Source organism: Rahnella sp. GSA61A (genome assembly GCF_019969905.1).
GTDB classification, from domain to species: domain Bacteria; phylum Pseudomonadota; class Gammaproteobacteria; order Enterobacterales; family Enterobacteriaceae; genus Rahnella; species Rahnella aceris.
Map to the genome: position 1 here is coordinate 115,040 of NZ_JAHXYO010000004.1, position 57,671 is coordinate 172,710.

Genomic DNA, 57,671 nt, shown 5'->3' on the forward strand with positions numbered 1-57,671 from the left:
CGCCGGTTGCTCTTCGCGGCGTTTTATCATCTCCGTATGGAAGCGGCTGAGGGAGAAGGTGCGAATTAACGGTTCAGCGCCGACTTCGTTCAGCGCCAGTTCCATGTTCTGGCGGAAGAAAAGTGTGTCTTCCACCGATTTTGCCATCAGCGGTCCGGTCAGTTGCTGAAAGCGGGTACGGAATAAACCGGCCTGCGATGCCGCCGCAGCAGAGGTTTCTCCACTAAGAATACGCGCCAGAAACGCAAGGATTTCAGGCTGAACGGCAAGGGCCGGGGCGCTGACCTTGCGCAGGATCTTGTGCAAAAGCGCGGTGTCTTCTGCGGGCATACCCTGTTCGGTGCCGTAAGTGCGGTACACCGGAAAGGCGATCAGTAATTCGCGCAGCGCGGTACGGATATCATTTTCGTCATACATCGCGCCCCCGGTCCCGGCGATGCTGTTCGCCAGTTTCCACAGCGTGGTGTACTCGCCTTCGAAATTCTTTTCCACCATCATAAGCTTGGCCGCACGCAGCTCGTCGCGCATATCCACCGGTTTGCCGACCACGCTGTCGTAAAGCTCGCTAAGCACCGCGATATTTTCATCGTTGACCAGCACATCCGAAAGCGAGGCAATGAACTCATAGCCGGTGGTGCCGGAGACCGGCCAGTCCGGCGGCAGGCGCTCGCCTTTGCCCAGAATTTTCTCCACCGTGATATAGCAGTCCGGCCCGGCCTTCTCCCGCAGGCGTTCAAGATAGGCTTTGGGATCGGCAAGACCATCCACATGATCGACCCGCAGGCCATCGGCCACACCGGAGCGGACCAGCTCGAGGATCAGCCGGTGCGTATCATCGAAAACCCCCTCGTCTTCCACGCGCACACCTGCGAGGCCGGTGATTTCGAAAAAGCGCCGGTACGAGAGTTCACGGGGCGCGTCACGCCAACACATCAGGCGGTAGGGCTGGCGCTCATGTAATTCAGCCAGTTCTGTTTTGCTCAGGTCATCTGTTTTAGACGCCGTGAGAGTGCCGGGCGCAACGGGATAATACGTATCGAAATAGGCGAAAGCGGGCTGACCGGTTTTGGGATCAGGCTTCAGCACAATGTCGCCTTTTTCCAGCGCATCCTCAAAAGCGTCCCCGAGGAAAGGCAGCGTCAGGCGACGCGACCAGTCGATATCAAAATGGCGTGCATAACGGCTCTTTTTGCCATGTTCAATGACGTCACGCCACCAGATATTCTCAAGTGAGGCCGCCATATGATTGGGCACAATGTCGAGGATCAGCCCGATCCCCGCCGCTTTCAGCGCCTGTACCATACGGTCGAAACCTTCACGCCCGCCAATCGTCGGGTCAATTTCGTTGGCGTTGGTAACATCGTAGCCGTGCGTGGAACCAGACGTCGCTGTAAACACCGGGGAAGCATAAAGATGGCTGATCCCAAGTTGTTTTAAATAGGGGATAAGCCCTGTCGCGGTGTCAAAGTTCAGTCCATTACGGAACTGAATGCGGTAAGTCGCGGTGGGGATTTTCACAGTAAGACTCCTGGCGCCAAACGGACAATAAGGGAAGCGGGCACCGACGTCGCGGCATCCTGCGGCCAGGCAAAGATCGTTTCTCCTGGCAGTTCAGGAAGCGGGTGCGTGTCTTGGCCAACATTGAGTACCAGCGAAAGCGTGCCACGGGGGAATGTCCATTTAACGGCGAGAAAACCGGTTGAGGTTTCGACAATCTGGCCGACTTCTCCTTTCGCAGGCGTCAGTAAGGGCACGATGTATTTCCGGCGCAGCGCCAGCAGCTTGCGGGTCAGCGCCAGGGTGTTTTCGCCTTCGGGATGTGTCAGTTTCTGCCAGTCAAGTTTCGAATTTTCGAACGTACTGAGAGCGTTAGGATCGGGGACCGCGTCGTTGCCGTAACCGTTGTGTCCTTCAAATTCACGGGCGCGCCCCTCGCGAACCGCCTGCGCCAGCTCACCTTCAAAATCGGTGAAGAACAGAAACGGATTGGTTTCGCCGTATTCTTCGCCCATAAACATCAGCGGAATATGCGGCGATAACAATAAGGCGGCGAACAAAACGCGCGTACGTTCAGCGCCAGCCAGCGTGATCAGCCGGTCGCCGTGCGCACGGTTACCAATCTGGTCGTGATTTTGAATGAAATCGACAAAGGCGACCGGCGGCTGTCTGCGGCTGACCGTACCGCGCGGTTTAGCGGTTTGCGGCGATTTTTCGCCCTGATACGCGAAACCTTCCGCTAACGCGCGTGCCGCCAGTTTCTCAGGGTTCTGCGCGAAATCCTGATAGTAGGCGTGGGTTTCACCGGTGCTGAGAACGTGAATGGCGTTATGGAAATCGTCATTCCATTCGGCGGTAAACAGTGGCACGGTGCCGTCGGCATTACGCGGGTGTAAAAAGATGACGTTGCGGCTGTCTTCGGTGGTCAGATGCACCGGGCGATCGGTGATCGCTTCGCGAATTCGTTCGGCGATTTCAATCAGAATATGCGGGGAAGAGGTGTCTTTCATCTGATCGATGGCATCAAAGCGCAGGCCGTCAAGCCGGTATTCTTTTAGCCAGTACAGCGGTGCTTCCACGATATAGCAGCGGGCCGCTTCGTTTTGATAATCGATGCCCGCACCCCAGGCCGTCATGCGTTGAGCATCGAAGAAATCCGGCGCGAGCAGTGGCAGATAATTACCTTCCGGACCAAAGTGGTTGAGCACGATGTCCAGCACCACGGAGATGCCGACACCGTGCGCCGCATCGACAAACGCCTTGAAATCATCCGGCGAACCATAAGCGGAGTGAGGCGCGTACAGCAAGACACCGTCATAACCCCAGCCGCGTTGCCCCCCAAATTGTGAGAGCGGCAGCACTTCAATCATGGTGATGCCGGTTTCTGCCAGATAAGCGAGTTTTGCCTGCGCGGCGCTGAAAGTGCCTTCGGGTGTGAAGGTGCCGATATGCATTTCATAGACGACGGTTTCTTCCCACGGGCGGCCTTTCCAGTGGTGATTTCGCCATGCATAGCCCGATGATGAGGTGACCAGGGAAGGACCGTTGACGCCTGCCAGCTGGGCGCGCGAGGCAGGATCAGGAACCGGCATGCCATCGGCCAGAATAAACTGGTACTCCTGACCGGCAGAAACACCGGTTGCCACAAACTCGAACCAGCCGTTTTCCGTCGGCTGCATTTCTCTGTCTTCGCCGGAAAGTCTCAGCGTCATGTTGGCCTGACCCGGCGCCCGGACCCGAAAGCGAGCTGTCCCGGCGGAAATGAAACTGGCCCCCCAGCTTGTCGTCAATGCATCGCGTTGCATCACTTTACCTCGCAAAATAGTCGCGTTAACCGGCCGTTAGCCAACGAATAATAATCATAGTCGAGGATGAAAAAGAGGGCGATCCTGTGGGATATTAAACCCCGGCACAGAGGCCGGGGCATTCACGGAAAAATTATGCTGGCATCAGGAAGAGGAGGTGAAAAAAACCAGAGAGATAATGAAAGAGACGAGGGTCCCGATGAGCAGCATGCATTTGCTCGGCGTGAAGAACTTCTTGTTCTGATTGGCTTTATAAGCCTTGATTAATAACCACAGCATCACGATGCCAATGATAATAAATATTACGCCACCTGATATACTCGCGACTGGAGCCATATAAGTATCCTTCTCATCAGTAAATTTTAATTATAGCTCAGCATCTGAGAAGCGTTTTCCGCTTCATATTAACAGTTATCACCCGAACTCATCTCAGGCGCTCCCTTTTGCCCGACCTGCGGCAACATGCAGTTGTGACTGTACTGATGCAGCCGACCAAACGTATAATATCCCGCCGCGATGAGGGCATGGCGGCATTACCGGGTTACGGCGACTTAAGTTAAATAAACCGTGCAATAAACCGGTTGCTATAAAAATAATTTTCAGCCTCAGATAATAATCACACAATACCTAAGGGAATTAAATGAAGTTACTTCATGGTTTGCTTTTTATGCTGTCAGTCGTCATCACCGGACAGTCCGGTGCCGCAACAACGACACTGACTGATGTTCTGGGAAATAAAATAACCTTAGAAACCCCGGTGAAAAGAGCGGTATTAGGTTTCTATTTTGAAGATTATATGGCGGTCGGTGGTGAACAGGCATTTGATCATATTGTCGGTATCTCCCGCGAAGCCTGGCATGGCAAAGTCCCTGCGAACTGGGATATGTATATTAAATACCGTCCGTCCATTGCCAACATTCCGGATATCGGCGAAATCGACCTGCACAACGTGTCGCTGGAAAAAGTGATTAGCCTGAAACCGGATGTGGTTATTTTAGCCAGCTGGCAGTACGCCGCCCTGAAGTATGAAGTCACGCAGCTTCAGAGCCTGAATATCCCGGTTGTCGTGCTCGATTACAATGATCAGACGGTGGAAAATCATGTGAAATCCACGGAAATTATCGGGATATTAACCGGCCAGACTGATCGCGCGAATGAGCTTGCCCGACTTTATAAAAATAACATCACGCTGATTGAAGACAGGATCAGACAGGCGAATCTGCCGAAGCCAAAAGTCTATATTGAGTTTGGCAATAAAGGTCCGGCGGAGTATTCATTTACCTATGGTGAAAATATGTGGGGGGTGATGCTGCGTCTTGCAGGTGGTGAAAATATTGCGGCACCTTTCGTTAAACAGTGGGGCGAAATTAACCCTGAGCAGTTGCTGGTTGCCAAACCGGATGTCATTTTTATTTCCGGCAGGGAGAACAATAAAGTCGATACGGCGTTAGAAATGGGCATCGGGGTCAATGAAGCCACAGCAAGAGCAAAACTCAACGGATTTGCTCACCGTGACGGCTGGAGTTCATTACCGGCAATTAAAAACGACAAACTCTTCGGGGTTTATCAGGGCGCATCACGGACGCTGGTGGATTTCACCATGGTGCAGTTTATCGCCAAGTCCCTTTATCCTGATTTATTCAGGGATATTGATCCGGTGAAAAACTATCACGATTATTATAAAAAATACCTGCCTGTCATGCCGGTGGGAACCTTTGCGTTATCGGCCAGTGAGAAACCACACTGATCGTGGATTTTCCTGTTAATCGATCCCTTTCAATCCATTTGCTCTCTTTGAAAGGGATCGGTGTACTTACACCCTGGGTGTTGCCAGAAATTGCGGTCGCTGTTCGGCCCGCTGTGTGAAGCTGTTCGCTTGCGCATACTGGTCGGCGTTCATGATATCTGGCAGCATCGATACCGTAAAACTCCAGGCAACGGCGATGCTGATACCGGCTACAGTCAGTATATCAGGGGCGCTTTCCTGCAGGCTGTCATCAAGCATTTGCCATGTCCCCCGGAGCTGTCGGGTCACCCGATCAACCCAGGGCTGATGTTGCTTTTCCTCCGGCCTGAGGCGTCGTTCGTAAACGAGTTGCACCGCTTTTTCACAGGCTGTCAGAGCAAGTCCCGTGAGGCATAATTCCCGCAGGCCTTCCGGCCCGGACTCGGGGGGATTGCCAAGAGAGCGGGTGGACAGTTTCTCCAGATAGCTGATGATTAAGGTTGAGTCCATCAGTACCTGATTGTCTTGCGTGATAAGCGTGGGGACTTTGACCGCCGGGTTAATTTTCACCAGTGTCTCAAAATCGGCAAACACCGAGAGCGGACGATGTTCGAAATCAATACCCAACACTTTCATACAGATAGCCACGCGTCTGACATAGGGCGAATCCAGCATTCCGATCAGAACCATAGTGTTACCTCACCTCATTTTTGTTAATAAATTCGACTACCTGTCTGGCTACAGGCAGTGGAGCATCTTCCATCAAAAAGTGTCCGGCCTGCTCATAGATATGCAGCGTGGAAGACGAAATATCGCGTTGCAGACGCTGGCTATATTCAACGGGCTGCCATTCATCTTCTTTCCCCCATAAGATCTGTACGGGCAGATTCAGAAGAGGGAGCTTCTCCGCAAAGTCTGCCGTGTAACAGGAATTATAGTGAGCGACCTGATGTTGATAAAATGAGGCCTGCTCCACCACGCCACAAAGTGGCGCGAGATAACTCTCCAGCCGTTCCCCTGTCATCACTTCCTTTTTAAAAACGGCCATCTTTAGCTGGCGTGACATCGCAATACAATGTTGGCTGGCCGGTATCAATGCATATTCCGCATAATTATCCCGCATGTCTTTCCATGTAGGCGATGGCCAGGAGTCGTAGCTTGGAATATCGGCGAGGGTGAGTGTCTGGAGGCGGTCCGGGTAATCGAATGCCAGCCGAAGTGAAATTGCCCCACCGATGTCGTGACCCAAAAAGTGTGCTTTATCCAGTTGCCAGTATTCAAGCAGTCGTAGCAGAAAAGTCACCTGTGAGGCTACCGATGTATCCGTTTTCACCGGGCGTTCGGATGCGCCGAACCCTGGAAGGTCATACAGATGAACACGAAAGCCTGCGTCGACAAATATCGGGACGAGTGTCTGCCAGATGACAGAATGCGCAGGCGTGCCATGAACCAGAATCAGTGGCGTGCCTGAGCCGTGGACCCCCGTCGCAATGCGACAACCCTTTATCACAACGTGTTGAGTCAGTAATGGATTACAACCTGGCATAGTTTGCTCCGCTTTTATTCAGTCTGAGCAGGCTATCCGTTGACTGAATATGACGCCAGTGACATTCTTTCCCTCTGGTAACCCACTTTTGTCATAATAAAATGAATAAACGCCTCTCCGTTGATTCGCTCAGGGTGTTCAGAACCGTCGTTCAAACCGGCAGTATGAGCAAAACGGCTTCACTCCTCAGCCTGAGTCAGTCTGCTGTGAGCTGGAAACTCAGGCGACTTGAAGATCAGCTTCAGTGTCAGCTCCTGACACGTCACGCAGGGAAAGCCTGCCCGACTGAAAAGGGCAGCGTGTTACTCCAGCATGCGGTGAAAATACTCAGCGAACACGATAACGCTGTGGCCTATTTTTCACCTTCGGCATTGCGCGGAAAGCTCCGTGTTGGGGTAACTGAACACATTTCTCTGACAGAAGTGTGTTCAGTTATTGCTCTGTTCACTCACCATCATCCTGAGGTGGATGTCCAGCTGGTTGTTGAGCAAAGCCATCTCCTGCGTCAGCATTTTTCTGAGGGGGGACTGGACATCATTTTACACCAGGATTTCACGGGCATGGCCAGCGGCGAAGACAAGGTACTCTGGACAGAAAAATTATACTGGTGTGCACCTCCTTCGTGGCGGTATGCATCCGGTAATCGCCTTAAACTGATCACCTGGGGGACAGATTGTTTTTATCGCCGTATGGCTGAGGAGAAACTGAATCAGGCTGATATTACCTTTATGGTGATGCTGGAGTGCCCTTCAGTGGCAGGTATGCTTGCGGCGATAAATGCAGGCCTTGGGGTGGGAATAATGAATGAATTCAGCATCGCAAAACCGGTTAGCGATCTTTGCGAACTTGAACAGAGGATGCCGTTGCCGTCGGTGGATTGTCTGCTACGTGTGAATGAACACCGCTATAACCCTGCAAGTGAGGCTTTCTGTCTGATACTGAGCCGGCTGATGCAGAGATCTGCTAAGGCGGGGGATATCAATAGCAGTCAGTCATGATTTTATCGGAGAGGCATGCGACTTTCTGATTCATTAATATCGGGTCGTGGTGGCTGCATAATACATATTACCGTTTGCTGAACGGCATCTTTAAATAGTTTTCTGATATTTCATTTAGAAGAATATTAAATTTAATTCGTCAATAAAAATATTCCCATTCTTCTGGCGGGTTCAAGGTAAATTTTATCTGAGCACGATATATTTTCAGCTTGTCGTATTTTGGATGCCCGGGAATGTACGAATTCAATTTGATATTGCTGCTGTTACAACAAATGTGCGTGTTTTTGGTGATTGCTTGGCTGATGAGTAAAACGCGGTTATTTATTCCGCTGGTTCAGGTGTCGGTTCGGCTGCCGCATAAGTTATTGTGTTACATCACGTTTTCCATTTTTTGCATTATGGGAACCTACTTTGGCCTGCATATCGAGGACTCTATTGCCAATACCCGCGCGATTGGCGCCGTGATGGGCGGGTTGCTCGGCGGCCCGGTGGTCGGGGGGTTAGTGGGGCTGACCGGCGGGATCCACCGTTATTCAATGGGCGGTATGACGGCGCTGAGCTGCATGATTTCAACCATCGCCGAGGGATTATTAGGGGGTCTGGTACACAGCGTTTTGATCAAACGTGGACGTATCGATAAGTTATTTAATCCTCTGGTAGCGGCTGGTGTCACCTTTGTTGCAGAAATACTGCAAATGCTAATCATCCTGCTTATTGCCCGCCCGTTTCACGATGCGCTTAATCTGGTCGGCAGCATTGCCGCACCGATGATGGTGACGAATACCCTCGGGGCCGCGATGTTTATGCGTATCCTGCTGGATAAGCGGGCAATGTTCGAAAAATATACCTCGGCGTTTTCGGCCACCGCGCTGAAAGTGGCCGCCTCGACGGAAGGCATTTTGCGACGCGGGTTCAACGAAGAGAACAGCATGAAAGTGGCGCAGGTGCTGCTGAAAGAGCTGGATATCGGGGCTGTGGCGATTACCGATCGTGAGAAATTGCTGGCCTTTACCGGTATCGGCGACGATCACCATCTGGTGGGCAAACCCATCGCATCACAATATACCTGGCGTGCTATCGAGAACGATGAAGTGGTGTATGCCGACGGCAACGAGATGCCTTACCGCTGTTCACTGCATCCCAGCTGCAAGCTGGGTTCAACCCTGGTGATCCCGCTGCGGGGTGAAAATCAGCGGGTGATTGGCACGATCAAATTGTATGAAGTTCGCAACCGTCTGTTCAGCTCCATCAACCGCACATTGGGCGAGGGGATTGCCCAGTTGCTGTCGGCGCAGATCCTCGCCGGTAAATTTGAGCAACAAAAAGCGTTGCTGGCACAGTCTGAAATCAAGCTGTTGCATGCTCAGGTTAATCCGCATTTCTTATTCAACGCCCTCAATACGTTAATGGCGGTGATCCGCCACGACAGTGATAAAGCCGGTCAACTGGTGCAGTACCTGTCGACCTTCTTTCGCAAGAATCTCAAACGCTCTTCTGAAGTCGTTACGCTGGCGGATGAACTGGAGCATGTGAATGCCTATCTGCAAATCGAGCTGGCAAGATTTCCGACGCAACTGAAGGTGGATTTACAGGTGCCGGAGGCCTTTTCTGATCAGAGCCTGCCTGCTTTCACCCTGCAACCGTTAGTGGAAAATGCCATCAAACATGGCACTTCTCAGTTGCTGAGCAATGGCAATATTGTGATCCGCGCTTACAGTGAGGGCGAAATGGTGATCATCGAAGTGGAAGATAACGCCGGGTTATATCAGCCGGAAGAAAGCAGCGACGGGTTAGGTATGAGCCTGGTCGATAAACGTCTGCGGGCGCGCTTTGGCGATGATTATGGCATTACGGTCAGTTGTAAACCGGATGATTTCACCCGCGTCACGTTACGGCTGCCTGCGGAGGGTGCGCCATGTTAAGAGTGCTGATTGTCGATGATGAGCCGCTGGCGCTGGAAAATTTACGCTTACAGCTTCAGGATGAAAGCGATATTGAAATTGTCGGTGAATGTACCAACGCCATTGAAGCGATCGGCGTGATCCACAAAATCCGCCCTGACATTGTCTTTCTTGATATTCAGATGCCGCGCATCAGCGGGCTGGAAATGGTCGGCATGCTCGATCAGCAACATCGCCCGCACATTGTTTTCCTCACCGCGTTCGAGGAATATGCGGTGCAGGCGTTTGAACAGTGCGCGTTTGACTACTTACTCAAACCCATCCAGGCGGCGCGGCTTCAGAAAACGCTGGCGAGATTACGACTGGGCTATCAGGAGCAGGATGTCTCACAGTTACCGCAATATCAGCAGCCGCTGAAGTTTATCCCCTGTATCAGCAGTAACCGTATCTGGTTGTTGCAGCTTGAAGATGTGGCTTTTGTCAGCAGCCGGGTCGGCGGGGTGTATGTCACCGGACAGGACGGCAAAGAGACATTCACCGAACTGACCCTGCGCACGCTGGAAGTTCGTACGCCGTTGTTACGTTGTCACCGGCAATATCTGGTGAATATGGATTATCTGAAGGAGATCCGTCTGGAGGATAAGAACCAGGCGGAACTGCTGCTGCGTGATGGTCAGATTGTGCCGGTCAGCCGCCGCTATCTGAAATCACTGAAAGAGACGGTGGGGCTGTAAACCCCGCCGCTTTTCTTTTGGACACATGGCTCAGACAGAGCTGGCCGGACGCAGCCGGGCAAAGGCCGCGCGGATTTCAGTTTCGGGCAACTGCATGCCAATGAAAACTAACGCACTGCGCGGCGTTTCGTCCGGCAGCCACTCGCGATCCCAGTCGGCGCTGTAGAGGCGCTGTACGCCCTGAAACAGCAGGCGGCACGGGTGATCGGCTATCCATAACATCCCTTTATAACGCATCAGGTTATCGGCAAAACTGGCCAGCAGTTCTTCCATCACCTTCGATATCGCGGTCAGCGCCACCGGATAATCCAGTTCCACCACAATCGAGGAGACGGTGTTTTGCTGTGGCGCGAGGCGGTGGAACAGCGGTCTGGCGGCGACCACGTCTTCCTCCAGCATAAATCCGCGAGTATCAAACAGCAGCGCCGGATCGATATCCCCCTGAACTGTTTTATAAACCGGTGCACGGGCATTAATGCGTTGCAGCCGCTCCGTCAGCTCAGGACATTCACCGGACACATCAGTTTTAGTCAGCAGGATACGGTCAGCGTAACCAATCTGCGACTGCGCCAGCGGGAACTGATCCAACTGAGACATGGCATGCACGGCATCCACCAGCGTGATAACGCCATCTAACACATATCTTTCACAGATGACTTCATGCGCGAAAAACGCCTGAAGGATTGGGCCGGGGTCGGCCATGCCGGTGCATTCGATTATCAGCCGGTCAAACTGCACCTCGCCTTTATCTACGCTGTCGAGCAAATCCAGCAGCGCCGATTCCAGCTCGCCCGAACGGGTACAGCAGATGCAGCCGTTGGATAAAGTGGTGATCCGTGTGGCACGGTCGCCAATCAGCTGGTTATCGATGGGCATCTCGCCAAATTCATTCTCGATCACCGCAATTTTCATCTCGTGCTGAGTATGCAAGATCTGGCGTAAAAGCGTGGTTTTCCCGGCACCCAGGAAGCCTGTTAATACTGTCACTGCAATTGGCATCATAATTTTATTCCCCTTAACAACAGCGCATTCCGCCTTTACCATCCCCGCCGTAACGCGCCTGCTGACGCTCGCGGAAAAACTCCTCGTAGGTCATTGGCGGTGTATCCGGGTGGTTGGTCTGCATATGCAGGACGTAGGTGTCGTAATCCGGTATGCCCACCAGCATACGTGCGGCCTGCCCGAGGTATTTCTTCGCCGCACCTAAGTTGTCAAACATACGTACTCCTTTGAATTTATGCTGAAAAGCCCCGCGGGTGCGGGGCTTTGAGGTAAACGGTCAGTGCCCGGAGGAGATTTTTATCCCTTCCGCAGGAACCGGCACATAAGGCGTTTCCTTATCGGTACGTTTGTCGGTTTTACGTGCCTGCAGGCAGGCGCGGATACCGTAGAAAATGATGCTGTACACCACAATCAGGAACAGAACACTCAGCCCGGCGTTGGTGTAGTTGTTGATGACAATATGGTGCATATTGCTGACTTGTTCTGGTGTCAGGTTCGCGCCGCCAGTGGCAATGCGTTCTTTATACTGACCGGCCATGTAGAAGAAGCCTTCCATCTGTGCATTGGTGCTGAACAGTTTCAGACCCAGCGCCCAGGTGGTGCAGATAAGCAGCCAGATGGCTGGCAGCATGGTGACCCAGATGTACTTCGTACGTTTCATTTTCACCAGAACGACGGTGGCGAGGATCAGCGCGACGGCGGCCAGCATCTGGTTTGAGATACCGAACAGCGGCCACAGACTTTTCACGCCACCCAGCGGATCGACCACGCCCTGATACAGCAGATAACCCCACAGCCCGACACAGCCTGCGGTGCCGATAATCCCGGCGATCAGTGAATCGGTTTTTTTCAGGAACGGGATAAAGTTACCCAGCAGATCCTGCAACATAAAGCGGCCGGAACGGGTGCCCGCATCCAGTGCGGTCAGGATGAACAGCGCTTCAAACAGAATGCCGAAGTGATACCAGAAGCCCATATCGGCCAGCGGCATAATTTTGTGGAATACGTGCGCAATCCCGACGGCCAGCGTGGGTGCACCACCTGCGCGGTTCAGCACTGAGGGTTCGCCGATGTCTTTCGCCGTTTGCATAATCTGCTCAGGCGAGATCACAAATCCCCATGAACTGACGGTTGCTGCAGCGTGCGCCGTGACGTCTTTCAGTTGCGCCAGAATCATCGGCGCATGATCACCGCCCAGTTCGTGCAGGTTTGGCATGGTGATGCCCAGACCGGCTGGCGGGGTATTCATGGCGAAGTACAAACCCGGCTCGATGATTGATGCCGCGACCAGCGCCATCACTGCCACGAAGGATTCCATCAGCATTGCGCCGTAACCGATAAACCGTGCATCGGTTTCGCAGGCCAGCAGTTTAGGCGTGGTGCCGGAGGCGATCAGTGCGTGGAAACCAGACACCGCACCGCAGGCGATGGTAATAAACAGGAACGGGAACAGCGCACCTTTCCACAACGGACCTGTGCCGTCGATGTACTGGGTCAGGGCAGGCATTTTCAGTTCCGGATTGAGGATCACGATACCGATCGCCAGCCCGACGATAACGCCGATTTTCAGGAACGTTGCCAGATAATCACGCGGCGCCAGAATCAGCCACACCGGCAACAGAGCGGAGACAAACGCATAACCAATCAGGGTAAAGGTAATGGTGGTGTCTTTGAAGGTCAGCGCCGGACCCCAGTAAGGATCGCTGGCGATAACGCCACCGAACCAGATAGCCGCGACAAGCAGGATCACGCCAATCACCGAGATCTCACCCACGCGACCCGGGCGGATAAAGCGCATGTAGATGCCCATAAACAGGGCAATCGGCACCGTAGAACACACGGTAAACACGCCCCACGGGCTTTCAGCCAGTGCTTTCACCACGATTAAGGCCAGCACCGCCAGAATAATAATCATGATCAGGAAACAGCCGAACAGGGCGATAGTGCCCGGCACCGGCCCCATCTCTTCTTTGATCATCTCGCCCAGGGACGCACCGTTCCGGCGTGAAGAGATGAACAGCACCATAAAGTCCTGCACCGCACCGGCCAGAACCACACCGGCCAGCAACCACAGAACGCCCGGCAGATACCCCATTTGCGCGGCGAGCACAGGTCCGACTAACGGACCCGCCCCGGCGATAGCGGCAAAATGGTGGCCGAACAGTACGTTGCGGTTGGTCGGCACATAGTTCAGGCCGTCATTGTTGATTACCGCAGGCGTCGAGCGCGAAGGGTCGAGTTTCATGACCTTTTGCGCGATATACAGGCTGTAATAGCGATAGGCCACCAGATAAACCGAGACAGAGGCCACGACTATCCATAAGGCGCTGATATGTTCACCCCGCCGCAGGGCAACCACACCCAGACAGCAGGCACCGAGGAGAGCCACAATCATCCACGGTATGTGCTTGAATAATGCTTTTTTATTCATAAATAACCCGGTTATTTTAAAAGACTCACGAAATACCCGTCTCTGTTTTCTTTATTAAGGACCGCTTTCAGAGAGGCAGGGACCTGTTTTGTTACACACTTTACTGCCCGCATAGGGTGCCAAATTCGCAGGCGCGCAGGGGGGAAACTTGGTAAGCGGTCACAGAGGGAGATAAGCGGTTATTACGCGGAATAAGCGGTTCAGGGAGCGATTAATGCAGCAAAATCTGTGATTTAGATCACTGCACCGGTTATGCCTGAAAGCCCGGGCATCGGCGTAACTTTTGTGGCAGAGCCGTGTTTTGACAGGTAAATTATTCATTTGCTAAATGATCCGAGGGATCAATCAACACATTCAGGGAGTTTTTATGAAAGGTAAGTTTCCGCAAGGCTTTATGTGGGGCGGGGCAACGGCGGCCAACCAGGTTGAAGGTGCTTACGATCAGGATGGCAAAGGGCTGTCGATTGTCGATGCAATTCCGGGTGGCAAAGCGCGTCTGAACATCGTTTCCTCACCGGAGTTTGATTTCACCCTTGATACTGCAAACTACACGTATCCCAATCATAAAGGCATCGATCACTATCATCGCTTTCAGGAAGATATCGCGCTGTTCGCGGAAATGGGATTCAAATGTTACCGCTTTTCTATCGCCTGGACCCGCATCTACCCGAACGGTATTGAGCAGGAACCTAACGAAGCGGGGCTGAAGCATTATGATCAGGTGATTGATGCCTGTATTGCGCACGGCATCGAACCGGTGATCACCATTTCCCATTATGAGATGCCGCTCCATCTGGCCACTGCGTTTGGCGGCTGGAAAAACCGTGAACTGATTGGTCACTTCGAGCGTTTTGCCCGCACGGTGCTGACCCGCTTTGGGCATAAAGTGAAGTACTGGATGACTTTCAACGAGATCAACAGCGCGGCGCATTTCCCGATCATGAGTCAGGGGCTGACGGTAAAAACCGGCGCGCTTGAGGCGCAGGCGAAATTCCAGGCGTGGCATAACCAGTTTGTCGCCAGCAGTCTGGCGGTCAAAATCGCCCATGAAACCAACGCACAGATTCAGATTGGTTGCATGATCCTGTTTGCCACCAACTACGCTTATGACTGTAATCCGGTCAATCAACTGGAAACCCTGAAAGAGACGCAGGCGTTTAATTTCTACTGCGCCGACGTGCAGGCCGGTGGTAAATATCCGTATTACGCCAAAAGTTTGTGGAAGTCTCAGGGTGTTGAACTGGATATTCAGCCGGGTGATTTAGCGCTGATTAAAGAACATACGGTGGATTACATTGGTTTCAGCTACTACATGTCTTCAACCATCAACAAAACCAATCCTGACGCGGTTTCGGCGCAGGGCAACTTGCTTGGCGGCGCGCGCAATCCGTTCCTCGAAGCCAGTGAATGGGGCTGGGAAATCGATCCGGTCGGCCTGCGGATTGCCCTCAATCAACTGTACGATCGCTATGAAAAGCCGTTGTTTATTGTCGAGAACGGGCTGGGCGCCGTCGATAAGCCGGATGAAAACCACTTTATTGCCGATGATTACCGTATCAACTATCTGCGCCAGCATATTCAGGCGATGGCTGAAGCCATTGACGACGGCGTGGAACTGATGGGTTATACCCCGTGGGGATGTATTGATCTGGTGAGTATGTCTACCGGTGAGATGAGTAAACGCTACGGTCTGATTTATGTCGACCTCGACGATAAGATTTCCGGCACCGGTAACCGTTACAGGAAGAAATCGTTCCACTGGTATCAGAAAGTGATCGAGACGAACGGCGCAGATATCAGCTGATATTCCCCCGCCAGGTTTGAAAACAGTCCGGGTGATAGCCGGACTGTTTTCACCGACCTTAAGTCAGCAAGTCATCGAAGACGCTAGCGCTGATTTTCGTGAGCGTGGCGAACGTGAGTGGCATTCATCAGAGGCTGTTTCCTTTCCTCGTGGCTTGCATGAATAATTTCACCTCGCCACTGGTAAGTCTGAATATCGGGTTGTGTAAGCGGGAGAAAGCATCTCCCGTTTCATCGCCCAGTTTTTTTCAATACCCTGTCCTGCAAACCAGATCTTTCCTTTCCCGGAGTTATTTAATTTATCGATAGCCTCCATTAACGCTGCACTGTTTTTTCGTGGAGCATTATCGTCAAATAAATTTAGCTGCGCTACTCCATTACTGAAAAAATCAGCCAACATAACGCCAGCCTTCATATATTGATGGCCATCAACCCATATTCTCTTCAGGGAGTTCGTGGCCGAATTTATAATGTCACGAGTATCATTAGAAGGGGTCAGTAGCTTCATGGATGCTTGATTTCCATAGTATGTTTCATTATGTGCGTGTGGGCTGGTATGAAGGAAAACACTAACGAAACGGCAGAACTGGCGCTCACTACGTAGTTTTTCTGATGCTCGCTCAGCATAGTCACAAATGGCTTGATGCATATCCGAATACTGAGTTATGCGGTTGCCAAAAGATCTACTGCAGATGATCTGTTGTTTTTCTGGTGCAAACTCTTCCGGTTCAAGACATTGTTCACCTCGAAGTTCACGAACAGTCCTTTCGAGAACAACATTGAAGTGTTTTCTTATTACCCATAATGAGCTTTCAGCCAGGTCAAGTGCTGTATTAATACCCATTGAATTAAGTTTCTTACTAATTCTCCGACCAATACCCCAGACATCCTCAACAGAGATAATTGCCAGTAGCCTGCGCCGACGTTCAATATTCGATAAGTCGACAATGCCACCAGTGCCACGCCATTTCTTGGCTGCATGGTTAGCTAACTTTGCTAATGTCTTTGTTTGTGCAATACCAACCCCCACAGTTAATCCTGTATTTTTAAATACTCTATTTTTCATTTCATGACCGAAGCAATTTAGGGGCATGCAATTTATTACCCCAGATAAATTAACGAAGGCTTCGTCTATTGAGTAAACTTCGATCGAAGGAGACATTTCAGTTAGCGTCTGCATAACTCGCTCACTTAGATCGGCATAAAGTGCATAATTAGAACTGAATACATAAACCCTGGAGCTATATGTATTGTTTTTTATTTTAAAAAATGGCTCACCCATTTTAATACCAAGGGATTTTGCCTCGGCTGAGCGAGAAATAATACAGCCATCGTTATTGGAAACGACGACAACAGGCTTCCCCTGCAAGTCTGGCCGAAAAACAGTTTCGCAAGAAGTATAAAAACTATTTACGTCGATGAGAGCAAACATAATTATTTATGCGCCTTAATACTAAAAATGACCACTCCGAATATTTCTAATTCTTCTGCATTTTGAAATGAAATCGAAGAATAATCATCGTTGTGAGGTACTAGCTGTAGATAAGGATGAGTACGAAGTTCTTTCACGGTGAATTCACCTGAAACAGCAGCAATAACAATATCGCCATGTACGGCTGAAAGCGAGCGATCCACCACTAAAAGATCCCCATCACTGATGCCGGCGCCATGCATAGACTCCCCGCTAACTTTTATGAAGTAAGTGGCACTCGGATGTCTTATCAGCAATTTGTTGAGATCCAGTCTGTCCTCAACATAGTCCTGCGCTGGGCTCGGAAAGCCACAGGGCACTTTCTCAGAGAAGAGAGGAAGCATGACTGGTTGAGAAGCCTCAGTTGGTCGAATGAGCTGCATGATGTTGATCCCGATATACTGTGTTTATATACAGTATTGCTGAATGCAGCTAAGGATCAAGAAACTTGTGAAGCTATTCCTGAAAGTGCTTGAACTGTCTGTTAATTTAGTTTGTGTGGTATCCAATATAGTTTTGTTGCCTGACTTAAACTCAGTTCAGCGAAACCGTAGCACTCTGACGGTAAGTCACCTCGGTTCCCTGCTCTTCGATGAAGAACTGGCTTTCGGCACGTAATAAGAATGCAGTTCAGTCCACACAGTTCTGATTCAGGATCCATGATGAGACAGTCCTGAGCGCCCCGGGCGAATATGAGTATCTCCCTGACAGCAGAAAAAGTCCCTGTTTCCACAAAGGCCACTGAGAAGCAAGCTGATAATCAAACCATTCGCTTCGTAAAAGTCCGTGAGTTGCCCCCGGCAACTGCCTGATACAGCGGGGAGTGCCCGCTGGTAGTGCTTTGGCCCAGACCGCGGCTGTTTCATCAGCGTCTACATTCCGGTCATCCTGGCCCATCAGAATTAATACCGGAGTATGTGTACCGGAAATATCTTTCGTCGCATCAGCCAGGGAATTCCTGCGTTCGAAGTCCTGGCGCGTACATTGGGAGTGGCAGGGGAGAACAGCTGCTTCTTCTGTAAACTGGCGGTCAAAAGCCACGGCTTCATGTTTTTTAGCATCCTGAATATCATTCAGGGAGCGACCTTCGACTTTAAGCCTTTGTCCTGTATAGTATATGCCCTGATTACGCCAGTTTATCGCCGCACCTATCAGCACAACAAACTCAGTTGTTGTCAGTTGGCTCGCCTGCGGTACAACCCAACCTGCCTGCGAGAACCCAAGATAACCTCCGCGACTTTTTTTCAGTTCCGGCTGTTCTCTCAGTTTTTTTAACGCCAAAACCGCCTCCTCTGCGCGATCTGACATTGTCTGTGCCAGCCAGTTACCTGTACTTTTATCCACACCAGGTTTATCCCATGAAAAAACGGCAATTCCCTGTGAGACAAGGAATTTAACCAATGGAATATATCCACCTTCTGACCAGCGGTCCTGAGGTCCGTCTCCATGAACTAAAAGCACAAACGGAGGAGAAACCTTACCTGGAGGCATAATCAACGTCCCCATCAGAACATCGTTATTATGCTTAAAAGATATAGAACGTTGTTGCCCGTACCCTGAAAGATCGAAATCATATAATCGGCTAAGCAAAAAAATAATGAGAACGACAATCATAATTGAAAATGACACAATATATTTAATCATGTATAGCTCTTTATAATTTATAAAATTAAATATCAGCCGACTTTTTTAATACTTTATAGAACAGGATGTCAATGACTTAAAATTCGAAGCTCCTGACAGTAATAATCTTGGTGCTGCTGTGGGCGTTAACTTCCACTTCAGGGATGAACAAATGGAAATTAAGTGAGATTTACCAACAGTAACTGGCGGAGCTTCACCGCTATTTATCCTTAAAGCGCATCGCCAGCCACTGAGCATGCTGCTGCGTCACCAACAGTTGATCATCTTGCTCGCGCCACTGAATATCCCCCTGGCTAAGACAGCGCCTGAGCTGCTCCAGTGATGCTACCTGGAAACAGAGCGCCACCATTTTCGCCGGTGCCTGCGCAGCGACAGGCGGAAGCGCGAATTCCAGACGTGCTTGTTGATGAGTGATAATACGCAGGCAGCAGGTCCCTGAATCAAGCACATAACCACCGTTGGCCTCCGCGCGGGCCTCCACACTGAACAACTGGTGATACAGCGCCAGCGTCTGTTCAGGTTGAGGCGAGGCAATAACGAAGGCAGACAGCGCTTGCACGCCATTAGGATGTACCTGCCAGGCGGGCTGCCAAACGGCCTGCGGCGTTTGATGTTCGCAGAAAAAACTGAAGCCGTATGCCAGGGCGCTGGCGCGGATCCGCGAGATGCAGAACCGGGCCTCAGTCTGGCTGCCGTCCGGCAATATCACCGGGCGTGAGAAGCGGGTCGGCGGTTCGCCATCGAGTTGACATTGCCGGAGGTGCTGCCATACCGCATGCGCATCCCGGGTTTTCCAGACCAGTCCGGCAAGGCCTGGCGCAACGTTCCACAATCCTCGCGAGTCTGTCTGACTGGCAGGCTCATAACCTAAAAGTTCCAGATAGTTATCTGCAAAGACGGCCAGATGGTTACTGGAGCCCATCGAATGGTGCCCCCGTGTACTGAGCTGAAATCCCATCCGCTGGAACAGGCCTTGCGCCTGATCCAGTTCTTCATCGACATTAATCACCGCGTGATCGATAACCGGGGTAATCGGCATGGTGTCTTCCTTCTGTTCTTTTTACTGATCCTGTCAGGCGGCACGACCGCCAAAATAGAGTTCGCGCATACGGGGGTCGTGTAGCAGGTCCTGCGCGCTGCCCTCCATCGCCACTTTCCCCAGCGCCAGAACATAGACCCGGTCGGAAATGTGCAGTGCCTCCATAGCATTCTGCTCGACCATTAAAATGGTCACTTTTTCCTGGCGGCGAATGGTTTGTATGGCGCTAAAAACTTCCGTAAGCATTTTCGGTGACAGCCCGGCCGAAGGTTCATCGAGCAGCAGTACTGCGGGTTCAGGCATCAGAGCCCTTGCCAGCGCGAGGATTTGTCGCTCGCCGCCGGAAAGCGCTGACGCGGGTGATTGCCATTTTTTATGTAACACCGGGTAATTTTCCGCCAGTTGCGCCATTCGCTGCTTACGTTGGCCTGGCGGTAAAAATTGTCCCCCGGTTTGTAGATTTTCTGCCACGGTCAGATTGTTGAAGACGTTGTCCAGTTGTGGGACAAACCCGAGTGAGCATTCACGGATTTTCCGGTGCACCGGAATTTTTGCCGTTTCGCATCCATCGATTTCAACCCGTCCTTCGCGCGGGGAGACAAATCCGGCAATCGATTTCAGCAAGGTGGATTTGCCGCAGCCATTTGGCCCCAGCAGCGTCACGATTTCCGCCTGTTCAACATGCAATGAAATACCGTGCAGAATATCAATCCCCGGGGTATAACCGGCGACCACGTTTTCGAGGGTAATCATACGGCCTCCTGCAATGTTGCGGTGCTTTGCCCTAAATAGGCATCCAGTACTTGCTGGTTCTGCGCCAGTTCATCCGGGCGGCAACTGGCGACAATCTGTCCGCGATCCAGCACGATGCAGCGCTGGCACAGGGTGTTTATAAAATGCATATCGTGTTCAATAACCAAAAGTGAAATACCCTGACGGCTCAGGTTGACCAACGTTTCCACCAGCTCCTGGCGTAATTTCGGGTGCACACCGGCCATAGGCTCATCCAGCATCAGCAGCGTCGGTTTACCCATCAGCGCGCAGGCAATACCCAGTAATTTTTTCTGTCCGCCGGAAAGCGCCGCAGCAGGCAGATCTTTAACTTTGGTTAACAGCAAGGTATCCAGTAATTCGCTGGCGCGGGTCCTGTCTTCCTGCTCGGCTTTACGCCCGGAAGCCAGCCCCAGCAGACCGTTGAATAACCCGTGCTGACGAGTACCTGCAGTCATCACGACTTCCATAACGCTCATCTTTTCCGGCATGACGGGGAGCTGGAAGGTGCGTGCAATGCCAGCCTGGATGATCCGGTGGCTGGGCTGACGAGTAATGGACTGTCCATCGAATGTAATGCTGCCGCCATCCGGCCGGTTAAACCCGGAAATGGTGTTGAGCAGCGTACTTTTACCGGAACCATTCGGCCCCAGCAGGCCAAGAATCTCCCCCTTTTCCAGCGTAAATGATACGGATGTCAGTACCTGGTTGCCGCCAAAGGATTTGCTGATATCAGCCACTTCAAGCAAACGGCTCATGAGAAAGTCCTTAATTTTTCCGGTAACAGACCACCTGGTCGTGTGAGCAGACACAGTAATAAAGCCAGACCCACCAACCCCAGGCGTAGAGCGCCAGTCAGGTCTGAACTGATGTGGAAATAGTCTTTTGCAAAGGGGATAAAGTTATACAGCCCTTCCACCAGCAACACGCCCAGCAACACGCCGCGCACATTGCCAATACCACCGATCATCACCATGCTCCAGATAAGAAAGGTTTCCGACGAAAGCAGGTAATCCGGGCTGACATAATCGGTGTACCAGGCCAGTAACATACCGGCCAGACAGCACATCACAGCACTGCTCATCAACGCCCGGCATTTCAGCCACGGCAGCGCATAGCCCATGCAGATCGCTAACTGAGGTTGCTCGCGCATCAGGCGCAGCGCCCGCCCAAACCGGCTGGCGCCGATACGCAGGCTGGCGAGCGTGGCGACGATGACGCTGAACAGAATAATGATCGCGAAGATACGCGTATCGGTGACGGTATCACCGGTCGACCAGGGCGAAGACAGGCCGCCAATCCCCTGCGCGCCGCCCGTCAGTGCGTCTTCATTGACGACGGCAATGCGGATGATTTCAGCCAGCGCCAACGTGGCAATGCCCCAGTAGTCCGCCGTTAGCTGACGCCCCAGCAACGCCATCAGCGCGCTGATAACAATGGCACACAGTAACCCGGCCGGGATCACCACCCACAGCGGCAACCCAAAATTGTTTCCCAGACCGACGGCATAAGCGCCGGTTCCGACAAACACAATGTGACCGAAATTCAGCAAACCGGCGTAACCTGCCTGTAAATTCAGGGCAAGCGCGATAATGGCATAGATCCCGGCAAGGCAAAGGATATGCAGTAAAAACTCAGACACGGCGGACCTCCCGGTTAAACAGGCCATAAGGACGCAGTAACAGCGCCAGCAGCAGAATGACAAACGATGAGGCGTTCACCCAGGTCACCGGGATAAACAATAAGTCGCCGCCGAACAGCCAGCTCCAGTCGATGTTGGTCACGAGGGTTTCGGTTGCAGCGATAAGAAGTGCACCAAAAATGGCGCCCATTGGATTTCCCAGCCCGCCGAGAATGGCGGCAGCGAGCACCGGCAACATCAGATCATTGCCCTGGTTGACCCATGCGCTGGCATTCATCGCCAGCATACTGCCTCCCACAGCGGCCAGCATTCCAGCCAACAGGTTGACGGTGTGGATAATTGCGCTGGCATTTAACCCGGAGGCTGCTGCCAGATCCCGGTTACTTGCCAGCGCACGGATAGCGCGACCTTGCGGCGTACGAAACAGCAACAGGCTGAACACCACCACCAGCGAAATCGTGACGCCAAGACCCCAGAGTTCGTCAGAGGAGATTCGGGTGTCCCCAACCTGCAAGAGCGCACCCACAGGCAGGGAATAATTCACCGGGGCCGACCCCTCAACCCCGAGAACCAGTGCGATCAGCACCATCGATACCGCAAGCGATCCGATCATGGCGTTAGCGGTACCGCTTTTCAGCAGTGGCTGATAAACCCAGTGATGCAAAATCATGGACAGCATGCCGCAGACCAATGCAGAAAACACGATTGCCAGAGCCAACGGCATGCCAAGACGAAGCCCGGCGGCGGTGATAAATGAACCGACCATGGCATATTGCATATGAGCGATGTTGGCGAACCGTACCAGCCCGTAAACCAGGCTTAATCCCAGCGCGACCAGCGACAAATCCGCAGTGCGAATCAATGTATCAATCAAAAACTGCAGCATGGTTTTTCCCCGATGATGTAGCGTGAACTGGCAAGATAAAGCGGCTCGTTACCGGGGAACCGGTACGCCATTAAACGCTTTCACTTTCAGGTAGGGCTGAGACATACGCTGGTTATCGGCATCCAGATTTAATGTACCGGTAATGCCGGTAAAGCCAGGCGCAACGGTTTTCATTGCCGCGATCATGGCTGCCGGATCGGCACTGTGCGCTTTGTCGATAGCTGCCGCCGCCAGCATTACGCTATCCCAGGCATAGCTACCGTACACAGAGCGAGGTTTCTCATGGAATTTTTTCTGGTACAGCTCAGCATAATTTACGCCGTGACCACCCGACGTTTTCTGGTCAATACCTGCGACTTCCATACCAACCTGCCCGTTGGTGTACTGCGCCGGGGAACCTTCAACGGCCATGGTTAAATACATGCCATACCAGGGCGTTTTATTCAGACCCAGCTCCCAGGCCTCACGGTTCAGCACAATGGCATCCTGGCCGTAGCTGGTGTAAACGTAGGCTTGCGGATGAGCGCGAGAAATTTGTTCCAGCTCGCGGCGATAAGAAGGCTGACCGCTGGCATAGAGCACTTTGGCGACCACTTTGCCCCCGGCTTTTTCAAACGCGTTGGTGAACTGCTTCGCCATACCCTGACCGTAAGCACCATCCGGGGCGATAAAGGCCACTTTGCTGTAACCGAGCTGGCGCACATCTTCTGCCGAGAAGCTTGCGGAAAGAGAATCCAGGCCAATCACGCTCCAGGAGGTAGCGCCGATTTTGCGGATATCGGTGCTGGTACCGGAAATATTGATGTGCAGCAGATTGTTCTTCACCAGATATTGCCCAACCGGAATGGTGACACCAGAGGAAAAACTGCCCATCACTAAAGGGACATGGTTAACCTGAGTTAACTTACGTACGGCATTCAGGCCTGTAACCGGGCTTTCGGCGGAATCTTCCACGATCACATGTAATGGCTGACCATTAACGCCGCCGTGGGCATTAACCTGTTCAACCGCCAGTTCAATACCACGACGCTGATCTTCACCAATGCTGGCGCTGGTGCCGGTTAAGGGCAAAATTGCACCCATGTTCACATCGGCCTGCGCCGTGCGCGCCAGACCAAACAACGTCATACCTGCCAGTGTTGACAGCATCATGCCTTGCCCGAAACGATTTTTCATGTTGGTTCTCCGGTTTGCTGTTGCCGGCTTCTGAGGCCGGTGTTTTGTCGCCTGCGCAAATGTGCACAAGCCTGCCTGGTAATGCCGAAAAAGAGCGCACTAAAGTGAATATATAAGTGCATACACTTGTGTATTAAGCAAAGACGATGCCAGATAACAGGACGTTCCCGGTATCAAGTGCTTATTTCAGGTTAAACGAATGCAAATTCATGAATAAATACAATGGAATCGAAAATATCTAAAAAACTTTCGTTTTCATTTTTATCATGGCCAATAAAAATATCTGTGTGCATAAGTGAATACACTTTGAATCATTTTAGTGCAATACTGCCGTAAAATGGTGCGGGGAAAATCCATAAGAATAAATAAGATGAAAAATGCTTATAAATGAGTAATTTTTTAATTAAAGAAAAGTGTATTCACTTTTGTGTTGAGTTGTTTTTTTTGCTGTGCTATCTATAAAAACATTACGTGAAATAATCTTTGCCGCATTTTTATTTTCGTGCTGAGCATGCGGTAAATTAAGGGGTTAATGTGGTTATCATAAAAAAGAAATCCCGTAGCGCTGACAGTGTGGAAAAGGTCTACGAGAAAGTGAAAGGCATGGCGATTGATTACTACTTTCGTCCCGGCGAACGGGTGAATGAAGTTGAGCTTGCGGCACAACTGGGGGTCTCGCGTACGCCGGTGCGGGAAGCGCTGAACCGTCTGGCAAAAGACGGCTTTATGAATTTTGTACCCAACCGGGGTTTTTACTCCCGTGACCTGACGCCGGAAGGTGTCCGCGAACTTTATGAGGTGCGAATGGTTATAGAGCAATCGACCTTTCGTTTCGCCTGCCTGCGGGCAACAGATGAAGAGATCGCTACGACCACGGCTATCTGGGAAGAAGTGAGCCAGCATCGCCCGGCGCAAACTGAACAGGATTGGGCGAAGATTGCGGAAATTGATGAGCGTTTCCACATGGAAATAGCCCGTATTTCCCATAATAGTCGGCTCTATGAAATGCTCGATAGCCTGAATTCGCTGAGCCGCTTTTTCCGGCGTATCGATCTCGAAACGCCCGTGCGCAGGAACAATGCCTATGACGAGCATGTCGAAATTATCGCAGCATTACGCCAGCGGGATATCGAAAAAGGCGTGGTGCTGATTGAGCAACATATTTCATTGAGTGCCGAGCACGCGGTTGAAGTCACAAAAGAAGGGCTTGCCAGGATTTATTTTGGGAAGCCCTGAGCCACTCTTTTCATTAGGTCCAAACCGATAATTTAATCAGCTACCAGAGGGCATTACGCGTTCCGGTAATTCATTCACAGCGTCATGCTGCGGCATTGTGCCGGGAAAATGTAGAGGATATATGCGCTCCATTCCCGAAGAGATTATTCAACAGGCGATTATCTGGCGACGTGAGATCCACACGCGCCCGGAGATTGGCTTACAAGAATTTCATACTTCCGCGAAAATCAGCAGCCTGCTGCGCCAATATGATCTTGAAGTGCATACCGGCATTGCGGGCACTGGCGTGATGGGTGTTCTTCGCAATGGCGAGGGGCCGTCAATAGCCCTTCGCGCTGATATTGATGCATTACCCATCCAGGAAAACAACGCTGTTGCATGGTGCTCTTCCTCGCCAGGCATGATGCACGCCTGTGGACATGACGGGCATACCGCCATTTTACTGGGGGCGGCGCGCTATCTCAGCCAGACCAGAGCGTTCAACGGGACGGTGTACTTTATTTTTCAGCCTGCGGAAGAGAATGCCGGCGGCGGGCGTTTAATGGTGGAAGAAGGGATCTTTACGCGCTTTCCCGTTTCTGCGGTTTATGCGCTGCACAACTGGCCGGGGCTGCCGGTGGGGCAAGTGGCCGTTAGCACAGGCCCAATGATGGCTTCTCAGGACAATTTTTTTATCACGCTGACTGGCGTGGGATGCCATGCGGCGATGCCGGAAAAAGGGGCCGATCCGGTGCTGGCCGGTGCACACCTGATTACCGCGTTGCAAACGATCATGACGCGCCGACTCTCTCCGCTGGACAGCGCCGTGATCAGCGTGACGCAACTCCAGGCCGGGGAAGCAATAAATGTCGTCCCGCAGACAATGCAATTGTCCGGCACGCTGCGTTGCCTGAGCCAGACGGCCAGAGCGCGCTGCCAGATTCTGATGGCGGAGTATGTCGAACAGCTCGTCCGGCCATTTGGCGTCAGTGGCAGCATTCGCTGGGAATACGGTTACCCGGTAACCGTCAACCATGCGCAACAGGCAAAAATTCTGGCGGATGCCGCACGCCACGTCCAGGGGATCACGCAGGTCCACACACAGTTATCACCCTCAATGGCGGCAGAAGATTTCGCCTATTTTCTGGAAGCCTGTCCGGGCGCTTATTTGTGGCTGGGGGCCGATGGCCCAACGCCGGGCGCGGCATTACATAACCCGCATTATGATTTTAATGACCAACTTATCGCACCTGGCATCGGTCTTTGGGTATCGCTGGTGGAGAGGTCATTGGGTCCTGTTTCTGTTACTTCTGAGGATTAACTATGAGCCATATCCACTTTATTGGTGCTGGTCAAATGACCGAAGCGATTCTGCGCGCCGCCTTAAAACGCGGCGCATTAAACCCGGACGAGGTCAGCTTATCGGATATTGATCCAGAGCGAATTGAAACGCTGAAAGCGCGCTATGAGTTGAGCAATACACAAGATTTGCCAAACGCGCTGGCCGCAGCGGATCACATCGTGATTGGGGTACGTCCGCAGGATAATATTGCTGATGTCGCACAACTGATTAAGCAGTATGCCGCGCCACAGACGTCGGTCATTTCTATTATTGCTGGCGTAACGCTGACCCAGTTGTCTTTGATGCTGGGCGAGTCACGCCCGATTACGCGTATCATCCCGAATACGCTGACGGATACCGGGCTGGGCTACAGCGGCGTGGCGTTTAATGCTTATGTTAACAGCGCGTCCGTAATGCCGTTTCTGGAAAGTTTCGGCAAGGTGATGGTGCTGGAAGAACGGTTGATTGACGTCTTCACCGGTTTTGCTGTCGCTGGTGTCAACTATGTCTATTATTTTGTCGAAGCGCTGGCGGACGCCGGTGTCCTTGCCGGATTAACCCGGACTCAGTCAACGCAAGTGGTGTGGGAAAACCTGGTGGGCGCGGTTGAAATGCTTAAGTTATCCGGGCGCCATCCGCGCCAGTTGATGGATATTAATAACTCTCCGGCAGGGGTTGGCATTAATGGTTTATATGAGTTGAATAAAATTAATTTCGCCGCTGGTCTGCAAAGCAGCGTTCTGGCTGCGGTGCGTCGTACAACGGAGCTTTCTGGTCAAAAATAACACTATTTTTTAACAAGGGTGGTCTATGACAGCAATTTCAACGTGTGGCTGCCATGCTGAAGGATGTAGCTCATCTGCGTAAAGCCATTAATGTGCGTGACAACCCCTGGCGAAGAATTTGATTGACAGATCAGGCCACTTTGCGGCGAAACATCCAGTACGCCGCTGAGCCTGTTATCGCTGCAATCACCAGTAGCGGCCACAGGCTTCCCCATACAATGTCCAGACTCGCATCTTTCAGGTAAATTTGTTTTGTGATGTCCGTGAAGTGCCGGATAGGATTTATCCACGTCAGATTTTGCAACCACACGGGCATGTTCTCTACCGGTGAGACATAGCCGGAAAGCAGAATCGCCGGCATCATAAAGACAAATACGCCAATAAATGCCTGCTGCTGCGTCGAACTAAGTGCAGAAATCAGCAGCCCGAATCCCACCAGCGAAAGCCCGTAAATCAACATGGTGAAGTAGAACAGTAAGACCGAACCAGAGAAGGGGATTTGATAGCCCCATATTCCCACACCGAGCACAATAGTGGCCTGCGCAATGGCGACAATCTGCGCGGGTACGGCTTTACCAACAAATATCTGCCAGGTGGCAAGCGGCGACACCAGGAGCTGGTCGAGCGTGCCTTGTTCACGTTCACGAGCAACGGACAGTGAAGTCACAATCATTACGCCGATGGTCGTTATCATGGCGATAAGCGACGGCACCACAAACCATTTGTAGTTCAGGTTTGGGTTATACCAATTGCGTATTACCAGCTCACTGTTATTCGACTTCGGTTGACCAGTCATGAGTTCTAGTTGGTAGTTTTTCACGATTTGCTGCAGGTAATTGGCGGCAATCTGCGCACTGTTCGAGTTACGACCGTCAAGAATAATTTGCAGTTTAGCTGGCTGATTGCTTGCCAAATTTCGCGAGAAATCCGCAGGGAAGTGGATCAGCAGCAGCGCTTTTTGTTTATCGAGGGTTGGCTGGATTTCCTGCGGGCTTTTTAACAGCAGCAGATGGCTAAAAGCTTTGGCGTGTGCAAAACGTTGCGTCAGTTCCACGGAATGGCTGCCATTGTCTTGGTTGTAAATCGCGATGGTGGCGTTAGTGACCTCAAGCGTGGCGGCAAACGGGAACAGAATCACCTGCAACACCACCGGCAAAATCAAAATGGTACGGGTTTGCGGCTCGCGCAGCAGGGATTGCAGTTCTTTGCGAATTAATGTCCAGAGTCGATGATACATAACTTTCCCTTAATCCAGACGACGTTTGGTCTTCAACGCCGTCAGGCCGATAAACATCACCGCCGAGACAATGAGACACAGTACGTTAACTATCAGCACCGTGGAGATATTTCCCGCGAGAAACAGGGTTTGCAGGGTATTCACGAAGTAGCGCGCCGGTATGATATAAGTCACTGCGCGGATAATCGCTGGCATGCTGTCGATCTGGAAGATAAAGCCCGAGAGCATGATGGAAGGTAAAAATGCAGCGTTCAGCGCCACTTGAGCGGCGTTAAACTGGTTGCGAGTGATAGTCGAAATCAGCAGACCCATACCAAGCGTACTGAGCAAAAACAGACTGGTAATCAAAAATAACAGTAGCAGCGAACCGCGATAGGGTACGCCGAGAATAAATACCGAAACCACCATACACAGTAGCATTGCCAGCATGCCGAGCACATAGTAGGGGAGCAACTTGCACAGCAACAACTCGGTACGCGTTATCTGCGTTGAAAGCAGGGCTTCCATAGTGCCTCGTTCCCACTCACGCGCCACGACCAGCGATGTCAGAATGGCACCGATAACCGTCATAATGATGGTTATCGCCCCCGGAATAATGAAATGCTGACTGATAGCAGCAGGGTTAAACCAGTAACGCAGTTGCACGTCAATCAGTGGCTCGACGCTTTCACCCCGGCTCTTCGCGCGCTGCTGTTGCCATACCTGCCAGATCCCTTCGACATAGCCCTGCACAAAGTTTGCGGTGTTCGGTTCGCTGCCGTCGGTAATCACCTGAACCGGCGCTGTAGCCCCGGCGCGCGCCATGTTCTGCGCAAAGTCTGTAGGGATAACCACTATGCCGCGGATTTTTCCCGCCTGCATGAGCTGAATCAGTTCTTGGCGGTTATCGCTGATGGTCGGCTGAATGTAGGGCGAAGCGCTGATGGTATGAGCGAAACTCAGCGCTTCTTCGCTTTGCTGTTCCAGCAGAATCCCCACGTGCAGGCGGCTTGAATCCAGGTTGATGCCAAAGCCGAAAATAAAAAGCAGCAGCAGGGGGATCACCACAGCAATCAACCAACTGCTCGGGTCACGCGCAATCTGGCGCGTTTCCTTCACGCAGAGGGCGCGTACTCGCCTCCATGAGACTATTTTATGCTCACTCATGCGTGTGCTCCTTATCCCACTTGTTTATCAGCGTGATAAATGCCTGTTCCATGGTTGGGTCGACCTGCTCGTCGTCTGCCGCCTGCTGTTTGAGATCGTCCGGCGTGCCGCTGGCGATAAGCTTGCCACGATATACCAGCCCGATACGGTCGCAATATTCCGCCTCGTCCATAAAGTGTGTGGTGACCATCACGGTTACACCTTTTTCAACCATGTCGTTGATGTGCAACCAGAATTCGCGCCGTGTAATCGGGTCAACGCCAGACGTGGGTTCATCAAGGAACAGAATATCCGGCTCATGCATCAGTGAGCAGGCCAACGCCAGGCGCTGCTTGAAGCCGAGTGGCAGGGAATCTGTCGGGCTGTTAAATATCGGCTGGAGGTTAAACGCTTCACTCATACGGGAAATTTTGTCGTCCTGCGCCTTGCCGTGCAGCCCGTACACACCTGAGAAGAAACGCAGATTTTGTGCAACCGTCAGGTTGCCGTACAACGAAAACTTCTGTGCCATATATCCCAGATGCTGACGGGCCTTACCGGAGCTGGTTTTCAGATCCATATCCAACACCAGCGCCTTGCCAGAGGTAGGCACTAGCAGCCCGCACATCATTTTAAACGTCGTGGATTTACCCGCGCCGTTCGGCCCAAGCAGCCCGAAGATCTCGCCGCGCTGTACGGTAAAATTGACCTGGTCAGTCGCTGTGAAATCACCAAATTTCTTTGTGAGCTGTTTGGCTTCAATCACCGTTTCTTTGGAACTGCCTTCCACCGTATGCAGTATTTTTCCTAGCGGTGATTCCTTCGTGCCGGTGCCTCCCAGCAGTTCGATAAACGCATCTTCAAAACGCGGGACGGTACGCGTTATTTGCTCCAGAGACAGATCCAATGCTTGTGCCAGCTCTTCTATAGTGGCGTCTTTTGCCAGTATCAGACGTACGGAACGCCCCTGGATCACACCGTCGCTCACCTGCGGCAATTTCAGCGCCCGCTGAAGCAGCTTGCGGTTGTTTTCTCCCCCATGACTCACCAGCAGCGAACGCCCGGCCATTTTCTGCGTCAGCTCTTTTGGTGCTCCGTGATACAGCAGCTCGCCTTCGTTCAGCAGTAGCACCTCGCGGCACTGTTCAGCTTCGTCGAGGTACGAAGTACTCCATAGGATCAGCATCCCTTCACCTGCCAGTTCGTGCACCATCTGCCACAGCTCGCGTCGCGAAATGGGGTCTACGCCGACGCCGGGCTCATCAAGCAGCAGAACCTTAGGTTGGCCGACCAGTGTACAGGCGAGGCCTAGCTTCTGCTTCATACCGCCGGAAAGTTTGCCGGCGAGGCGCGAGGTAAAGGGACCGAGGGAAGTAAATTCTAGCAGCCGCGCAAATGTTTTTTTACGTTCCTCGGCCGTCACTCCACGCAGGTCTGCGTACAGAGTGAGATTTTCCATTACCGTCAGATCTTCATACAGCCCGAATTTTTGCGGCATGTACCCTACTACGGCGTGTAGGGCACTGCCATCTTTGATTGGGTCGAGGCCTATGACCTGTGCACTTCCCCCGCTAGGTTTCATCAAGCCTGCCAGCATACGCATTAGCGTGGTTTTCCCTGCGCCGTCAGGCCCCACCAACCCGGTGACTTCCCCCGGGTGGATTTCACATTCAAGGCTTGCTACCGCGGGTTTACCCAGTTCAGGGAAGTTTTTCATCAGCCCCTGCAAGCGGATGATGCCGCTGTCATAGCGGGTCATGCTGGGCACCATTGTTGAAACTTACGGTGACCGGCATACCCTGACGCAGCGAATCGTCGGCATCGGTCACGATAATGCGCAGGCGATAGACCAAATCGGTGCGCAGATCGGGCGTCTCAACCGTTTTAGGGGTGAACTCCGCGGTAGGAGAAACAAAGCCAATTTTGCCGTGATAGGGCTTTTCGGGACGCCCGTCGGTATAAATCTGCACTTCCGTACCCGGCTGTACATTGTAAAGACTCACTTCATTCACATAAGCACGTACCCACACCGGGCGTGTAAGGGAAAGCGTTAATACCGTGCTACCCGCGCTGAGCATGCTCCCTGGTTCAACAGCGCGAGTAAGCAATGTGCCGGCGGATGGGGCGGTAAGCGTGGTGTCCTGTAAATCCAGCTGCGCCTGGGAGAGCTGTGCTTTAGCCTGTTGCAGACTGGCCTGTGCCTGGGCAATCTCTTGTGGGCGGTTACCGTTGTGGTACTGACTGAGCTTATCGCGCGCGGCTTTCAGCGTAGCTTTTGCCTGATCGCTTGATGAACGGGAATTTTCCAGCTCATTTGCAGCAATCATGCGTCTGGCCCACAGCCCTTGTTGGCGCTGGTAAAAATTCTGGGCATAGTCATAGGCAGCCTGCGCCTGATTCACCTGCGCGGCCACCTGGGCAATTTCTTCGTCACGGTAGCCGGCAATAATCAAATCAAATTTCGCTTGTGTCGCTGCAACGTTTGCTTCCGCCTGTTGCAAGGCGTTTTGATACGGGCCTTTGTCCAGTTCCCCGAGCGTTTCCCCAGCCTTGATTGAATCGCCTTCATCGACCTGCAACGTAGCGAGGCGACCACCGACGCGAAAGCTCATGTTCACTGTGCGAATATCCACATTCCCGTAGAGCGTTAATGGCTTTTCCTGCTCGCTTTGATACCACATCCAGCCGCCAAAACAGCTGACCAGCAACGCAATAACAACGAGCACAACCATGGGCTTTTTATTTTTCATGGCACGATCTTCCTTAATTAACAGACAATCCCAGCAGGATGAAATCGACGTGGGTTAACACAACGCTACTGATTTGCTGCCGGTTGGCCTTATCAAAGTTTGTCCAACCGGTGCGTAGTAAAATAGTTTCCCGCCCCAGTCGGAAGGCCAGAATCTGTCCGAGCAAAGCGTGAGTATGCAAAATGGTTTCGGTATCCAGGGGATCACGTCCAGTGTAACGGCCCACAAGGGAAGTCAGGTGGCTGTGCATCGGTGCTATCACACGATCGTGGATGAGCTGATAAGCGGGTGTTGGCGAAAGCTGTTCGCGAGAGATAAATTTGCTGAGATTCAGAGTTTCATCGGAGGTGAGCAGCCTTATCATTTGCTCACATGCCGTATGAATTAGCTGGCGGATTTGCGCTTTGTCTGATGGCGACTGACTCATAACCTCTTCGGCGCACTGCATGTGCTCAAGAAAGTTGTCGTTGATAAAATCAGCAATCCACCCAGCAGAAGCAATATACAGCTCTTCTTTTGAGCCGAAATAATAGGTGATAGCCGCAATATTTTGCCCGGCAAGAGCCGCGATATCACGGGTGGTCGCCTGCAAGCCATATTCACCAAACTGAGCGATGGCAGCTTTAATAAGGCTATTTTTAGCCTGTTCGCCACGAGAAGTTATGGGAGGTTGAGAGGTCGGCATATTGCCTCATAAAAGAGTTAATCAATCGATTGATTAAAAATAGGCCGAAACAAATAGGCTGTCCAGCGATGTGTTTGTATCCTGCGAGGTGGTGCGGACGATTTATTAGACTGTCAGGAAATTGTTCATGTATTCGTACGAAGATCGGAGACAGGCCCCTTCACCGCCGCCGTGTATGGCTCACCCGATTATTTTCGCCGCTTCCCTCTGCCGCAGACGTCGCAAGATTTGCAACAACATTTGTGTATTGGCCGGCGTGAAATCTCCAGCGGTAACCTGAATCGACCAGGTCAACGACCAACCAGACATGCAATGTGAAAAAAGATAATTCTTTTTGTTATAAAAACCCTTACTTTTGTGAGGTTGTTCTCTGTTCTTTACCAGTAATCCCTTACCATTGTCGTGGATATGTTCGGTCCGCGCTTTTGTTCGCATCACCCGCTCCGCGCTTGATGCATTTTGTCTACCGCTCAAAAGCAGTCATGGACACATTAACAATCACATTTATGAACAGGGGAAGCTCAATGTCGACATATTATTTTCTGCCAACACGAAATGTATTTGGCGAAGGCAGTGTTCAGGAAGCCGGTACGCTGGCAAAAACGTTAGATGTAAAAAAAATCATGATTGTCACGGACGCTTTCCTGGCAAAGAGTGGCATGGCGGACAAAGTCGCTAAAATTTATGAAGAAGCCGGTATTGAAGCGCGTATATTTGGTGGCGCGGAACCTAACCCCACAGATAAAAACGTAGAGGCGGGGATTAGTTTTTACCGGGAACATGGCTGCAATGGTATTGTTTCACTCGGTGGCGGTTCCTCCCATGACTGTGCGAAAGGTATTGGATTAGTCGCAGCCAATGGAGGAAATATTCACGACTTTGAGGGTATTGATAAATCCAGCAACGATATGATCCCATTAATGGCAATCAACACCACCGCAGGTACCGCTTCAGAAATTACCCGTTTCTGCATCATCACTGATACAGCACGTAAAGTTAAAATGGCGATTGTTGACTGGCGCGTGACGCCTCAAATCTCGATTAACGACCCGGAACTCATGGTCGGGATGCCACCTTCACTGACCGCCGCGACCGGCATGGATGCGTTAACTCACGCCATCGAAGCGTACGTGTCTACCATGGCGAACCCGCTGACTGATGCCGCCGCGCTGCAAGCGATCAGGATGATCACCCAGTACCTTCCCAAAGCTGTGGCAAACGGCGAATATATGAAGGCAAGGGATAATATGGCCTACGCGCAGTACCTCGCCGGGATTGCCTTTAACAACGCTTCTCTGGGCTATGTCCATGCGATGGCGCATCAGTTGGGCGGGTTCTATAACCTTCCCCATGGGGTATGTAATGCCATTCTGCTGCCTTATGTTGAGTACTTTAACTTGATTGGCAACCTTAATCGCTTCCGCGATATTGCAGAGGCCATGGGGGAAAACGTGGCCGGGCTCTCTACCGATGAGGCTGCGGTTAAAGCCATTAACGCCATCCGCCGCCTGAGCAGGCAGGTTGGCATTCCTCGCGATCTGAAAAGCCTGGGCGTCAAACCTGAAGATTTTGCCATCATGGCCGAGAATGCGAAAAAAGATGTCTGCCAGTTAACGAACCCGCGCAAAGCGACTAAAGAGCAGGTCATTGAACTCTATCGTCAGGCTTATGAAGGCGAAGAGTAACGTTAGATAACTGCGCGACGATGGGCCTGAAAAACCTTCACCGTAAATGAATTAAGGCCTGGCTGCAGGTGACCTGCAGCTAAGCTGTGTCCCTTAATCATCCGGGCTATAGTAACTATCTGTTTTCAAGACATAGTAAACTATGCCTCGCTACGACCTTCCCGGCGAAGCATGGACCATCATCCAGTCCTTGTTGCCTCTTGAGCCTGCTACGCCACGGGGCGGACGGCCATGGGCACAGCACCGCATGATCATCAACGGCATGTTCTGGGTGTTGTGTTCAGGTGCCCTATGGCGCGATTTATCTAAACGATAGGGGCCGTGGAAAACCGTTTATCCGCTTTAACCAATGGTCAAAATCGGCAGTGATTAACCTTATTTTCAACAGGTTGCTTTATGGCCTTGTTGACTGGTCTGCCACAGCGATGGATGGCAGTAATATCCGGGCGCTGAAATGTGCTGCCGGCGCTCAAAAAAACATCCCTATATAACCGGAGATAATGGGCTGGGTCGCTCTCACGGTGGTTTTGGCATCAAAATCCATCGGGTGACAGGCGCAAGCGGTCTCCCGCTAAAGGTTCACAAAAACATGTCCGGTTGCTAGCAAAAATTTCACTTAGTAACTAGCATTTATTCAAGTTTCCCCTCAATGAAAATGCTTATTTTAGGGTCTTTTACTGTGGTTTTTTAAGTCAGTTTCTTTATTCCAACGTGATTATCTCTGAATGATATTATTTTTATGGATTCATTCATCAGGGCACAACAGCCACTGTTCGTTCTGTGTTTAGGCCGGGGATTCCGACGCTGATGCCTTACGAAAAAGCGAAGTATGCCGATCAAACCCGGTTGCAGAAATGACATCAATAACGCAGGGGAGTCTGTAAATGGGTGACAGCAGGTTGAAGGTGATGGCGTTGTTGGCCTGGCTGGCGTTTTTTGCATCCTTTCCTCTGCAGGCGGCTGAACCCCGGCAGATGCCGTCTGATCAGGAAAAAGCCCGCACTGTTTATATTTTTCACCAGCCGGTGGTGATGTTGCAGGCCACGTTCGGCTTGTCCACGCCGGAAGAGCGTGTGCTGCGCATCCGTAATACGCTGCGCTCGCTGAGCAGGGAAGATATAAGCCATCCGGTGCAGATTCTGCCTGTGCAACGTTATGGTCAGCAGGGACGGATATTTGTGATCAACGGTAAGCCGCTGATGCTGCTGGCAGAAAGTGATCTGGATGAAGGCGATGATCTGACGCTCGATCAGGCCGCGCAGCGGGTGCTGGCGCGTTTCAATGCACAGCGTACCTCTCTGACAGAGCAATATTCTTCCTCCTATCTGGCGATCGCGACGCTAAAAGTGGTGGCGGGCACCGCGGTGTTGATCCTGTTGTATTACTCCGCGTTTAAATCCTGGGCCAAAGTGAAAGCGTATTTCACGGCAAAGATTTTGCTGAAAAAGGGTTGGATCCCGTACCGGTGGCGCAGCTTACTGGGTGCGGTTGAAGTGCGTTTATACGCTATGTTGATGATTCTACTCAGTATCGTTGCATTCTATCTGTGGCTGAGCTGGCTGTTCCGTTTATATCCGTGGACACGTATCTGGGGCGAATCGCTGGGCGACTGGTCAGTAAATGTGGTGCAGAAAATCGCATTAGCGATTGTGTCGGCGTTTCCCGGACTGATGATCGTGGCAATCATTTTCCTCATTACGGCGTTTATTCTCAAGCTGCTGAAAGTAATGTTAAAACGGGTTGAAACCCGAAAACTTAAGATACCCGGTCTGCATCCTGAAACGGTGGGCGCGACGCGAAAACTGATTTCCGTGATGGTCTGGCTGTTTGCGCTGTCGGCGGCGTATCCGTTTTTGCCAGGGGCAAATTCACTGGCCTTCAAAGGTGTCAGCGTATTCTTTGGTCTGATGCTGACGCTGGGTTCTGCAGGCGTGATGAATCATGCGATGAGCGGACTGGTGCTGATTTATTCCCGGGCACTGCGTAAAGGCGATGTGATCCGCATCGGCGATAACGAAGGGCTGGTGAGTGAAATCGGCATGCTGGCGACTAAAATTATCACCCGCGAAAGTTACGTTGTCACGGTGCCGAATGCTGTGGTGGTTAGCGGCAAAATCACCAATCTCAGCGCACAAAACCCGGGAGGTGGCGTTAATCTGACGACCAGCGTCACCATCGGTTATGACACGCCGTGGCGGCAGGTTCATGCCATGCTGGAACTGGCCGCCAGTCGCACGCGAGGTATTGATCTTCAGCAGAAGCCGCTGGTGCGCCAGCTCAGCCTGATGGACTGGTACATCGCTTATGAACTGCAGGTGCATCTCCAGCCGGGCGAATCTCTTGCCACAGTGAGAAGCGAATTGCACAGTCACATTCAGGACGTATTCAACGAATTTAATGTGCAGATCATGTCGCCGAATTTTGTGAATCAGCCGGAAACGGCGGTCATGGTAACTCAGGATAACTGGTTCGCCGCACCCGCCTCACCGCCAGACAATCCGAAATGAAATCTATCAGACGGGTCAGCGCTTGCCTTTAATTGTTGTCCGGTTGTTAACCCTGCGGCGGGAACTGACCGAGTTGCATGAACGCGCCAAACCAGTCTTCCAGATGCCAGGTGGTGGTGACGCGTTCGCCATTCAGCTCATGAAATTCATGCAGCCGGATGCTGACAAATTTGCCGGTCGGTTCGATGCCCATAAAGTTGCCGTGATGGGTACCGGTAATTTCTGCGCGCACGGCAATCTTCCCCGGGGTCTGAAGAAGGTCGTGGATGGTGATCTTCACATCCGGAAAAGCCTCAATGAACCCCCGGATGATCGGTTTCAACCCTTCGGGGCCGGATGCCTGACCTGGCGCGAGGGGAATATCTTTCCAGTCCTGCGTGACTGCCTCATCCATTAAGTCCGGATCATGCAGGCTAAAAGCCTGATAGATTTTTTCAACGGCTTTACGCTCCGCGATAAGACGATTTGCCATCTCGCTATTGTTGTCTGACATCGTTAAATTCCTCTGGCTGATTGCATTTTTATAGGGTTAATGTGGTGCACGCAGCGAGTATCACATTCATATCAGTAATAATTGAAATAAGAAAAGCATATAGAGGAATATACGTTTTATGGATTTTAAGGGTCTCGATTTGAATCTGCTGGTCGCATTTGATGCGCTGATGGAAGAGCGGAATGTGACCCGTGCCGCCAGCAAAGCGGTGGTCAGTCAGCCCGCGATGAGCGCGGCATTGTCGCGCCTGCGAACGCATTTTGCGGATCCGCTGTTTATCCGCAGTGCTTCCGGTTTGCTGCCTACCGCCAGGGCAAAAGAGATCGGTTTGCATGTGTCAAAAGCACTTAACGAACTGAGTCATCTGCTGGCTCCGGACGACAATTTTGCGCCGGAAAACAGAAAAATGTCTTTTACGCTTGGCACGTCCGAATATCCGCTGATGGTGTTACTGCCCGGCATTATGCGGGCGATCAGCGAACAGGCGCCCGGAGTGACACTGCATGTGAGGACATTCACCGACCGCGATGCGTCCGTGTCGATGCTGGATGCCGGTGAGGTTGATGTGGTGATCGGTATTCACCCGACCCGGCCGGAAAACCGCATCTTATCGCAGCCCTTGTTCAGTGATGAATTTGTCACGCTTATCCGCCGCGACAGTGATGCGGCACGCAACGGCATGACGTTAGAAACCTATCTCGGGATGAGCCATATTCTGGTCTCGCCGGAAGGAAATCATTATGGTCTGGTCGATGAACAACTCAGGGAGATGGGGCTGGCTCGTGAACTTCGTCTGACGTTGCCGACCATGGCTGGCGTTGCCGGTGTGGTGCAGCAGACGGGGTATGTCGCGACGGTGCTCAAACGCAGCGTGGTAGTGAGCGAGAAACACCCCAATATCGTGATGACCCTGCCGCCGGTGGCATTGCCGGAGATCCCGTTTTATCTGTTGTGGCACCGCCGTTCTGATGACAGCAATGCGCAGAAATGGCTGAGACAACTGATCTGCGCGCAGGCCCATGAATTGCTGTGAGTGACCAGACTCCGTTAATACCACGGGGCGAAGATTCAGCCACCGGGGAAACCATTCCCCCGCATGATGTGCCGGGGGATGTGTGAGAGCTAACCCGCTATTCCGTTCAGTTTTTCCATCACTTCATCGGACAAAATCACCTTCGCACTGGCCAGATTTTCCTGTAGATGCTGCGGCGATGACGTGCCGGGGATCAACAAGATATTCGGCGAGCGTTTGAGCAGCCAGGCCAGCGCGACCTGCATCGGCGTCGCCTGCAATTGTGCCGCTACTTCATCAAGCTGCGTTGACTGCAACGGCGAAAAACCGCCCAGCGGGAAGAACGGCACATACGCGATTTCCTGTTCAGCCAGGCTATCCACCAGCGCGTCGTCGTGACGGTTCGCCAGGTTATACATGTTCTGAACGCAGGCGATCGTCGTCAGTTTCTGTGCATCGGCGACCTGTTTTGCAGTCACATTGCTCAGACCTATATGACGGATCAGGCCGCGCTCTTTCAGCGTAATCAGCGCCTCCAGCTGCGGTGCCAGTGATCCTTCTTTTGGCTGACGTTCATCGAGCATGCTGCGCAAATTTACCACTTCCAGCGTCTCCAGCCCGAGATTGCGCAGGTTATCTTCCACCGCCTGCGTCAGTTCCTGCGGGCTGAAAGCCGGTAACCAGCCGCCTTTTTCATCGCGTCGTGCGCCGACTTTTGTCACGATGCACAGATTATCGGGATACGGATGCAGGGCTTTTTTGATCAGCTTATTGGTTTCATGCGGACCATAAAAATCGCTGGTGTCGATGTGATTAACACCAGATGCCAGGGCATCACGCAGCACCTGAATGCCCCGTGCTTCATCGCTGATCGGGCCAAAAACGCCGGGGCCAGCCAATTGCATTGCGCCATAACCTAAGCGCGCCACTTCTCTGTCGCCGAGGGGGTAAGTCATTGAGGTGTGTGACATGGAATTCTCCTGTGTGATTGTTCACTGATTGTAGCCGCGGGCAGGTTGTGCAACTATCCGGTGAAATCAGGACAAACTGTACGGACTGGCGCACAATGGCGAAGGTTATCGCGCTGAATTCTGCACAGGACACTGCTTATTGATTTTTGCCCTGAAGATAATCAGGCCAGACGCCCATAAGAGCCGCATCGTGCAGCGCTCTGACGGTTATGGGTGTCACTTTTCCCTGCATCCGGTTTAGGGTAAAAATCAATGAACCGAGAACACCCGTTTTTTCGGGGAAATGGTTGGATGTGCGATAGTTTTTAGGTTTTACCTTGAACTGGATGAAAAAATCGTTCATCAGGATATCCGTCTGTATTTCACTCAGCGAAAGCTTTAACAATGAAAAATCACTCCCGCAGACCTTATTGTAAAAACCAAACACGGTGGGGTGGTTATGTTGTTCAAGAAAATCAATGATTTTCCCTTCCAGCACATCATTCACTGTCATATGTCCTCCCCAGCAATTCCCTGACAGCGTGGTAAACCTCAACAGGCAGAATCGCCATCATGGGATGTTCTGTTTTTTCACCATCAGGACGGTGCAAAATAATATGTTTATCCGGATCCTGACACGGACCGGTATAGGCTGGATTGGCTGTGGCAAAAAGACTGACTGTATTTACGCCAGCGGCCACTGCGATATGTAACGGCCCGGTGTCACCCGTAACAAGAACATCCAGACTTTTCAACAGCGTAACTAATTCTGTCAACTGCGTATGACCAGACATTACGCATATATTGTTCTGATAGTGAGCGGGTAATTGTTTTAAGAAATCATTCGCCAGATTCTTTTCGGATGTTGTGCCTGTGATAATGATTTCCAGATCCCGATCGTTGTCTAATAACATACAGGCGAGTGTACTGAAAAAACATACCGGCCAGCGACGGGTCTCATTGGATGCCCCTAACTGAAATCCAATGCGCTGGCGTAAATACTGACGCGGTAAAAGAGTATTGATCACGGGAAGATGCATTGTCGTGTCGCCAGTATTTTCTCCCAGTGTTTCGAGTAGCTTCAATTTACGCCGGATAGTATGTCCGTCATAGTAACCGGAATAGTGATCTAAATAACGATTAAGTTCGGGAGACTCACTGCCATAGTGGTCGCGTAAAATCATTTTACTGCCGGATAAAACAGCACAAAATATGTCATAAGGAAAGTGTGCGTGTAAAATAACGGAAATATCAGGTTTGTGTTTTCTGAGTTTACATAACAAAGGTAATATTCTGACAACTTTATTATCCCATATATAAATATGGTCAAACCAATCATATTGCACAACCAGGCTGTGATTTTTTTTACTGGTAACCAGTATTATTTTGCTGGCTGGAAACCTATTCTTTAAATGCATGATTGCCGGTGTGTTCATGAGGTAGTCCCCCAGCGCGGTAGTGGAGTAAATGACAATATTACCCGGTGATGTTTCACGCTCTTGCAGCGAATATTTTTTTCTTCTCGTTAAAAAACAATAGATATGCAATATCGTCTTTATTACTTTTATCTTGATGGCTTTCATTTCTGTTCAGGTTACCCGCAACGCGATGATAGGGACTATTTTTCCATTAAATTACAAATAGAGTTTTAGGCTGTTACTCATTTTTTTGTATTTTCAGTAAGCACTTCATCTCTCAGTGCAACGAAATTGTTATAAACTTCATCGGTTGAAATATGAGAAACCTCTTCGTCTGCAGCAGCAATGATTCTGCACGGCACTTTCCATGGCCCCCAGACCTGCGGATCGCTGTTACCAAAAAGCGCCACCACTGGTTTTCCCACACCCGCTGCAATGTGCAATGCACCGCCATCGCTGGTGATTATCTGGTGGCACAGAGACATTCCGGCCATAAGTTCACGAATATTTACGGTATCGAAAGGAACCATAATAATATCTTTGCAGGCGTTGATGATGTACTGCGCTTTCTGGTCATCCCCGGGATGACACAAGTTATCTTCTGAACCTGGCGACCAGAAAAGAATAATTTTGCAAGGTTCGTCACGCGCCAGCCTGTGCGCGATTTCGATATAATTCTCAACGGGCCAGCGTTGTTTTTCTTTTCGGGCGCTGATCTGCAAACCATATAAGGGCATATTGTAAGTGTTTTTTATTTTGTGAGCTGCCAGTTCTTTTTCAGATTTTGTCACCCATAAAGCCAGTTTCCCCGGTTTGGCGTGACAATTTAAAGGCCTGGCGAGTTCAGCCATCTGTTCAACCATATGCATGCCATCCCGCATATAAGGTATTTTATCGGTGACAGAGTCTGGCGAATCACTTCCTATCGCGATGATTCGTTTGGCCCGTGATAATGTTGCCCATCGCAAAGGTCTTTTATTCCAGTTCCCTGCCACAATAGCTACATCATAACCTTCTTTCCGAATAGCCAAAGTGGTGACTACACGGCGTAAAATGGCTTTTATCTTTTGAGTGTAAGATCCTTCATGATGCAGTTTAGTATAATGATGAACTTTACTGACGCCGGGATTACCTTCAAGAACCTGTTTGTTGTAAGAATTAACCAGCACATCGACGTGATGATTTTTCGCCAGCATAGAAATCAGCGGGGTTGTAAGGATAAGATCACCAATGTTTTCCCGTCTGATTATTAATATTTTCATTTCTTTCCTCATTAAATACACTGTCATCAAGAATGTAACTTTATGCCTGACTCTTATCATTATATATAAACTTCATTATCATCATGCGGGTGTTCTATTAAAGGGCCGTCATAAAGACATAATGAAATTTACTGCTAAGGTAGACTTAATCCTAAAAAGTTAGTTCCACGCATAACGTCAGCGTAAAGGAAAGATTGTGTTAAAGATCGTTAGTATTTCGTGAGGAGCTTTCGGTTTAATTAATACCGCGATTCTCTGTGTGTCACTCGGGATCAATCAAATGATTGTCGCGATGTTGTGAGTGTGCAACTATCCGGTTAAATCAGAAGTAACTGTACAGGGTGACGCACAATGCCGATGGATATCGCGCTGTTGCACGCAGTGGTAGAAGTGGCCAAAGCCGGAGGATTTCGTGAAGCGGCACGCGTCACAGGCAGTAATGCATCCCGGCTGAGCGATGCTGTGCGCCGGGCCGAACAACAACTGGGCATTCGCTTATTTCACCGCACAACGCGGGCGGTGGTGCTGACCGAAGCGGGCAGGGCGCTGCTCGAGCGGTTGCTCCCGGCCATGAATGAAGTGGATGCGGCACTCGATGCTCTCAACCGTTATCGCAATACGCCCGGCGGTACACTGCGGCTGAATGTGCCGGTCAGCGCAACCCGGCTGGTTTTGCCTGCACTTGTGCCCGAATTTCTCCGGCGTTACCCCGATATCCAGCTGGAAATCATTGCTGAAAGTAACGTGCAGGATGTATTTCGTGATGGCTGCGATGCCGGTATTCGTTACGACGAACGTCTCGAGCAGGACATGGTGGCGATCCCCATCGGACCGCGCCGTCAGCGTTATGCGGCGGCGGCCTCCCCTGATTACCTGAATGTGCATGGACGGCCATCGCATCCGCGGGATCTGATACAACACCGATGCCTGCGTGGTCGCTATGCCAGCGGGATTATGCCGGACTGGGAGTTCGAACATGAGGGCGAAAGCCTCAGCGTTCAGGTCAGCGGCCCGCTGGTGGTGAGTGTAGGGGGCGCGGTGGATCTGGCGGTAGAAACGGCGGTGGCGGGTGCGGGTATTATCTATCTGTTCGAAGAATGGCTGCGGCCTGCCATTGCCAGCGGCAAACTGGAGGCTATCTTGCAACCATGGTGGCTGTCGTTTTCCGGGCCATATCTTTACTACAATGACCGGCGTCTGATCCCCGCGCCATTACAGGCGTTTATCGATTTTGTGCGCGAAGATAATCTCAAACATAAATTATCTGAGGAATCGAAAAGTAGCCTGTTAGTCGGCACTATAAAAAATAGCTTCGCTGGATGAAGACTCAACCGAGCAGACCAAGATGCTCGATGAGAATTGACGTACCGATACCAATCAGCACCACGCCACCCAGAATTTCAGCCCATTTGCCCATCGCGGCACCGAGAAACCGGCCAAGCAACATACCGGATGTCGCCATGATAGTGGTGGCGGCACCAATAGTCAGCGCCATCACCAGAATATTCACCTGAAGAAAGGCCAGACCGACGCCCACAGCCATTGCATCCAGACTGGTCGCGACAGCTGCAGTGACCAGTACCCAGAAACCGTGACGACGTGGTGCCTGCGTATCTTCTTCCAATTTATCTTTCCTGAAGGCTTCCGCAATCATGCGGATACCAAGGATCAGCAGCAGGGTGAATGCCACCCAGTGATCCCAGCTCATAATAAACTGGCTGGCCGCCAGACCAATTCCCCATCCGATCACCGGTGTAATCGCTTCAATTACGCCAAAAATAAGCCCTGTGCGTAACGCCTCTTTTAGCGGTGGCCGGTGCAGAGAGGCACCTTTGCCAATAGCGGCTGCGAAGGCATCCATGGACATACCGAACGCCAGAATGAGGATGGTATAAAGTTGCATAAAACGGACCAGTCAGGCCTTCGGTAATCCCAAAGGCTATTTATTAATTGAGATGCGCAGTCTGCCACAAAAAACAAAATAGAAAAACCTTTATTTTCAGTATGTTATAGTGTTGGTTAAGAATGTTAGCACGGGCTATATTTGTTCAAAATGCCCGCAAAGTGATGAAAATTACGATGAGAAGCATCAAAAACATCAATCATCATAACGATGTAGAGTGAGTATGATTTATTCAGAAAATCTTACTATTTCAGGACAGTACAGAACGTCACCAGGCCGAAGATCTCCAGTGACGCCGCATTCTGAATGTGATGATGAAGGTACAGGTACAGGTACAGGTACAGGTACAGGTACAGGTTGTGAAGTTATGCGTACCCTTGTATGGCGTGAAAAAAATTATCATTGCAGGTCCTATCACATACTATTTCTTTAAAAAAGAGTTGAATGGGGAATGTCAAAAATGAAATGTAAAAATAATTATCATTTAATATTTCGTGGTATTTCTTGTTTTTATAAAAAATTCAAGCATTCCTTATTATAAATATTAAAATCTAATCTCGATAGATTCTATTTTTTCATTTACAAATAATTAAAATAACCCTGTATATTGTTATTTTTTATGAAAAAAATAAAATACTTTAGCAAAGGTAAATGTATTAGTAAGCAATCGGATATGTGAAAATCTATAATTACTGTTTATTATCACGGCCATATTAATTCTCTCTTTTAAACATTATGGTGATTTATCCGTGAGTAATACACAATATAAATTGAGCAAAGCGCGTCCCCCTCGCGTTCAAATTACGTACGACGTTGAAGTTGGCGGTGCTGAATCCAAAAAAGAATTACCTCTGGTGATGGGGGTTATCGGGAATTTTGCTAAAGATGATTTGCCACTGCGCGACCGTCGTTTTACGCACATTGATAAAGACAACTTTAATAATGTCATGGAAGGAATGAAGCCGGCTGTGGACATGCTGGTGGAAAGTACGTTGCCAGAAAAAGAAGGCCAGATGGCTATTGCACTGGAATTCAACTCTATGGATGACTTCTCTCCTGAAAACGTGGCGATGCAGGTGGAACCGTTGCGCAAACTTCTTGAATTACGCGAGCAACTGAGTGATTTGCGCAACAGAACTGCGAGCAATGACCGTCTGAAAGAGCAACTGGTTGAATTATTAGAGGGTATGGCGAAAGACGCAGAACCTGCCAAAGGGGAAGTAGAATGAGCGATATCCAGGTCATGAATGCTTCAGCTCAAGCTGAGCAGTCCGGTGATTATCTCGATCAAATTATCGATAATACTCAGGCCATCCGCCGGGAATCCGATCGTAATAAAGTAAAAAGCCAGTTGGATAACTTCCTGTCGGAAGTGGCATCAGGTGCGGTCATTGTTTCCAATGATCTGGTGGGTAGCATCGAAGCACGCATTGCCGCCATCGATGAACTGCTGTCTTCTCAAGTCAGCAAAATTATTCAGGCACCTGAATTCCAGCGTATGGAATCTTCCTGGCGTGGTTTGCACAAACTGGTGCAAAGCAGCGTCACGGAAAACACCAAAGTGCGTGTCTTTAACTGCACGAAGAAAGAGCTGCTGCGTGATTTTAAATCCGCCTCTGACTTTGATCAGTCTTCATTATTCAAAAGCATTTATGAAAGCGAATACGGTACCTTTGGCGGTGACCCTTACTCTGCTTTTGTGGGTGATTTTGAATTCGACTGTATGCCGGAAGATGTGCAACTGCTGGAACAGATTTCACATGTTGCCGCCGCCGCCCACGCGCCATTCCTGAGTGCTGCGAACCCTGGCATGTTTGCGATGGGATCGTTCTCCGAAATGCCGCGTCCGCGTGATCTGGGCAAACTGTTTGAAACCTCTGACTACGCCCGCTGGAAATCCTTCCGTCAGAGTGACGACTCACGTTATGTCGGCTTAACGCTGCCACGTGTTATCGGCCGTCTGCCTTACGGTGCAAAAACTGTATCCGTAGACGCGTTTAATTTCGAAGAAAAAATTGATGAAAATAATGAAGGAGCCAGCTATTTATGGGTCAACGCGGCTTATGATTTAGCGGGCCGTATGGTCGAGGCGTTTGAGGAACACGGCTGGTGTGCGGCGATCCGTGGTGTTGAAGGCGGCGGTTTGGTGAAGTCACTGCCGACCTACAATTACATTTCGCAGACCGGCGAAAAGGTCATGCAATGCCCGACAGAAGTGGCAATTTCTGACCGTCGCGAAAAAGAGTTAGCTGAGCTTGGTTTTATTCCGCTCATTTATTGCAAAGGTACAGATTACGCGGCGTTCTTCGCTGTGCAGTCGACCAATAAACCGCGTAAATACGATTCTGAGCTGGCGAATGCTAACGCCAAATTGTCAAGTCAGTTGCAATATATTATGACAACGTCGCGCTTTGCTCATTATCTAAAATCCATCGTGCGCGATAAAGTGGGCAGCTTCATGTCCAAATCTGAATGCCAGAATTTCCTGCAGAACTGGATCAACCAATATGTTGTGGGTTCAGATAATGTAGGACCAACGATTAAAGCAAGCCATCCGTTACGTGAGGCTGTGGTCGAAGTTGTTGATGTACCAGGTTCTCCGGGCAGTTATCGCGCCGTTGCGTATTTAAAACCGCATTTCCAGCTTGAAGGACTCAGCATGTCGCTGCGTCTGGTAGCGGAACTTCCTGCATCGACGGGTGCATAAATACTTAATCGTAAAAATAAGGATATAAAATGGCCACTGAATCGCTTTTCATGCAAATTGATGGTATTAAAGGCACTGTAAGTAATAAAGGTTATGAAGGTTGGATTGCCGTTGAGAATATGAATTTCGGTGTTTACTGCTCAGCTAAAATTGATAATGCTAGCGGTCAGGTAAACAGCGATGGCGTCAACTTTGATGCAATTTCATTTTCAAAAGTAATGGATACTACCTCTACTCAGTTATCCAATATGGTTGCGCAAGGCAGCAATGTTAAGCAAATTGTTATTGTTAAAGCATTGTTCCAGGGTGAGAAACTGGTTGAAGCACTCAAGCTGACCTATAAAAACTGTGTACTGAACAGCTACAATTTCAACGCTTATTCAGAAGGGGATGTTCCGAGTGAAAATCTGAGCTTTGTATTTGGTCAGATGACATTCGAAACTAATATGGTTGAGCCAGACGGTAAAACCAGCAAACAAGGTCCTGTGGGCTGGAATCTGGTTGAGAACACTAAGCTGTAATTTTTAAAACAACAGTGCACGCTGTAAGCGTGCACTGTATTAAGGCTTATTGATGAAGAGCTTATTACAGCAATTATCTGACAATAACCTAAAAGATCAAAATGACCTTATTGAGGAAGAAGACAAAAGCAGCACACTCATTGATGAAATATTGCTGCTTTTGTCTTCGCGCCCCCGAAGTTACCGCATTGATAATATTCCACTGATTAATGAGTCGATACTTAATTATGGAGTCAGTGACGTTTTTTCCAGTGATACGCCTCGTCTTGAGCGCAATGCCATTATGCAATCACGTATTGAAATGGCATTACAACGCTTTGAACCAAGATTGAAAAACGTCTGCGTGACCCCCGGTGAAGAACTGGGAAGTCTTTGTTCATTCATTATTAATGCTGAAACATTCAATGGTGAAGTTCGCTACCGTCTAATGTGGGACGATGTCATCAGTCAATTTTCTCTGCGTGATTAACGAGTATTTATAATGTTGGCGAAAAAATTAATTTCTTATTATCAGAATGAACTCGCTTACCTCAAAACGCAGGGAAAGGCGTTTGCCCGCCATTTTCCAAAAGTCGCCAGACGCTTAGGAATGTCAGAAGGTACGTCAGAAGATCCGCATATTGAGCGAATTATTGAATCCTTTGCGCTGGTCACGGCGCAGATTCAGCAACGTCTCGATGAGGATATGCCGGAAGTGACTGATGCATTGCTGACGGTGTTGGCTCCGCAATTTTTGCGTCCTTTTCCTTCGGTTTGCGTCGTACAAATGCAGCCAGATATCAAAGTCAGTGCGCTGACAGCCAGTAACCGCATTGACGCCGGAACAGCATTATATTCCCGTCCGGTGAACGGACAGGTCTGCCGTTTTCGCACCACTTATCCGGTTACGCTTCAACCTGTCAGTCTGCATAACGTCAGCCTGCATCTGGATGCCGATGACATGAGCTGGAGTCTGAAAATACAATTATCGGTCTGGCCCGGTGCCACACTGGCGGCGGATTCCCTGAGGTTGCATCTCAGCGGCGCCAGTCGCATCGTCAACATCCTTTATACCTTGCTGTGCAGCGAAGTTGAGTCACTGACAGTTTTCCAGCAAGGGCAGAGTCATACGCTGTCGCCGCAAACTATACGTGCCGCAGGCTTCGGTGAAAATGAAGGCTTGCTTGCGGGTGATTCACGGGTTTCGCCCACTCACAGCCTGTTGCAGGACTATTTTTACTTCCCGCAAAAGTTTCATTTTATTGATATGCCGTTGCCTGCTGGCATGGTGGCGGGCAGTCAAAGCGAGCTTTCACTGGTGGTGAAATTCAACCGCTGCATGATAGCGCGTCAGTTGGAGAAAATAGCTGGTGCGGTGAACGAAAACCTGTTTCTGCTCAACTGCACGCCTGCTGTTAATCTTTTCGCCCATCGGGCCGAACCGATTTCACCTGATCACGAAACGGCGGAATATCCGGTTATCCCTGACATTCGTCACCAGGATGCGATGGAAGTCTGGTCTGTAGACGGCGTTTCGGCGATGCGCAAACTGGGCAATGAAACACAGTCCCGGCCTGTTTATCCATTGTTTGGTTTGGACCATTCCGCCAGTGACGGTGAAACCGGTTTGTTCTGGCAATGTATGCGCCGCGAAACCATGCAAAATGACGGTGTCGCCACATCGTTATTTATCGCTTTTTCTGACCGGGGAGAAAGCCCGTTAGCGCCCGGTTGCGACATTGTCAGCATGAACCTGACCTGCACCAATCGTGAGATTCCCGCAGCCATGCGCAACGGCGCTCCTGAAGGCGATTTCGAATCAGAGCTGCCGATTGCGGGCATGAAAATTATTGCGCTGACACGCCCGACGCTGCCGGTCAGGCCACCGGCTAAGCAGGCTACGCGCTGGCGTTTGATTTCTCAGCTTTCGCTCAACCATATGTTGATCAGTGGGCCGGAAGGCGCCCGTGTACTCAGGGAATCACTGGCGCTGTACAACTTTGTCGATAATCCGGGCATTACCCGCTTGATCAACCTGATCCTGCATGTCGAGTCTGGCCCGGTTGTTACCCGGCTGGCGCCTTTGGATCCCCGTTCCATGGCGCGGGGGATGGAGATCCGCATAACCTTTGCCAGCGAAGCGGCCGAAGAAGTTGAGTACTTCCTGCTGTGTCGCTTTATTGATTGTTTCCTGGCGTTGTACGCACCGGTCAACAGTTTCACCCGTGTAATCACCTGCATTGACTCACCGGGTGAAACTCCACGGACGTGGCCTGTGCGGGCAGGAAGGCTGTCATGGATCTAAGCAAAATCCTCAGTCCGCATAACTTTTTCCAACAGGTGCGGCTGATGTTACGCAGTCTGACCAGAGCACAGGGAAAAGACAGCAAACAGGTGCTCGAAGCGCAACTTGATTTCATTTCACCGCTCTCGCTGGATGCGCCGAAAGGTGACATTACGTCGGTAACTCCGCTGGATCAGCAGCGCTGGCAAGTTGAAGTGGCCGCCCAGGGACTGACGGGGGCGCTGGGCGCGTTACCCACGGTATACACCGAGTGGATGATCGACCGCTATTACCGCCATGGGGACAAAACTGCCAAAGCTTTTTTGGACATTTTTAACCACCGGCTACATAGCCTGCGCTATCTCGCCTGGCAGAAATATCACTATTACGCCATGGCAGAATTCAGTGCAACACGGCCGCTGAGTCAGGCAATCCGTGCGTTATCCGGCGTGGCAAACAGTGCGCCATCTCTGCAGCAGGAGCAGTTTGCTGATTTATTTGCGCATTCAGTGCGCTCAATGCTCAACGTTGAAACCTGGTTAAAACACCGCTTTTCCGTGGCGGCGAAAGTCACGCCTTTTACCGGCGGATGGCAGGTCATGGACCCGGCCCAGTGTTGCCGGCTGGGAGAACCGTCACATACGCTGGCCGCTGCTCCCATGCTGGGCAGCGTGTACTGGGATCGGCAATCACATTTTACGGTGACACTGGGACCGGTGCCGATGAAAAACGCCGGTCTTTTTTTGCCAAAGGGCAAGCACTACCAAAATCTGTGGTCGCATCTGCGTGAATACGTTGGTCCGGGTCTGGATTTTGATATTGATCTGCTGATCGAAAATACCACGAACGTCGTTACCTCGTTGGGGTGCGGGCAACTCGGGCTGGATATTTGTCTCGGGGCCTCCGAGGGAGCAGGCCAGCATAAAATTCGTTTACCCGTCTGCCGGGAAGGAAAATAAAAAATGTCGAAAGTAGCAGGACAAGACAACCGGTTTATCCGTTTCGTTGGCGATGCCGCTGATTCACTGACGCTGATGTATATCGAGGGCGATGAACAATTCTCTGACACCTTCAGCTATCAGGTCCAGTTTCGCACGTCGTTAATAACTCCGCAGATGGGGCGTTTTCTGGGGCATGAAATGGCCTGTGAGATTGGTCGTGGCAACCAAAAGCGCTACGTGCATGGTGTGCTGACACAGATTAAAGAAGACAATAATGTCGATGGTATCAGTACCTTCACCGGTACGCTGGAACCGCGCATGGCATTGTTGCGTCTCGGACGTAACCTGGCGGTTTTCCAGAATATTACCGTACCGGATTTAGTGTGCAAGCTGCTGCGCCAGCAGAACATCAGCCACATTGATTTGCGTCTGCGTGCGACTTATCAGCCGCGTGAATACTGCATTCAGTATCGCGAATCCGATTTTGACTTCATTAGCCGCCTTCTTGAGCAGGAAGGGATCTATTACTTCTTCCAGCATGATGCCGGGCAACACACGCTGGTACTGGCCGATCATCCGTCCAGCCATCAGTCTGGCAAAACGGCGGAGTTACCCTTTATGCCACTGCAGGGGCGAGGCGATGGCGTCGGTATCCTGAACTGGGTGGCCAGTTCTTCACTGGCGGCCTCTTCCGTGATGCTCAAAGGTTTTAACATTGTGCAGGCAGCCAGTGTGGAGGGCGAATCGAAAGCCGTGGAAGCGGAATATTCCGTGCCGGGCGTCAGCTACGTGGACGCGCACGGCCATGAAAAACGCGAATTACTGCAATCAGAAGCCCGGCTGAAGATGGAACAGCTTGAGGCCGATAACCAGCAGTTTTACGCCGAAGCCAGCGTGTGGTGGCTAGGCTGTGGCGATAAATTCCTTCTGAGCGGGCATCCTTCCTGTCGGGGAAACTACCGAATCAAGTCGGTTCATATGCATGCATCAAGCAACATTGATGACGGGCAGCCTGATTTTGGCTACGCGCTCACTGTGTTGAAAGACAGCCTTTCCTGGCGTCCGCCGTGCCTCACCAGACAACCTGAAATCGCCGGTATTCTGACCGCCATCGTTGTCGGGCCAAAATCAGAAGAAGTCCACACGGACGAATATGGCCGCATCAAAATTCAGTTCCCGTGGGATCGCGAAAACAAACATGACGATGGCAGTTCCTGCTGGGTGCGGGTTTCGCAGCCGTGGGCGGGTGGCCGTTTCGGCGCCATGTTCCTGCCTCGCGTCAACAGCGAAGTTACGGTCAGCTTTGTGCATGGCAACCCTGATTATCCTCTGGTGACCGGCTCGGTATACAACGGGCAAAACAAACCGCCGCTGAGCCTGCCTGAGGAGAAAAATCACGCCGGATTCGTTTCACGCAGCTCCCTCAACGGCAATGTTGAAGAAGGCCATGAGTTGCGCTTCGACGATAAAAAAGGCGAAGAGCGTCTGGTCATCACCTCGCAAAAAGATCTGCTGCTGACGGTGAAAAACGACGTCACCACCCGTATTACCAAAAACGTCACTGAAACCATTGGTGAGAACCGCACGACCGAGTTAACCAAAGGTAATGAAAGCCTGACGCTCAAACAGGGCGATTATGCCCTGGATATTAAAGGCAATTTGCAGGAAAGCCTGACCAGCGGTAACCATCAGCTAAACATCAGTGGTGGCGGTAGCACGGTCAAAGCGGACAAAGCCTGCGTTATTGAATCGACCCAGTCTATCGAATTAAAAGTCGGTAGCAGCAAAATTACTCTTTCTCCTTCCGGCATTACGCTGAGCGGCACCACGATCAAAATTGAAGGGAAGGGCACGGCAGAACTTAAAGGTGCGATGGTCACTGTTCAGGGTAGCGGTATGACCCAGATCAAGGGCGGCGTGACGATGATTGGCTGAGGAAATGAATAACATGAAAGAAAAACTGCTCACGCCGGAAGCGCTTGCTGCTTACAACCCGCTGCAAAACGGCGCTGAAAACGCAGCGCAACTGATGATCGCAGAACGCTGGGAAGATGCGCTGGCAAGCGTGGCGGCTGATTCTGTGCAGGAGAAACTGTTGGCATGGACGCTGCAAAAGGCGCTGGCCCGCCCTGAATCACAGGAACCCGCGATGCAGCAATGTGCCAGTGAAATCCATCAGTGGCTGGCAAATCCTGATGATGACCGGCGTTTTCGTATTTTCCAGCAGGCAGAACAGCTCGGGTTTGATACCCCCGTTGGCGCGCTCGGCCTGTCACTGTTCTGGATGCAAGGCAGCATGACACCCGCAGAGTTCGATGCGGTGTACCCAGAACCCCATTTGTCCCGTCTGATGCTCCATTGTGCGTTGAAATTGCTCAGCGTGGCGATCGCGGCGGAAGACGCGCCACTTAAGGGAGCACAGACATTGCTTTCTGAGTGGCACGCTGCCGGGGGAGGTTACTGATGGGACAGCCCGCTGCTCGCGTTGGCGATATGCATGTTTGCCCGATGGTGACACCCGGCTTACCCCCGATCCCACACGTTGGCGGACCGGTGACCACTCCCGGTACGCCGACCGTACTTATCGGAGGTATGCCTGCCGCGACTATGGGCTCGATGGCAGTGTGCGTCGGACCACCGGATTCGGTCATCATGGGCAGCACGAAAGTGCTGATTGGCGGTAAACCCGCAGCGCGGATGGGCGACAGCACAGCGCATGGCGGAACCATTGTTGCGGGTTGCCCGACCGTACTGATTTCATAGAGTGTATTGAAATGATAATGAATTTTGAGCCCTTGCTTGCCCCGTTCAGTGGCGATCATCCTGTCGGGCGCAACATGGAATATGAGCCGGTCTATAACGAAATCCGTGAGGCGCGGGAAAGCGATCCTGACTATTTGCCGCAGGGCGAATGGGCCACTGAATTGCGTAAAGCCGACTGGAGCAAAGTCGTTCGCTTAAGCGCGAAGGTTTTGCAGGCAGAAAGCAAAGATTTGCAGGTGGCTTGCTGGCTGATCGAAGGGTTGAGCCAGCAGCACGGGATCCGCGGCCTGCTGGACGGTACCGGTTTTCTGATACCGTTTATACAAACTTACTGGCAAACCGGCTGGCCGGAGCTGGATGAGGACGGCGTCATAATCCGCCATGGCATGATTAATCGTCTGGACCGCCAGTTGGCGCAAATGCTGCATTGTCATCCTCTGTTTGGACAGCCGGAAAGCACGCTGGATCACTGGCGCAAGGTGCTCGCTTATGAGCACCGGGTGACGATGAAACCTGACAGCGCTGCGGAACGGGGCAGTGACGATGATTTCTCGATGGATACCTTCAACCGTTGGGCTGCCACACTGGATCCGCAGAAAGTTGCCGCACAGAACGAGGCGTTAACTCAACTGATGACTATGCTGGATACGCTTGAAACCCTCTATGGTCAGCTGAATCCGCAGGCTGATTCTCTGGCAATGGGGCAGATGCGTAGTGCCGTCGCCGAAATGCAGGAATTTGTGAAACGCCTGTTTGACCGTGCGGCACCGGCATATGACGACGTGATGACCCTTAACGTATTAATGCCTGACGAAGATGAGCAAGCCAATGACGTCAGTTCACTGATGAATAACACCAAAAAACAAACGATGTCACGGGATCTGGCCATCAGCCAGATGCTGACCATTGCCCATTTTTTCCGTCAGACCGAACCGTCAAGCCCCGTCCCTTTTCTGATGGAGCGTGCGGCGCGCTGGGCGGCTATGACGTTGACCGAATGGCTGGAAGAGATGTTGCAGGATGACAGCAGTATGCGCGATATCAACAAAGTATTGAAAGGACACGGCAGAGAATGAGGGGGAAAAGGGGACTGACCGGGCTGATACTGAGTGTCATGCTGCTGGCAGGTTGCGCGTCAGATGATGGGCAAAGCCGTCAGAAGGCGATCAGTGAAGTGGCTGCGCCTTTCGCGAATGGGGCTATCACTCTGCAACTGCGGGCTGAGCCGGGGCTGAACAGCCTGAACGACATGCCCAACAGCTGTACAGTATTACTGCTACAAGCCAAGGATAAACCAACGCTGGATAAAATACTGGGTAATCCCGCGACGCTGAAAAGCTTGTTTGCCGGTGCCGGCAGCGAAGGAGACGTTTTGCAGGTGGATCGTTACGTCATGATGCCGGGACAAACCAACACGGTGCATATTGATCGCGCCCGAGATACCCGCAATGTGGCGCTGGTCGCAGGCTACTATCCGTTCCCGGTAAAGAAACACATGGTCAGCGCACTGGTGCCGGTAGAGTCTGAGAGCACTGGCTGGTGGGAGCCTGTCTGGCAGGCGCATTTAGCGCCGGTCACTCTTTCTGTCACCTTAGGCAGTGAAAGTATTGTCAGTGCAGATGTCCCTGTTGCCGGAGAGAAAAAATAATGTATCCAGAACAACAGCAAATTTACTGGCATTCCGGGCTTTATCTGCAGCCGCAGCACTTTCAGTCACTTGACCTGCATTATGAATGGAACCTCGCGCAGCATTTGCGGCTGGCGCAGCCCTATAATCACGGGCTGATTGAGGTGAGTATTAATGAAGCAGCACTGAGCGACTACGTGATCAGCGTTGAGCAGATCCGTTGTATTTTGCCCGGCGGTACCTTGCTCTCACTGCCCGGCAACAGCCGTGTTGAACAACGCAACTTCCGTGACCTCTGGAAACAGCGCGATCAGCCGCTGACCATCTGGCTGGCTTTACGTCGCTTTGATCCGCTGCACAGTAATGTCACCACGCTGGAAAAAGAGCATGATCGCGCCGTCACGCGCTGGATCAACACCAGCGAAGAGCGGGTGATGAAAGATGTCTATGATCATGCGCCGGATGCTGCAGTGGCACGCCTGTGCTACAACGTCAGGTTGCTGACGGACGTTGAAAAAGACGATGCGGTTGACTGCGAATGCATTCCACTCACCCGACTGCGTTATGAAAACGAACGGGTGATCCTCGATCCGACATTCTCGCCACCTTCCGTGACACTTTTTGGATCATTCAGCCTCGGCAAGCTGATTGACACTATTTATTTTGAACTGAGTGCGCGGGCCAGGAAGCTTGAAGAATACAAACGCTCAGAGCGACTGGTCAGCGATGCCGACCGTGGCGACCAGGTGACACAGTTGTTAGCGATGCGTTCTCTCAACCGGGTGTTGCCACAACTGAAAAATTTCTGTCAGGCGCGCCAGGTTCATCCATGGCAAGTCTACAACGTGTTGTGCCAGCTGGTGGGCGATCTTTCCTCATTCAATGACAGCTGCACCTTCCTTGGTGAGTGGCACGACGGTGAAAATTCACTGCAAACCTACAACCACAATGAATTGCTGAGTTGTTTCGAAAGCGCCCGTAAGACGCTGATTACCTTGTTGAACAGTCTGGTGCTTGAGGACAATACGTACATCACGCTGGAAAACGATCTTCAGGGCGTGTTCACCGGAAGCTTTGACAGCGCGCAGAGCAAAAATCCCGAAACGGTACTGCTGCTGTTACGTTCCGCCAGCATGCCGATGGAAAATCGTCAGATAAAAAATCCGGGTGGCATCAAACTGGCTTCACCAAGAATGATCGAACCACTGATCCAGCATGCTCTGCCGGGCATTCCGGTAGTTCGTTGTCCACAGCCACCGCGGGGTGTACCAAACCGCAGAGATTCGCATTATTTCCTTGTCGAGCAGGATAGCGAATTGTGGAACAAAGCCCGGCAGCACAGCAGCATTTCCTTCTACTGGCCAGACATGCCGGAAGATCTTCAGGTGCAGATTATATTTGTGGTGCCTTCATGATGAGTTTGCTCAATTGTTATTTACCGCTGTTTCGCTATGTGACGGCGTTTTTTATTAATCCGCAGGAATATTCTGATTACAGAGAGTTTCGCGAAAAAATTATTACTTTATTACAGCAGGCGCTGCTTGAGTCAGAACGTCATCATGAAAAAGCAGAGTGCGATGATGCTTATTTCGCGGTGGTGCTGTGGGTAGATGAGCGGGTATTAAGATCCCGCGCGGAGTGGTTGAAAGAATGGCGAAGCAATCTGTTGCAGAAATATTATTTTGATATTTCTGTCGGCGGCGAGGCATTTTTCGACCGGCTGGATCAAACCGATAAAACCAATACACAACTGAGAATGGTGTATCTGTTCTGTCTGCTGATGGGCTTCCACGGAAAATATACCTCACAGGATGCGCAGCTTTTGCAACAGCGCATCGAGGATGAGCGGCAGTGCTTGCCACAAGCCTGGCGTCAGTGGCCGAACAATGCCTTGCTGGTTGAACAGGACGCAGGCGGCGGCGAAAAAAATAAAACGGTGGTGAAAAAACTACGCCAGCGTAAAGGGCTGTTACTGGCACTGCCTGTTGTCGTCTATTTAGTGATTTTGTCCACCGGCTTAGGGATATTTTTCAGGTAACCTATCATGTTTAAAAAATTACTTTCCTTTGTCGCATGGACACTATTTCTGTGCCTGTTACTTATTGTTTGTATTGTCATGTCTGTTGTTTTCGAACAAACACTCCTGCATGCATTAATTTTGTGGCTGATATTGATCCTCGCCGTTTTATTTTCCCGGTTTGTCTGGGGATCTGTTTCCGGTATGGCGCAGGCGAAATATATCTCCTCCCTGAAGGCAAGATTTAAACTCACCCGGCTGGAATATGTTTTATTCGAACACTGGAAAACCGGGGCTGCGGTAATTAAGCGCATCAGAAGACGCAAACAGCCAATACCCTGGTTTATACTCACTGGCGGGCGAAGTGGTAAAACGACGCTGATGGCCGGTG

General features: G+C 51.1%; 55 protein-coding genes and 2 pseudogenes (2 of these 57 running past the window's edge). 29 read left to right on the forward strand and 28 right to left on the reverse strand.

All coding sequences use genetic code 11. The annotated features are described in order from the left end of the window. Both treY and treZ read right to left on the reverse strand, forming a co-directional pair. On the reverse strand, positions 1 to 1,518 hold the 5' portion of the coding sequence (treY, locus tag LC431_RS06980; protein WP_223509547.1) for a malto-oligosyltrehalose synthase. It extends 993 nt beyond the left edge of the window; the window shows 1,518 of its 2,511 coding nt (coding positions 1–1,518); its start codon is at positions 1,516 to 1,518; the stop codon falls past the left edge of the window. Next, on the reverse strand, positions 1,515 to 3,302 hold the full coding sequence (gene treZ, locus LC431_RS06985) for a malto-oligosyltrehalose trehalohydrolase (RefSeq protein ID WP_112151420.1): 1,788 nt from the start codon (positions 3,300 to 3,302) through the stop codon (positions 1,515 to 1,517). The genes treY and treZ overlap by 4 nt, the downstream gene beginning before the upstream one ends. A gap of 135 nt (positions 3,303 to 3,437) precedes the next feature. On the opposite strand from treZ, the gene LC431_RS26295 reads away from it, so the two are divergent. Continuing rightward, on the forward strand, positions 3,438 to 3,569 hold the full coding sequence (locus LC431_RS26295; protein ID WP_255563053.1) for a hypothetical protein: 132 nt from the start codon (positions 3,438 to 3,440) through the stop codon (positions 3,567 to 3,569). A 373-nt stretch (positions 3,570 to 3,942) separates the two neighbouring features. Beyond that, positions 3,943 to 5,049: an ABC transporter substrate-binding protein gene (locus LC431_RS06990; protein ID WP_013578137.1), complete on the forward strand. Its 1,107-nt coding sequence runs from the start codon at positions 3,943 to 3,945 to the stop codon at positions 5,047 to 5,049. Between the two features lie 66 nt (positions 5,050 to 5,115). On the opposite strand, the gene LC431_RS06995 is transcribed toward LC431_RS06990, so the two are convergent. Further along, positions 5,116 to 5,718, reverse strand: coding sequence for a glutathione S-transferase (locus LC431_RS06995; protein ID WP_013578138.1), 603 nt, complete (start codon positions 5,716 to 5,718; stop codon positions 5,116 to 5,118). A 4-nt stretch (positions 5,719 to 5,722) separates the two neighbouring features. Further along, positions 5,723 to 6,574 (reverse strand): alpha/beta fold hydrolase, encoded by an 852-nt coding sequence (locus LC431_RS07000; protein ID WP_014416672.1) that lies wholly within the window; start codon positions 6,572 to 6,574, stop codon positions 5,723 to 5,725. A gap of 101 nt (positions 6,575 to 6,675) precedes the next feature. On the opposite strand from LC431_RS07000, the pseudogene LC431_RS26390 reads away from it, so the two are divergent. From LC431_RS26390 to btsR, 4 genes and pseudogenes are all read left to right on the forward strand, one after another. Further along, positions 6,676 to 6,858: pseudogene (locus LC431_RS26390) on the forward strand (LysR family transcriptional regulator); the annotation flags it as partial. A 63-nt stretch (positions 6,859 to 6,921) separates the two neighbouring features. Next, a complete protein-coding gene (locus LC431_RS07010; protein ID WP_223509655.1) occupies positions 6,922 to 7,572 on the forward strand; it encodes a substrate-binding domain-containing protein in 651 nt (216 codons plus the stop codon). Positions 7,573 to 7,805: 233 nt separating this feature from the next. Then, complete coding sequence (locus LC431_RS07015; RefSeq protein ID WP_013578141.1) at positions 7,806 to 9,494, forward strand: sensor histidine kinase; 1,689 nt, start codon at positions 7,806 to 7,808, stop codon at positions 9,492 to 9,494. Continuing rightward, on the forward strand, positions 9,488 to 10,207 hold the full coding sequence (gene btsR / locus LC431_RS07020) for a two-component system response regulator BtsR (protein WP_013578142.1): 720 nt from the start codon (positions 9,488 to 9,490) through the stop codon (positions 10,205 to 10,207). Before LC431_RS07015 ends, btsR begins: the two co-directional genes overlap by 7 nt. A 30-nt stretch (positions 10,208 to 10,237) precedes the next feature. On the opposite strand, the gene yjiA is transcribed toward btsR, so the two are convergent. From yjiA to LC431_RS07035, 3 genes are read right to left on the reverse strand one after another with little or no spacing between them, the layout of a single operon-like run. Beyond that, a complete protein-coding gene (gene yjiA, locus LC431_RS07025) occupies positions 10,238 to 11,209 on the reverse strand; it encodes a GTPase (protein WP_013578143.1) in 972 nt (323 codons plus the stop codon). A 13-nt stretch (positions 11,210 to 11,222) separates the two neighbouring features. Further along, positions 11,223 to 11,426 carry a YbdD/YjiX family protein gene (locus LC431_RS07030; protein WP_013578144.1) on the reverse strand — a complete coding sequence of 68 codons (204 nt, stop codon included), beginning with the start codon at positions 11,424 to 11,426 and terminating at the stop codon, positions 11,223 to 11,225. A gap of 60 nt (positions 11,427 to 11,486) precedes the next feature. Then, positions 11,487 to 13,640, reverse strand: a complete 2,154-nt coding sequence (locus tag LC431_RS07035) for a carbon starvation CstA family protein (protein ID WP_013578145.1) — start codon at positions 13,638 to 13,640, stop codon at positions 11,487 to 11,489. Between the two features lie 367 nt (positions 13,641 to 14,007). Between LC431_RS07035 and LC431_RS07040 the strand changes: the two genes are divergently transcribed. Beyond that, positions 14,008 to 15,444 carry a glycoside hydrolase family 1 protein gene (locus tag LC431_RS07040; protein ID WP_013578146.1) on the forward strand — a complete coding sequence of 479 codons (1,437 nt, stop codon included), beginning with the start codon at positions 14,008 to 14,010 and terminating at the stop codon, positions 15,442 to 15,444. Positions 15,445 to 15,612: 168 nt separating this feature from the next. Here the strand turns inward: LC431_RS07040 and umuC are convergent, their stop codons facing one another. From umuC to LC431_RS07085, 9 genes are all read right to left on the reverse strand, one after another. Then, positions 15,613 to 16,875: a translesion error-prone DNA polymerase V subunit UmuC gene (umuC, locus tag LC431_RS07045; protein ID WP_223509548.1), complete on the reverse strand. Its 1,263-nt coding sequence runs from the start codon at positions 16,873 to 16,875 to the stop codon at positions 15,613 to 15,615. A gap of 2 nt (positions 16,876 to 16,877) precedes the next feature. Further along, positions 16,878 to 17,297 (reverse strand): translesion error-prone DNA polymerase V autoproteolytic subunit, encoded by a 420-nt coding sequence (gene umuD, locus LC431_RS07050; RefSeq protein WP_013578148.1) that lies wholly within the window; start codon positions 17,295 to 17,297, stop codon positions 16,878 to 16,880. A 247-nt stretch (positions 17,298 to 17,544) separates the two neighbouring features. After that, positions 17,545 to 18,558: a S9 family peptidase gene (locus tag LC431_RS07055; RefSeq protein WP_013578149.1), complete on the reverse strand. Its 1,014-nt coding sequence runs from the start codon at positions 18,556 to 18,558 to the stop codon at positions 17,545 to 17,547. A 199-nt stretch (positions 18,559 to 18,757) separates the two neighbouring features. Next, positions 18,758 to 19,597, reverse strand: coding sequence for a VOC family protein (locus LC431_RS07060; RefSeq protein ID WP_131637483.1), 840 nt, complete (start codon positions 19,595 to 19,597; stop codon positions 18,758 to 18,760). 33 nt (positions 19,598 to 19,630) lie between these two features. Further along, a complete protein-coding gene (locus LC431_RS07065) occupies positions 19,631 to 20,350 on the reverse strand; it encodes an ABC transporter ATP-binding protein (protein WP_013578151.1) in 720 nt (239 codons plus the stop codon). Further along, entirely contained in the window at positions 20,347 to 21,126 is a 780-nt protein-coding gene (locus LC431_RS07070) for an ABC transporter ATP-binding protein (protein WP_014416680.1), read from the reverse strand. The genes LC431_RS07065 and LC431_RS07070 overlap by 4 nt, the downstream gene beginning before the upstream one ends. Next, positions 21,123 to 22,010, reverse strand: coding sequence for a branched-chain amino acid ABC transporter permease (locus tag LC431_RS07075; RefSeq protein WP_037032835.1), 888 nt, complete (start codon positions 22,008 to 22,010; stop codon positions 21,123 to 21,125). Before LC431_RS07075 ends, LC431_RS07070 begins: the two co-directional genes overlap by 4 nt. Beyond that, complete coding sequence (locus tag LC431_RS07080; RefSeq protein WP_013578154.1) at positions 22,003 to 22,896, reverse strand: branched-chain amino acid ABC transporter permease; 894 nt, start codon at positions 22,894 to 22,896, stop codon at positions 22,003 to 22,005. The genes LC431_RS07075 and LC431_RS07080 overlap by 8 nt, the downstream gene beginning before the upstream one ends. A 48-nt stretch (positions 22,897 to 22,944) precedes the next feature. Then, positions 22,945 to 24,072, reverse strand: a complete 1,128-nt coding sequence (locus LC431_RS07085) for an ABC transporter substrate-binding protein (protein WP_223509549.1) — start codon at positions 24,070 to 24,072, stop codon at positions 22,945 to 22,947. A gap of 534 nt (positions 24,073 to 24,606) precedes the next feature. Here LC431_RS07085 and LC431_RS07090 point away from each other — a divergent pair. From LC431_RS07090 to LC431_RS07100, 3 genes are all read left to right on the forward strand, one after another. Then, on the forward strand, positions 24,607 to 25,308 hold the full coding sequence (locus LC431_RS07090; RefSeq protein WP_112197338.1) for a GntR family transcriptional regulator: 702 nt from the start codon (positions 24,607 to 24,609) through the stop codon (positions 25,306 to 25,308). A 121-nt stretch (positions 25,309 to 25,429) separates the two neighbouring features. Then, a complete protein-coding gene (locus LC431_RS07095) occupies positions 25,430 to 26,608 on the forward strand; it encodes a M20 aminoacylase family protein (RefSeq protein ID WP_223509550.1) in 1,179 nt (392 codons plus the stop codon). 2 nt (positions 26,609 to 26,610) lie between these two features. After that, positions 26,611 to 27,414 carry a pyrroline-5-carboxylate reductase gene (locus LC431_RS07100; protein WP_014416682.1) on the forward strand — a complete coding sequence of 268 codons (804 nt, stop codon included), beginning with the start codon at positions 26,611 to 26,613 and terminating at the stop codon, positions 27,412 to 27,414. A gap of 130 nt (positions 27,415 to 27,544) precedes the next feature. Here LC431_RS07100 and LC431_RS07105 read toward each other — a convergent pair whose 3' ends face one another. From LC431_RS07105 to LC431_RS07130, 6 genes are all read right to left on the reverse strand, one after another. After that, positions 27,545 to 28,651 carry an ABC transporter permease gene (locus LC431_RS07105; protein ID WP_013578159.1) on the reverse strand — a complete coding sequence of 369 codons (1,107 nt, stop codon included), beginning with the start codon at positions 28,649 to 28,651 and terminating at the stop codon, positions 27,545 to 27,547. A gap of 9 nt (positions 28,652 to 28,660) precedes the next feature. Beyond that, complete coding sequence (locus LC431_RS07110) at positions 28,661 to 29,797, reverse strand: ABC transporter permease (protein ID WP_121019901.1); 1,137 nt, start codon at positions 29,795 to 29,797, stop codon at positions 28,661 to 28,663. Then, entirely contained in the window at positions 29,790 to 31,535 is a 1,746-nt protein-coding gene (locus LC431_RS07115) for an ATP-binding cassette domain-containing protein (RefSeq protein WP_121019902.1), read from the reverse strand. Before LC431_RS07115 ends, LC431_RS07110 begins: the two co-directional genes overlap by 8 nt. Beyond that, positions 31,522 to 32,526 (reverse strand): secretion protein HlyD, encoded by a 1,005-nt coding sequence (hlyD, locus tag LC431_RS07120; protein WP_013578162.1) that lies wholly within the window; start codon positions 32,524 to 32,526, stop codon positions 31,522 to 31,524. Before hlyD ends, LC431_RS07115 begins: the two co-directional genes overlap by 14 nt. 13 nt (positions 32,527 to 32,539) lie before the next feature. After that, on the reverse strand, positions 32,540 to 33,211 hold the full coding sequence (cecR, locus tag LC431_RS07125; RefSeq protein WP_013578163.1) for a transcriptional regulator CecR: 672 nt from the start codon (positions 33,209 to 33,211) through the stop codon (positions 32,540 to 32,542). 180 nt (positions 33,212 to 33,391) lie between these two features. After that, a complete protein-coding gene (locus tag LC431_RS07130) occupies positions 33,392 to 33,646 on the reverse strand; it encodes a hypothetical protein (protein WP_223509551.1) in 255 nt (84 codons plus the stop codon). A gap of 89 nt (positions 33,647 to 33,735) precedes the next feature. On the opposite strand from LC431_RS07130, the gene LC431_RS07135 reads away from it, so the two are divergent. From LC431_RS07135 to LC431_RS07145, 3 genes and pseudogenes are all read left to right on the forward strand, one after another. Next, the gene (locus LC431_RS07135) at positions 33,736 to 34,896 is read left to right on the forward strand and encodes an iron-containing alcohol dehydrogenase (RefSeq protein WP_013578164.1); all 1,161 of its coding nucleotides are present in this window, start codon (positions 33,736 to 33,738) and stop codon (positions 34,894 to 34,896) included. Positions 34,897 to 35,038: 142 nt separating this feature from the next. Next, positions 35,039 to 35,476: pseudogene (locus LC431_RS07140) on the forward strand (IS5 family transposase); the annotation flags it as partial. Positions 35,477 to 35,780: 304 nt separating this feature from the next. Beyond that, complete coding sequence (locus LC431_RS07145; protein WP_370633756.1) at positions 35,781 to 37,403, forward strand: mechanosensitive ion channel family protein; 1,623 nt, start codon at positions 35,781 to 35,783, stop codon at positions 37,401 to 37,403. Positions 37,404 to 37,449: 46 nt separating this feature from the next. On the opposite strand, the gene LC431_RS07150 is transcribed toward LC431_RS07145, so the two are convergent. Beyond that, positions 37,450 to 37,896 (reverse strand): ester cyclase, encoded by a 447-nt coding sequence (locus LC431_RS07150; protein WP_112151407.1) that lies wholly within the window; start codon positions 37,894 to 37,896, stop codon positions 37,450 to 37,452. Positions 37,897 to 38,014: 118 nt separating this feature from the next. Between LC431_RS07150 and LC431_RS07155 the strand changes: the two genes are divergently transcribed. Then, positions 38,015 to 38,929: a LysR family transcriptional regulator gene (locus LC431_RS07155; RefSeq protein WP_013578166.1), complete on the forward strand. Its 915-nt coding sequence runs from the start codon at positions 38,015 to 38,017 to the stop codon at positions 38,927 to 38,929. Between the two features lie 89 nt (positions 38,930 to 39,018). Here the strand turns inward: LC431_RS07155 and LC431_RS07160 are convergent, their stop codons facing one another. The 4 genes from LC431_RS07160 to LC431_RS07175 form a co-directional block, all read right to left on the reverse strand. Beyond that, a complete protein-coding gene (locus tag LC431_RS07160) occupies positions 39,019 to 39,879 on the reverse strand; it encodes an aldo/keto reductase family oxidoreductase (protein WP_013578167.1) in 861 nt (286 codons plus the stop codon). A 136-nt stretch (positions 39,880 to 40,015) separates the two neighbouring features. After that, the gene (locus tag LC431_RS07165) at positions 40,016 to 40,372 is read right to left on the reverse strand and encodes a DUF1493 family protein (RefSeq protein WP_013578168.1); all 357 of its coding nucleotides are present in this window, start codon (positions 40,370 to 40,372) and stop codon (positions 40,016 to 40,018) included. Further along, the gene (locus LC431_RS07170) at positions 40,359 to 41,441 is read right to left on the reverse strand and encodes a glycosyltransferase family 9 protein (RefSeq protein WP_013578169.1); all 1,083 of its coding nucleotides are present in this window, start codon (positions 41,439 to 41,441) and stop codon (positions 40,359 to 40,361) included. Before LC431_RS07170 ends, LC431_RS07165 begins: the two co-directional genes overlap by 14 nt. A 77-nt stretch (positions 41,442 to 41,518) precedes the next feature. After that, positions 41,519 to 42,538, reverse strand: a complete 1,020-nt coding sequence (locus LC431_RS07175) for a glycosyltransferase family 9 protein (RefSeq protein WP_013578170.1) — start codon at positions 42,536 to 42,538, stop codon at positions 41,519 to 41,521. A 351-nt stretch (positions 42,539 to 42,889) separates the two neighbouring features. Between LC431_RS07175 and LC431_RS07180 the strand changes: the two genes are divergently transcribed. After that, a complete protein-coding gene (locus LC431_RS07180) occupies positions 42,890 to 43,861 on the forward strand; it encodes a LysR family transcriptional regulator (RefSeq protein ID WP_013578171.1) in 972 nt (323 codons plus the stop codon). Between the two features lie 4 nt (positions 43,862 to 43,865). Here the strand turns inward: LC431_RS07180 and mntP are convergent, their stop codons facing one another. Continuing rightward, the gene (gene mntP, locus LC431_RS07185; protein WP_013578172.1) at positions 43,866 to 44,441 is read right to left on the reverse strand and encodes a manganese efflux pump MntP; all 576 of its coding nucleotides are present in this window, start codon (positions 44,439 to 44,441) and stop codon (positions 43,866 to 43,868) included. Between the two features lie 749 nt (positions 44,442 to 45,190). Here mntP and tssB point away from each other — a divergent pair. The 14 genes in view from tssB to LC431_RS07255 are tightly spaced (at most 52 nt apart) and all read left to right on the forward strand, a layout consistent with a single transcriptional unit that may run on beyond the window. Beyond that, a complete protein-coding gene (gene tssB, locus LC431_RS07190; protein ID WP_013578173.1) occupies positions 45,191 to 45,670 on the forward strand; it encodes a type VI secretion system contractile sheath small subunit in 480 nt (159 codons plus the stop codon). Next, complete coding sequence (tssC, locus tag LC431_RS07195) at positions 45,667 to 47,148, forward strand: type VI secretion system contractile sheath large subunit (protein ID WP_013578174.1); 1,482 nt, start codon at positions 45,667 to 45,669, stop codon at positions 47,146 to 47,148. Before tssB ends, tssC begins: the two co-directional genes overlap by 4 nt. Before the next feature lie 29 nt (positions 47,149 to 47,177). Then, positions 47,178 to 47,669 (forward strand): type VI secretion system tube protein Hcp, encoded by a 492-nt coding sequence (locus LC431_RS07200; RefSeq protein ID WP_013578175.1) that lies wholly within the window; start codon positions 47,178 to 47,180, stop codon positions 47,667 to 47,669. A 52-nt stretch (positions 47,670 to 47,721) separates the two neighbouring features. Further along, positions 47,722 to 48,138: a GPW/gp25 family protein gene (locus tag LC431_RS07205; RefSeq protein ID WP_223509552.1), complete on the forward strand. Its 417-nt coding sequence runs from the start codon at positions 47,722 to 47,724 to the stop codon at positions 48,136 to 48,138. A gap of 12 nt (positions 48,139 to 48,150) precedes the next feature. Then, complete coding sequence (gene tssF / locus LC431_RS07210) at positions 48,151 to 49,953, forward strand: type VI secretion system baseplate subunit TssF (protein ID WP_112151403.1); 1,803 nt, start codon at positions 48,151 to 48,153, stop codon at positions 49,951 to 49,953. Then, the gene (gene tssG / locus LC431_RS07215; RefSeq protein ID WP_013578178.1) at positions 49,944 to 50,891 is read left to right on the forward strand and encodes a type VI secretion system baseplate subunit TssG; all 948 of its coding nucleotides are present in this window, start codon (positions 49,944 to 49,946) and stop codon (positions 50,889 to 50,891) included. Before tssF ends, tssG begins: the two co-directional genes overlap by 10 nt. Positions 50,892 to 50,894: 3 nt before the next feature. Then, on the forward strand, positions 50,895 to 52,808 hold the full coding sequence (locus LC431_RS07220; RefSeq protein WP_037032869.1) for a type VI secretion system Vgr family protein: 1,914 nt from the start codon (positions 50,895 to 50,897) through the stop codon (positions 52,806 to 52,808). A gap of 13 nt (positions 52,809 to 52,821) precedes the next feature. Further along, the gene (locus LC431_RS07225) at positions 52,822 to 53,337 is read left to right on the forward strand and encodes a hypothetical protein (protein WP_013578180.1); all 516 of its coding nucleotides are present in this window, start codon (positions 52,822 to 52,824) and stop codon (positions 53,335 to 53,337) included. Continuing rightward, entirely contained in the window at positions 53,337 to 53,636 is a 300-nt protein-coding gene (locus LC431_RS07230; protein WP_013578181.1) for a PAAR domain-containing protein, read from the forward strand. The genes LC431_RS07225 and LC431_RS07230 overlap by 1 nt, the downstream gene beginning before the upstream one ends. An 11-nt stretch (positions 53,637 to 53,647) precedes the next feature. Continuing rightward, complete coding sequence (gene tssA, locus LC431_RS07235) at positions 53,648 to 54,712, forward strand: type VI secretion system protein TssA (protein WP_013578182.1); 1,065 nt, start codon at positions 53,648 to 53,650, stop codon at positions 54,710 to 54,712. Beyond that, on the forward strand, positions 54,709 to 55,284 hold the full coding sequence (locus LC431_RS07240) for a type VI secretion lipoprotein TssJ (protein ID WP_013578183.1): 576 nt from the start codon (positions 54,709 to 54,711) through the stop codon (positions 55,282 to 55,284). The genes tssA and LC431_RS07240 overlap by 4 nt, the downstream gene beginning before the upstream one ends. After that, positions 55,284 to 56,678, forward strand: a complete 1,395-nt coding sequence (gene tssK, locus LC431_RS07245) for a type VI secretion system baseplate subunit TssK (RefSeq protein ID WP_013578184.1) — start codon at positions 55,284 to 55,286, stop codon at positions 56,676 to 56,678. The genes LC431_RS07240 and tssK overlap by 1 nt, the downstream gene beginning before the upstream one ends. Then, entirely contained in the window at positions 56,675 to 57,301 is a 627-nt protein-coding gene (locus LC431_RS07250) for a DotU family type IV/VI secretion system protein (RefSeq protein ID WP_223509553.1), read from the forward strand. Before tssK ends, LC431_RS07250 begins: the two co-directional genes overlap by 4 nt. Before the next feature lie 6 nt (positions 57,302 to 57,307). Continuing rightward, positions 57,308 to 57,671: the 5' portion of a type VI secretion system protein gene (locus LC431_RS07255; protein WP_223509555.1), read on the forward strand. The gene runs 3,074 nt beyond the window's last position; only the first 364 of its 3,438 coding nucleotides appear in the window; the start codon lies at positions 57,308 to 57,310; its stop codon lies beyond the right edge, outside the window.

Coding starts and splice junctions, on each gene's coding strand:
- treZ (WP_112151420.1), bottom strand. CDS start 3,302: ATGCAACGCGATGCATTGACGACAAGCTGGGGGGCCAGTTTCATTTCC.
- LC431_RS26295 (WP_255563053.1), top strand. CDS start 3,438: ATGCTGGCATCAGGAAGAGGAGGTGAAAAAAACCAGAGAGATAATGAA.
- LC431_RS06990 (WP_013578137.1), top strand. CDS start 3,943: ATGAAGTTACTTCATGGTTTGCTTTTTATGCTGTCAGTCGTCATCACC.
- LC431_RS06995 (WP_013578138.1), bottom strand. CDS start 5,718: ATGGTTCTGATCGGAATGCTGGATTCGCCCTATGTCAGACGCGTGGCT.
- LC431_RS07000 (WP_014416672.1), bottom strand. CDS start 6,574: ATGCCAGGTTGTAATCCATTACTGACTCAACACGTTGTGATAAAGGGT.
- LC431_RS07015 (WP_013578141.1), top strand. CDS start 7,806: ATGTACGAATTCAATTTGATATTGCTGCTGTTACAACAAATGTGCGTG.
- btsR (WP_013578142.1), top strand. CDS start 9,488: ATGTTAAGAGTGCTGATTGTCGATGATGAGCCGCTGGCGCTGGAAAAT.
- yjiA (WP_013578143.1), bottom strand. CDS start 11,209: ATGATGCCAATTGCAGTGACAGTATTAACAGGCTTCCTGGGTGCCGGG.
- LC431_RS07030 (WP_013578144.1), bottom strand. CDS start 11,426: ATGTTTGACAACTTAGGTGCGGCGAAGAAATACCTCGGGCAGGCCGCA.
- LC431_RS07035 (WP_013578145.1), bottom strand. CDS start 13,640: ATGAATAAAAAAGCATTATTCAAGCACATACCGTGGATGATTGTGGCT.
- LC431_RS07040 (WP_013578146.1), top strand. CDS start 14,008: ATGAAAGGTAAGTTTCCGCAAGGCTTTATGTGGGGCGGGGCAACGGCG.
- umuC (WP_223509548.1), bottom strand. CDS start 16,875: ATGTTTGCTCTCATCGACGTAAATAGTTTTTATACTTCTTGCGAAACT.
- umuD (WP_013578148.1), bottom strand. CDS start 17,297: ATGCAGCTCATTCGACCAACTGAGGCTTCTCAACCAGTCATGCTTCCT.
- LC431_RS07055 (WP_013578149.1), bottom strand. CDS start 18,558: ATGATTAAATATATTGTGTCATTTTCAATTATGATTGTCGTTCTCATT.
- LC431_RS07060 (WP_131637483.1), bottom strand. CDS start 19,597: ATGCCGATTACCCCGGTTATCGATCACGCGGTGATTAATGTCGATGAA.
- LC431_RS07065 (WP_013578151.1), bottom strand. CDS start 20,350: ATGATTACCCTCGAAAACGTGGTCGCCGGTTATACCCCGGGGATTGAT.
- LC431_RS07070 (WP_014416680.1), bottom strand. CDS start 21,126: ATGAGCCGTTTGCTTGAAGTGGCTGATATCAGCAAATCCTTTGGCGGC.
- LC431_RS07080 (WP_013578154.1), bottom strand. CDS start 22,896: ATGCTGCAGTTTTTGATTGATACATTGATTCGCACTGCGGATTTGTCG.
- LC431_RS07085 (WP_223509549.1), bottom strand. CDS start 24,072: ATGAAAAATCGTTTCGGGCAAGGCATGATGCTGTCAACACTGGCAGGT.
- LC431_RS07095 (WP_223509550.1), top strand. CDS start 25,430: ATGCGCTCCATTCCCGAAGAGATTATTCAACAGGCGATTATCTGGCGA.
- LC431_RS07100 (WP_014416682.1), top strand. CDS start 26,611: ATGAGCCATATCCACTTTATTGGTGCTGGTCAAATGACCGAAGCGATT.
- LC431_RS07105 (WP_013578159.1), bottom strand. CDS start 28,651: ATGTATCATCGACTCTGGACATTAATTCGCAAAGAACTGCAATCCCTG.
- LC431_RS07110 (WP_121019901.1), bottom strand. CDS start 29,797: ATGAGTGAGCATAAAATAGTCTCATGGAGGCGAGTACGCGCCCTCTGC.
- LC431_RS07115 (WP_121019902.1), bottom strand. CDS start 31,535: ATGACCCGCTATGACAGCGGCATCATCCGCTTGCAGGGGCTGATGAAA.
- hlyD (WP_013578162.1), bottom strand. CDS start 32,526: ATGAAAAATAAAAAGCCCATGGTTGTGCTCGTTGTTATTGCGTTGCTG.
- cecR (WP_013578163.1), bottom strand. CDS start 33,211: ATGCCGACCTCTCAACCTCCCATAACTTCTCGTGGCGAACAGGCTAAA.
- LC431_RS07130 (WP_223509551.1), bottom strand. CDS start 33,646: ATGCGAACAAAAGCGCGGACCGAACATATCCACGACAATGGTAAGGGA.
- LC431_RS07135 (WP_013578164.1), top strand. CDS start 33,736: ATGTCGACATATTATTTTCTGCCAACACGAAATGTATTTGGCGAAGGC.
- LC431_RS07145 (WP_370633756.1), top strand. CDS start 35,781: ATGGGTGACAGCAGGTTGAAGGTGATGGCGTTGTTGGCCTGGCTGGCG.
- LC431_RS07150 (WP_112151407.1), bottom strand. CDS start 37,896: ATGTCAGACAACAATAGCGAGATGGCAAATCGTCTTATCGCGGAGCGT.
- LC431_RS07155 (WP_013578166.1), top strand. CDS start 38,015: ATGGATTTTAAGGGTCTCGATTTGAATCTGCTGGTCGCATTTGATGCG.
- LC431_RS07160 (WP_013578167.1), bottom strand. CDS start 39,879: ATGTCACACACCTCAATGACTTACCCCCTCGGCGACAGAGAAGTGGCG.
- LC431_RS07165 (WP_013578168.1), bottom strand. CDS start 40,372: ATGACAGTGAATGATGTGCTGGAAGGGAAAATCATTGATTTTCTTGAA.
- LC431_RS07170 (WP_013578169.1), bottom strand. CDS start 41,441: ATGAAAGCCATCAAGATAAAAGTAATAAAGACGATATTGCATATCTAT.
- LC431_RS07175 (WP_013578170.1), bottom strand. CDS start 42,538: ATGAAAATATTAATAATCAGACGGGAAAACATTGGTGATCTTATCCTT.
- LC431_RS07180 (WP_013578171.1), top strand. CDS start 42,890: ATGCCGATGGATATCGCGCTGTTGCACGCAGTGGTAGAAGTGGCCAAA.
- mntP (WP_013578172.1), bottom strand. CDS start 44,441: ATGCAACTTTATACCATCCTCATTCTGGCGTTCGGTATGTCCATGGAT.
- tssC (WP_013578174.1), top strand. CDS start 45,667: ATGAGCGATATCCAGGTCATGAATGCTTCAGCTCAAGCTGAGCAGTCC.
- LC431_RS07200 (WP_013578175.1), top strand. CDS start 47,178: ATGGCCACTGAATCGCTTTTCATGCAAATTGATGGTATTAAAGGCACT.
- LC431_RS07205 (WP_223509552.1), top strand. CDS start 47,722: ATGAAGAGCTTATTACAGCAATTATCTGACAATAACCTAAAAGATCAA.
- tssF (WP_112151403.1), top strand. CDS start 48,151: ATGTTGGCGAAAAAATTAATTTCTTATTATCAGAATGAACTCGCTTAC.
- tssG (WP_013578178.1), top strand. CDS start 49,944: ATGGATCTAAGCAAAATCCTCAGTCCGCATAACTTTTTCCAACAGGTG.
- LC431_RS07220 (WP_037032869.1), top strand. CDS start 50,895: ATGTCGAAAGTAGCAGGACAAGACAACCGGTTTATCCGTTTCGTTGGC.
- LC431_RS07225 (WP_013578180.1), top strand. CDS start 52,822: ATGAAAGAAAAACTGCTCACGCCGGAAGCGCTTGCTGCTTACAACCCG.
- LC431_RS07230 (WP_013578181.1), top strand. CDS start 53,337: ATGGGACAGCCCGCTGCTCGCGTTGGCGATATGCATGTTTGCCCGATG.
- tssA (WP_013578182.1), top strand. CDS start 53,648: ATGATAATGAATTTTGAGCCCTTGCTTGCCCCGTTCAGTGGCGATCAT.
- LC431_RS07240 (WP_013578183.1), top strand. CDS start 54,709: ATGAGGGGGAAAAGGGGACTGACCGGGCTGATACTGAGTGTCATGCTG.
- tssK (WP_013578184.1), top strand. CDS start 55,284: ATGTATCCAGAACAACAGCAAATTTACTGGCATTCCGGGCTTTATCTG.
- LC431_RS07250 (WP_223509553.1), top strand. CDS start 56,675: ATGATGAGTTTGCTCAATTGTTATTTACCGCTGTTTCGCTATGTGACG.